Source organism: Chitinophaga alhagiae, assembly GCF_003568665.1.
Taxonomy (GTDB): Bacteria; Bacteroidota; Bacteroidia; order Chitinophagales; family Chitinophagaceae; genus Chitinophaga; species Chitinophaga alhagiae.
In genome coordinates this window covers 2,476,190-2,533,860 of sequence record NZ_QXMH01000001.1, presented here as the reverse complement: position 1 = coordinate 2,533,860, position 57,671 = coordinate 2,476,190, and the positions used below count along the sequence as shown (strand labels likewise).

General features: G+C 53.3%; 45 protein-coding genes (2 of these 45 running past the window's edge). 13 read left to right on the top strand and 32 right to left on the bottom strand.

What is annotated here, in order from left to right; all coding sequences use genetic code 11:
- Window positions 1-595: the 3' portion of a glutamate--tRNA ligase family protein gene (locus tag D3A97_RS10310; protein WP_119078264.1), read on the top strand. Its footprint begins 305 nt before the window's first position; the window shows 595 of its 900 coding nt (coding positions 306-900); its start codon lies beyond the left edge, outside the window; it ends in the stop codon at window positions 593-595.
- A 26-nt stretch (window positions 596-621) separates the two neighbouring features.
- On the opposite strand, the gene D3A97_RS10305 is transcribed toward D3A97_RS10310, so the two are convergent.
- The 5 genes from D3A97_RS10305 to D3A97_RS10285 all read right to left on the bottom strand — a co-directional run bounded on the left by D3A97_RS10305 (window position 622) and on the right by D3A97_RS10285 (window position 4,429).
- The gene (locus D3A97_RS10305) at window positions 622-1,944 is read right to left on the bottom strand and encodes a sensor histidine kinase (RefSeq protein WP_119078263.1); all 1,323 of its coding nucleotides are present in this window, start codon (window positions 1,942-1,944) and stop codon (window positions 622-624) included.
- A 2-nt stretch (window positions 1,945-1,946) separates the two neighbouring features.
- Window positions 1,947-2,621: a response regulator transcription factor gene (locus D3A97_RS10300; protein WP_119078262.1), complete on the bottom strand. Its 675-nt coding sequence runs from the start codon at window positions 2,619-2,621 to the stop codon at window positions 1,947-1,949.
- Window positions 2,622-2,625: 4 nt separating this feature from the next.
- Window positions 2,626-3,477: a hypothetical protein gene (locus D3A97_RS10295; protein WP_157986468.1), complete on the bottom strand. Its 852-nt coding sequence runs from the start codon at window positions 3,475-3,477 to the stop codon at window positions 2,626-2,628.
- 22 nt (window positions 3,478-3,499) lie between these two features.
- Entirely contained in the window at window positions 3,500-3,772 is a 273-nt protein-coding gene (locus D3A97_RS10290) for a hypothetical protein (RefSeq protein ID WP_119078260.1), read from the bottom strand.
- 93 nt (window positions 3,773-3,865) lie between these two features.
- Complete coding sequence (locus tag D3A97_RS10285; protein WP_157986467.1) at window positions 3,866-4,429, bottom strand: hypothetical protein; 564 nt, start codon at window positions 4,427-4,429, stop codon at window positions 3,866-3,868.
- A gap of 140 nt (window positions 4,430-4,569) precedes the next feature.
- Here D3A97_RS10285 and D3A97_RS10280 point away from each other — a divergent pair, with 140 nt between their 5' ends.
- Window positions 4,570-7,488: a DUF2135 domain-containing protein gene (locus tag D3A97_RS10280; protein WP_119078258.1), complete on the top strand. Its 2,919-nt coding sequence runs from the start codon at window positions 4,570-4,572 to the stop codon at window positions 7,486-7,488.
- Window positions 7,489-7,556: 68 nt separating this feature from the next.
- On the opposite strand, the gene D3A97_RS10275 is transcribed toward D3A97_RS10280, so the two are convergent.
- The 6 genes from D3A97_RS10275 to D3A97_RS10250 all read right to left on the bottom strand — a co-directional run bounded on the left by D3A97_RS10275 (window position 7,557) and on the right by D3A97_RS10250 (window position 17,079).
- Complete coding sequence (locus D3A97_RS10275) at window positions 7,557-9,320, bottom strand: TlpA disulfide reductase family protein (protein ID WP_119078257.1); 1,764 nt, start codon at window positions 9,318-9,320, stop codon at window positions 7,557-7,559.
- Between the two features lie 2 nt (window positions 9,321-9,322).
- Window positions 9,323-10,723 (bottom strand): RagB/SusD family nutrient uptake outer membrane protein, encoded by a 1,401-nt coding sequence (locus tag D3A97_RS10270; protein ID WP_119078256.1) that lies wholly within the window; start codon window positions 10,721-10,723, stop codon window positions 9,323-9,325.
- 21 nt (window positions 10,724-10,744) lie between these two features.
- On the bottom strand, window positions 10,745-13,936 hold the full coding sequence (locus tag D3A97_RS10265; protein WP_157986466.1) for a SusC/RagA family TonB-linked outer membrane protein: 3,192 nt from the start codon (window positions 13,934-13,936) through the stop codon (window positions 10,745-10,747).
- Between the two features lie 178 nt (window positions 13,937-14,114).
- Window positions 14,115-15,248 (bottom strand): FecR family protein, encoded by a 1,134-nt coding sequence (locus tag D3A97_RS10260; protein WP_119078254.1) that lies wholly within the window; start codon window positions 15,246-15,248, stop codon window positions 14,115-14,117.
- Between the two features lie 207 nt (window positions 15,249-15,455).
- Window positions 15,456-16,055 carry an RNA polymerase sigma factor gene (locus D3A97_RS10255; RefSeq protein WP_119078253.1) on the bottom strand — a complete coding sequence of 200 codons (600 nt, stop codon included), beginning with the start codon at window positions 16,053-16,055 and terminating at the stop codon, window positions 15,456-15,458.
- 58 nt (window positions 16,056-16,113) lie between these two features.
- Window positions 16,114-17,079 (bottom strand): 2-hydroxyacid dehydrogenase, encoded by a 966-nt coding sequence (locus D3A97_RS10250; RefSeq protein WP_119078252.1) that lies wholly within the window; start codon window positions 17,077-17,079, stop codon window positions 16,114-16,116.
- A gap of 38 nt (window positions 17,080-17,117) precedes the next feature.
- Here D3A97_RS10250 and D3A97_RS10245 point away from each other — a divergent pair, with 38 nt between their 5' ends.
- A complete protein-coding gene (locus tag D3A97_RS10245; RefSeq protein WP_119078251.1) occupies window positions 17,118-18,068 on the top strand; it encodes an aldo/keto reductase in 951 nt (316 codons plus the stop codon).
- A 125-nt stretch (window positions 18,069-18,193) separates the two neighbouring features.
- On the opposite strand, the gene D3A97_RS10240 is transcribed toward D3A97_RS10245, so the two are convergent.
- From D3A97_RS10240 to D3A97_RS24825, 3 genes are all read right to left on the bottom strand, one after another.
- Window positions 18,194-19,705, bottom strand: a complete 1,512-nt coding sequence (locus D3A97_RS10240; RefSeq protein WP_198673918.1) for a sulfatase family protein — start codon at window positions 19,703-19,705, stop codon at window positions 18,194-18,196.
- Window positions 19,706-19,722: 17 nt separating this feature from the next.
- Window positions 19,723-21,240, bottom strand: a complete 1,518-nt coding sequence (locus D3A97_RS10235; protein ID WP_119078249.1) for a sulfatase family protein — start codon at window positions 21,238-21,240, stop codon at window positions 19,723-19,725.
- Window positions 21,241-21,315: 75 nt separating this feature from the next.
- On the bottom strand, window positions 21,316-21,492 hold the full coding sequence (locus D3A97_RS24825; protein WP_157986465.1) for a hypothetical protein: 177 nt from the start codon (window positions 21,490-21,492) through the stop codon (window positions 21,316-21,318).
- 171 nt (window positions 21,493-21,663) lie between these two features.
- On the opposite strand from D3A97_RS24825, the gene D3A97_RS10230 reads away from it, so the two are divergent.
- The 5 genes from D3A97_RS10230 (at window position 21,664) to D3A97_RS10210 (ending at window position 30,901) form a co-directional block, all read left to right on the top strand.
- The gene (locus D3A97_RS10230) at window positions 21,664-22,059 is read left to right on the top strand and encodes a response regulator (RefSeq protein WP_119078248.1); all 396 of its coding nucleotides are present in this window, start codon (window positions 21,664-21,666) and stop codon (window positions 22,057-22,059) included.
- Between the two features lie 87 nt (window positions 22,060-22,146).
- Window positions 22,147-24,798, top strand: coding sequence for a PKD domain-containing protein (locus D3A97_RS10225; protein ID WP_157986464.1), 2,652 nt, complete (start codon window positions 22,147-22,149; stop codon window positions 24,796-24,798).
- Between the two features lie 197 nt (window positions 24,799-24,995).
- Window positions 24,996-26,729 (top strand): ATP-binding response regulator, encoded by a 1,734-nt coding sequence (locus D3A97_RS10220; RefSeq protein WP_198673917.1) that lies wholly within the window; start codon window positions 24,996-24,998, stop codon window positions 26,727-26,729.
- 116 nt (window positions 26,730-26,845) lie between these two features.
- Complete coding sequence (locus D3A97_RS10215) at window positions 26,846-27,703, top strand: SMP-30/gluconolactonase/LRE family protein (RefSeq protein ID WP_232825914.1); 858 nt, start codon at window positions 26,846-26,848, stop codon at window positions 27,701-27,703.
- 84 nt (window positions 27,704-27,787) lie between these two features.
- A complete protein-coding gene (locus D3A97_RS10210) occupies window positions 27,788-30,901 on the top strand; it encodes a sensor histidine kinase (protein WP_119078244.1) in 3,114 nt (1,037 codons plus the stop codon).
- On the opposite strand, the gene D3A97_RS10205 is transcribed toward D3A97_RS10210, so the two are convergent.
- The 4 genes from D3A97_RS10205 to D3A97_RS10190 are packed head-to-tail and all read right to left on the bottom strand — an operon-like array spanning window position 30,898 to window position 36,027.
- Window positions 30,898-32,301 carry an MBL fold metallo-hydrolase RNA specificity domain-containing protein gene (locus tag D3A97_RS10205; RefSeq protein WP_119078243.1) on the bottom strand — a complete coding sequence of 468 codons (1,404 nt, stop codon included), beginning with the start codon at window positions 32,299-32,301 and terminating at the stop codon, window positions 30,898-30,900. The two genes, D3A97_RS10210 and D3A97_RS10205, sit on opposite strands and share 4 nt — an antisense overlap.
- 2 nt (window positions 32,302-32,303) lie before the next feature.
- Entirely contained in the window at window positions 32,304-32,792 is a 489-nt protein-coding gene (locus tag D3A97_RS10200) for a DUF4442 domain-containing protein (protein ID WP_119078242.1), read from the bottom strand.
- Window positions 32,793-32,802: 10 nt separating this feature from the next.
- Entirely contained in the window at window positions 32,803-34,794 is a 1,992-nt protein-coding gene (gene ppk1 / locus D3A97_RS10195) for a polyphosphate kinase 1 (RefSeq protein WP_232825913.1), read from the bottom strand.
- Between the two features lie 3 nt (window positions 34,795-34,797).
- Window positions 34,798-36,027, bottom strand: coding sequence for a Pycsar system effector family protein (locus tag D3A97_RS10190; protein ID WP_119078241.1), 1,230 nt, complete (start codon window positions 36,025-36,027; stop codon window positions 34,798-34,800).
- Between the two features lie 84 nt (window positions 36,028-36,111).
- Here D3A97_RS10190 and D3A97_RS10185 point away from each other — a divergent pair, with 84 nt between their 5' ends.
- Window positions 36,112-36,969, top strand: coding sequence for a hypothetical protein (locus D3A97_RS10185; RefSeq protein ID WP_119078240.1), 858 nt, complete (start codon window positions 36,112-36,114; stop codon window positions 36,967-36,969).
- A 2-nt stretch (window positions 36,970-36,971) separates the two neighbouring features.
- On the top strand, window positions 36,972-40,601 hold the full coding sequence (locus D3A97_RS10180) for a BamA/TamA family outer membrane protein (RefSeq protein WP_119078239.1): 3,630 nt from the start codon (window positions 36,972-36,974) through the stop codon (window positions 40,599-40,601).
- Window positions 40,602-40,694: 93 nt separating this feature from the next.
- Here the strand turns inward: D3A97_RS10180 and D3A97_RS10175 are convergent, their stop codons facing one another.
- The 4 genes from D3A97_RS10175 to D3A97_RS10160 all read right to left on the bottom strand — a co-directional run bounded on the left by D3A97_RS10175 (window position 40,695) and on the right by D3A97_RS10160 (window position 45,430).
- Window positions 40,695-43,049: a GAF domain-containing protein gene (locus D3A97_RS10175; RefSeq protein WP_157986463.1), complete on the bottom strand. Its 2,355-nt coding sequence runs from the start codon at window positions 43,047-43,049 to the stop codon at window positions 40,695-40,697.
- Window positions 43,050-43,128: 79 nt separating this feature from the next.
- Window positions 43,129-43,776: a DUF3267 domain-containing protein gene (locus D3A97_RS10170; RefSeq protein WP_157986462.1), complete on the bottom strand. Its 648-nt coding sequence runs from the start codon at window positions 43,774-43,776 to the stop codon at window positions 43,129-43,131.
- Window position 43,777: 1 nt separating this feature from the next.
- Window positions 43,778-45,004: a diaminopimelate decarboxylase gene (gene lysA / locus D3A97_RS10165; protein ID WP_119078236.1), complete on the bottom strand. Its 1,227-nt coding sequence runs from the start codon at window positions 45,002-45,004 to the stop codon at window positions 43,778-43,780.
- 39 nt (window positions 45,005-45,043) lie between these two features.
- Complete coding sequence (locus D3A97_RS10160; protein WP_119078235.1) at window positions 45,044-45,430, bottom strand: RNA-binding S4 domain-containing protein; 387 nt, start codon at window positions 45,428-45,430, stop codon at window positions 45,044-45,046.
- A 126-nt stretch (window positions 45,431-45,556) separates the two neighbouring features.
- On the opposite strand from D3A97_RS10160, the gene D3A97_RS10155 reads away from it, so the two are divergent.
- Window positions 45,557-45,979 carry a DoxX family protein gene (locus D3A97_RS10155; RefSeq protein ID WP_119078234.1) on the top strand — a complete coding sequence of 141 codons (423 nt, stop codon included), beginning with the start codon at window positions 45,557-45,559 and terminating at the stop codon, window positions 45,977-45,979.
- 180 nt (window positions 45,980-46,159) lie between these two features.
- Here D3A97_RS10155 and D3A97_RS10150 read toward each other — a convergent pair whose 3' ends face one another.
- From D3A97_RS10150 to D3A97_RS10110, 9 genes are all read right to left on the bottom strand, one after another.
- Entirely contained in the window at window positions 46,160-47,386 is a 1,227-nt protein-coding gene (locus tag D3A97_RS10150; RefSeq protein ID WP_119078233.1) for a lytic transglycosylase domain-containing protein, read from the bottom strand.
- Window positions 47,387-47,402: 16 nt separating this feature from the next.
- On the bottom strand, window positions 47,403-48,848 hold the full coding sequence (gatA, locus tag D3A97_RS10145) for an Asp-tRNA(Asn)/Glu-tRNA(Gln) amidotransferase subunit GatA (protein WP_119078519.1): 1,446 nt from the start codon (window positions 48,846-48,848) through the stop codon (window positions 47,403-47,405).
- An 86-nt stretch (window positions 48,849-48,934) separates the two neighbouring features.
- Window positions 48,935-49,159, bottom strand: coding sequence for a Sec-independent protein translocase subunit TatA/TatB (locus D3A97_RS10140; RefSeq protein WP_119078232.1), 225 nt, complete (start codon window positions 49,157-49,159; stop codon window positions 48,935-48,937).
- Window positions 49,160-49,902: 743 nt separating this feature from the next.
- Window positions 49,903-50,250: a 50S ribosomal protein L19 gene (gene rplS, locus D3A97_RS10135; protein WP_119078231.1), complete on the bottom strand. Its 348-nt coding sequence runs from the start codon at window positions 50,248-50,250 to the stop codon at window positions 49,903-49,905.
- 87 nt (window positions 50,251-50,337) lie between these two features.
- The gene (gene trmD / locus D3A97_RS10130) at window positions 50,338-51,018 is read right to left on the bottom strand and encodes a tRNA (guanosine(37)-N1)-methyltransferase TrmD (RefSeq protein WP_119078230.1); all 681 of its coding nucleotides are present in this window, start codon (window positions 51,016-51,018) and stop codon (window positions 50,338-50,340) included.
- Between the two features lie 12 nt (window positions 51,019-51,030).
- Window positions 51,031-51,552 carry a ribosome maturation factor RimM gene (rimM, locus tag D3A97_RS10125; protein WP_119078229.1) on the bottom strand — a complete coding sequence of 174 codons (522 nt, stop codon included), beginning with the start codon at window positions 51,550-51,552 and terminating at the stop codon, window positions 51,031-51,033.
- A gap of 73 nt (window positions 51,553-51,625) precedes the next feature.
- A complete protein-coding gene (rpsP, locus tag D3A97_RS25345) occupies window positions 51,626-52,033 on the bottom strand; it encodes a 30S ribosomal protein S16 (RefSeq protein WP_432206038.1) in 408 nt (135 codons plus the stop codon).
- Window positions 52,034-52,350: 317 nt separating this feature from the next.
- The gene (gene ffh / locus D3A97_RS10115; RefSeq protein WP_119078227.1) at window positions 52,351-53,670 is read right to left on the bottom strand and encodes a signal recognition particle protein; all 1,320 of its coding nucleotides are present in this window, start codon (window positions 53,668-53,670) and stop codon (window positions 52,351-52,353) included.
- Window positions 53,671-53,800: 130 nt separating this feature from the next.
- The gene (locus tag D3A97_RS10110; RefSeq protein ID WP_208728442.1) at window positions 53,801-54,676 is read right to left on the bottom strand and encodes a sigma-70 family RNA polymerase sigma factor; all 876 of its coding nucleotides are present in this window, start codon (window positions 54,674-54,676) and stop codon (window positions 53,801-53,803) included.
- A 392-nt stretch (window positions 54,677-55,068) separates the two neighbouring features.
- On the opposite strand from D3A97_RS10110, the gene D3A97_RS10105 reads away from it, so the two are divergent.
- Window positions 55,069-55,449 carry an START-like domain-containing protein gene (locus D3A97_RS10105; protein WP_119078225.1) on the top strand — a complete coding sequence of 127 codons (381 nt, stop codon included), beginning with the start codon at window positions 55,069-55,071 and terminating at the stop codon, window positions 55,447-55,449.
- A 32-nt stretch (window positions 55,450-55,481) separates the two neighbouring features.
- On the opposite strand, the gene D3A97_RS10100 is transcribed toward D3A97_RS10105, so the two are convergent.
- On the bottom strand, window positions 55,482-56,075 hold the full coding sequence (locus D3A97_RS10100; protein ID WP_119078224.1) for a hypothetical protein: 594 nt from the start codon (window positions 56,073-56,075) through the stop codon (window positions 55,482-55,484).
- A gap of 176 nt (window positions 56,076-56,251) precedes the next feature.
- Between D3A97_RS10100 and D3A97_RS10095 the strand changes: the two genes are divergently transcribed.
- A protein-coding gene (locus D3A97_RS10095) for an LptF/LptG family permease (RefSeq protein ID WP_119078223.1) crosses the window boundary here: on the top strand, window positions 56,252-57,671 show its 5' portion. The gene runs 29 nt beyond the window's last position; the window shows 1,420 of its 1,449 coding nt (coding positions 1-1,420); the start codon lies at window positions 56,252-56,254; the stop codon falls past the right edge of the window.

The following is a 57,671-nucleotide window of genomic DNA, read 5'->3' as shown; positions in this document are numbered from 1 at the left end:
TCTCAAAGAACATGTGTTTGCCTGCAACTGTTCCAGAACGCAGATAACACGCGCCAGTTTGGACGGCGGTTACCCCGGCACCTGCCGCCACAAGAACATTCCGCTGAGTACGCCCGGCGCAGCCTGGCGGTTGCGTACGCACCATGAACAGCCGTTGCTGGTGCGCACCCTGTCCGGCACAATAACGGAGGCCGTGCTGCCGGCAGACATGAGGGATTTTGTAGTAAGGAAGAAAGACGGTTACCCGGCTTATCAACTGGCGTCCGTGATAGATGACCAGCATTTCGGTATAGACCTGGTGGTACGGGGCCAAGACCTCTGGCCGTCCACCCTGGCGCAGTTGTACCTGTCTGCCCTGCTGCCCGGCAGCCGTTTTGCAGACTGCGTGTTTTACCATCACCCCCTGCTGCTGGAAACGTCAGACCAGAAAATGTCCAAGTCCGCAGGCGCCACGTCTGTACAATACTGGAAAAAACAGGGAAAAGCGCCTCGGGATATTTATACCATGATTGCGGGGCGGCTGCGGCCGGGGGCGGTGGCCGGCAGTTTTGAAGACCTGACGGGGTTATTGCCGGAAGCGGGAACTGTTTTGTAAACGGACATTCCGCCGCGCTGTTCTCATCAGGTTGCTTCCAGGGGGAACACCAACGTAAACTCCGTACCTGCACCCTCCTCAGATACCACCTCCACACCAATACCATGGTACTGCGCAATGGTATTTACAATCGAAAGCCCCAGGCCGTAACCCTCGTTCTCATTCTTTACTACCTTTTTAAAGCGGTTAAAAATAGCCTCCTGCTCCGCCGCCGGAATACCTATACCCGTGTCCGCGATAGTAAGCCGGTAGAGGCCTCCCGGCGCCTGTTGGTCATATACCGCAATGCTGCCGCCAGGTTTGTTGTAGCGGATGGCATTATTAACAAGGTTATATACCAGTTGGAAAATAAGGTCCCGGTTAAGGTGCTGCAGGGTTACGCCCGCCGTTATCCGGATGCCGGACCGCAGGTTTTTTTCTTCCAGGCGGTGATCCAGTTCGTCCATCACTTCCTGCACCAGCTCCTGCATCCGGAAGCTGTCCGATTTTGAGAACTGGTCGTTTTCGATACGGGAGATCAACAGCAGGGAATGCACTATTTTTTTCAGGCGGCCCAGGGTTTTCATCATCCCCATGATCTTTTGCTGCAGCTCCTCTCCCAACTCACCGTCTATCATCAGGTTCTCCATTTTATTTTGCAGGATGCCGATGGGCGTCATCAGCTCATGCGAGGCATTGGAGGTAAACTCACGCTCCTTTTCAAATGCTTCCCGCACCTTGCCCATCAGCTCCACGAGAGACTCGTCGAGGTACCGAAAGTCAACCGTGGTGGTGCGGATGGGCGGGCTATTGTCCCTGAAGGGGAAGCGCCGGTGCAGCAACCGGTTCTTGATGATGATGCCGAGGGGGCGCAAGAGCAGGCGGGTGTAAACCAGGTCTATGAGAATAGTGCTGACCATCAGGCCGATCAGCACATAGAGGGCCATTTTCTGCAACGGCCTGTTATACTGCCCGATGGTGGCGGTCGTTTTCCCAACTTCCAATACATAACGGTGGCCGCCATAATCAAACACATGGCTCAACACGCGGTAAGTGAGCGTATCTTCTTCCACCACCCGCCGCAGGGTGGCAATAGTATCCGGCAATACGATCTGGCCGGCCGGCTCCAAAGAGATATATTCTTCTTTCAGCATGGTGTACCCGCCGTAATTCTCTTCTCCCTGCAGGTACGTGTCAATACCATTTTCCGCGATCACGTCCAGCACCTTTTTCTTCTGTTCCTTCAGGTAAAAATCGTTATACTGATAGGCGATGGTATTAACAAGGAAAGGCAGCAGCAGTACGAACAGCACCACTATTGCCAGTTTGGAAAGCGTGATGAAAAGGGTGAGTTTGGTAAATAGTTTCACGCTCAGAGCTTTATTTTATAACCGATGCTGCGGAGGGTTTGCAACCATTCCACAGAAGAAAAGGCAGACAGCTTTTTCCGGATGTTCTTGATATGCACATCTATATAATTGGAATCATAATCATCATCAGCAAAATTACCCCAGATATGCTCGCCCAGCTGCATGCGGGTGAGCGGCCTGTTTTTATGCAGCAGCATATAGCTGAGCAGGTCAAACTCTTTCCTGGACAGCTCTATTTCCGTTTCTTCAAAAAACACCAGCCGTTTATGCAGGTCTACCCTGAAATCTCCCAGAGGAACGGTATCTTCCCGCAGGCCGAACTTTCTGCGGGCAACCGCCTGCATGCGTGATTGCAGCTCCAGCAAGGAAAAAGGTTTGGGCAGGTAATCGTCAGCACCCAGGTCAAGCCCCTTGATGCGGTCTTCCAGCTGGCCGCGGGCGGACAGGATGATGCAGGAAGCGTCCGGGCAGTTTTTCCGGGCGGCTTGCAGCAGTTGCAGGCCGTCTATATCCGGCAGGCCGAGGTCCAGCAAAATAAAGTCATATTGGCTCTCTTCCATTTTTTCCAGGCCCTGCCGGGCCGTGAAAGCAAGATCGCATATATAGAAAGACCGTTTCAGGAACGCTTCCATTTCCAAAGCCATGGACCTTTCGTCTTCTATTATCAGCACCTTCATACTATCAGAACTGGTAATAAACACTAAGATTAAAAAAAGAATTGGCAGTACCGCCGGCCGATTCCGCATTTTTATCCAGAACAGACAGCTGGTAGGCGGCTTCTATCATATAATGAGCGCGGTTGTAGGCTAGCGGTACCCTTAGGTTGTAGGAAAGCATACTGAAGCGGGAAGTTTCCCTGGTGGCGGTTTCCGTACTGCCCGGCAGGTTCAGCACGGGTGGCAGGGGCACGCCCAGCAGGCTATCTCTCCATCTTTTCTCTGTTATGTACGTTTCATAAAAATGCTGGGTACCAGCCGTTACGTCAATAGCCGGTGTGAGCGTTACCAGGTCTTTCCCTTTGGCCAGGCTGAACAGGCTGATCATTTTTTCCGTACTGAGCGTTACAAAGGCATCCTGCTGTTTGCCGAAATTGTAATCCAGGTTCAGCCCGGTGGTCATCCAGTACTCGTACTGCAGGGAGGCGCCGGCGCTGTGCGGGCTGGCGGCCTGCAGAAACGGGGAGTGGGCCGGATAGAAGGTGTAATTATAGCTCAGGTCAGCCACCAGTTTTTTGGACAGGTTGAAGGCAATGCCTGCTCCTGCGCTGCCGGCAGATACAACAGCACCTGAATCGTTCAGCAAGCGGTAAGCCACCCCGGTAAAGTATATGCCGGAGCGGAAACGCAGTGCAGCGCTGGCTGCCACGTAAGGCATTTTTTCTTCCGCCTTCTGCCCGTAGTAATTGGCATTGTTGGCATATACGGCGCCAAGGGTGAAAGTGGTCTTGTTCCCGGAGGCCTGCGCACTGTCTGTCTGCGCATAGGCGGAAACGGTGCAGGCCCATAGCATCAATAATATCAGGACATATCTCATGTCAGTAGTTCATTAATATGGTTCAACCGATCAAACCCACGGTGCGTTTGATAACTTTCGGCCTGATGATCTTGATCGGCTTCACCGGCAAAGGCGCCGGTACGGCAATAGGCTTCAATTTACGTCTCGATTTAGGTACTTCCTTAATGATATCAGGCGGTTTAACATCATCCTGCGGTTTTTCAACAGGTTTAGCCGGTTTCGGCGGTATGGAATCCACTACCGGCAGCGGCACACGCATATGCACCTGCTCTCCCGCAAAGGCGGGCCCGGCCGCCATAACGGCCAGCAACATCACTAGCTGATATAATAAACTTTTCCCCATCCGGTATAAAAATAACAGATTTCTGCCGGTGGTTACCGGCAAAAATCCGTCCAGATCTTAACATCAGAATAAGCTGAGGCCGGCAGCGCTGATCACACGGGTATTAATTTTCACCGGCATGGCCTTGATCTTTAACGCGTTATTGGCCGTGGCGTTCAGGCTGGCCGCGGCATTTTTACCCGCGGCGCCGGTTTTTATTAACCGGTCATTAACCACCTGCAGCTGTTGCGCGGTGTTGGCGGTAGCCTCCATAGCCGCGGTTTGCAGCTGCTGCCCGGGAGCGGCTTCCGCATTTGTTGCGGCCTCTGAAGACGATGCCACCGCAATGCCATCCCGCAAGATGGCGTTGGAAGCCTGTTGCAAAGCCGTGTTGGCGGTTGGGCCGGCGGTGTTCACTGCCACTGTTCCCTGCCCGGAGGCGCTGCCAGCGTCCTGGTTGCCCTGCCCAATGCCATTTACGTTGCCTTCCGCTTTATTGTCTGACTGGGCCCCCGCTTGCGCCGAGGCATGCCTTGCCCGCACTTTGCCTTCCGCTTTCACAGATTGCTCCTGCTTTACGGTTACCTGCTGCCCGAAGGCGGCGCCTGAAATGATCAAGGCGATGAACATGCATCCTTTCGTTTTCATAATTCTAGATTGATGGTTAATAATTTTTTATTGACAAAACAAAACTATTGCCCGAAGATGAAGCGAACATGAAAACAGGAAAAAAGACCTGCTTAATTATGGAATAATGCAACTTTCAGCATCCTGCTGAAAAACAGCTTATGATCAGCGCTCTCCGACTGGCCGTACTGATGCTGCTGGCAACCGTGCCAGCAATGGCCCAGATGCCCGTATTAAAAGTAAAAGAACCTGCTTCAGCCAATGCGGTAACCCTGCAATCCCTGAAAGTAGATGTACAGGTAACAGGTAACATTGCCACCACGGTGATGACCATGCAGTTCAGGAACAATGGCAGCAAAGTACTGGAAGGCGAACTATCCTTTCCACTGCCCGAAGGCGTTACCGTGAGCCGCTATGCACTGGACATTAACGGGCACATGCGGGAAGCCGTGCCGGTAGAAAAACGGAAGGCAACAGAAACTTTCGAGAGCATTGAGCAACGGCGGGTAGACCCGGGCCTGCTGGAAAAAACGGAAGGCAACAATTTCCGCACCCGCATTTATCCTTTCCTTCCCAACCGTACCCGTACCATATTGATCGGATATGAAGAAGAGCTGAAAGGCCAGCGCTACCACCTGCCGCTAGACTACCGGCAGGCCATCCCCTCCTTCAGCCTGAAAGCCACCGTGTGGGAAACGCTCACCAAACCCGAGCTGGAAGAGCAGCCAGATGGCAGCTTCACATTCCGGGGCAACGGCAACACCTATATAGCGGAAATCAATAAAAGCAATTATCAGCCGGATAAACCGCTCACCATTCATTTACCCAAAAGCACCAGCATGCCGGAAGTTCTGCTGCAAAAGGCCGGCAGCAGCCACTATTTCCTCGTGAATGCCTACCCAAAGGCCCAAAGCCGGCCACGCGCGCTGGGCAACCGCATCGGGCTGATCTGGGACGTTTCCCTCAGCGGGCTTAAAAGGGACAGGGCGAAAGAAATGGAACTGCTGGGCAAGCTCATCAACGAAAAGCAGCAACTCACCATAGAACTGCTATTGCTGAACAACCGCCTCACCAAAGCCGGCAGCTTCACTATTACCCGGGGCAACTGGAAGGCGCTGGAAAAAGTGCTGCAAAACCTGGTGTACGATGGCGGCACCAGCTTTGCCGCCCTGCGGCCCGCCGCGGTAGATGAGTACCTTTTCTTTACGGACGGGCTTTCTACTTTCAGCGCGCCAGACATCAGGCTGCAAAAGCCCGTTCATTGCATTACAACCGCGCCGCGGGCAGACTACAGCCAGCTTAAATGGATAGCCGCGCAAACGGGCGGCCAGTTCATCAACCTGCAAACGCTCTCCGTAAAAGAAGCCGCGCGGCAACTGGAACAGGAAGTGCTGCATTTCATTGGCATCAAAAAGAACGATGCCGTGCGCGAAGTGTATCCTTCCCTGCCCACACCGGTAAATGGCGCCGTTGCTGTGGCCGGCATTACAGACAACGGCAGCGCCTCCATCACCCTGCAGTACGGCTACCGGCCAGGCGCCGTAGAAATGGAGCAAACCGTGCAACTGAAGCCAGGCACGGCTACCATGGTAAATGTACACCGCATCTGGGCGCAGAAAAAAATTGCTGAAATGGACATACGGTATGAGGAACACAAGGAAGAGATCGGCCTTTTATCCCGCCAGTTCGGCATTGTAACCCGCAACACCAGCCTGCTGGTGCTGGAAACCGCGTGGGATTATGTGCATTACGGCATTCCCCCGCCACCTGACCTGCAACAGGAATGTGACCGCATTGCCAAACAGCAGCGGGCGCAGCAGGCCACCCATGTGAACAACCTGCTGGACAAGGCCGTGGCCAAAACAGCAGAACTGAAGAAATGGTGGAACGAAGTGTTCAAACCCAAAAAACATTTTCCCCAGCCAGACTCAACAGGCATAGCCGGCAACATCCCAAGACCGGCAACACGCATGACCTCGGAACGGTCAGCCAATGCCATGCGCCGCAGCGCGCCTATGCGGGAATCCGAGATCAAAGACAGGGCCGTTTCATCACCCGTGCCTGTTACCTGGGCAGAAGCCCCCAAAGCAGAAGAGCAGGTAATGGTCCGCGGTGTAGCAGCCAGAGACGTTACAGCGTCAAGGGCCAGACCGGTGCAAAAGGTGAGCATAGAGACCGCCCGGTTCAAAAGTGACAAGGCATACATGAAAGGCCTTGAAGGCGCCAGCGCTGCAACTGCCTACCAGCATTACCTGCAGCAAAGAAAAGAGTACGCCGCTACCCCGCTGTTCTACTTCGACATTGCATCGTGGTTTTACAACGCGCATAAAAAAGATACCGCACTCACCATTCTGAGCAGCATTGCGGAGCTTGACCAGGAAAACGCGGAGCTGTACAAACTGATGGCCTATAAGCTGAAAGAAAACAAACAGTACGAACAGGAGATCTTTGTGACCCGGAAAATACTGGAATGGCGCCCCATGGACCCGCAAAGCTACCGGGACTATGCCCTGGCGCTGGAAGACGGCTGCTTTTACCAGCAGGCGCTGGACACACTGTACAGCACTCTGCTGCAGTCTTACACCCGCGAAGCCGCCTTCCGCGATGATGGCATTGAAGAGATCATCATCACGGAAATCAATCACCTTATCAGCCTGCACAAACACCGCCTCAACACCTCCCGGATAGACAAGCGGCTGGTGGCGGCCATGCCGGTAGACGTGCGGGTGGTGATCAACTGGAATAAAAAGAACACGGACATAGACCTGTGGGTTACAGACCCCAACGGCGAAAAATGTTTCTACAGCCACCCCGGAACATCCGCAGGCGGGCGCATCAGCAACGACTTTACGGATGGCTACGGGCCTGAGCAGTTCCTGCTTAAAAAAGCAGTAAAGGGGAAATACACAATAGCGGTAAACTTTTTTGGTGAGAGCCAGGTAACCATTACCGGCCCCACCACTGTGATGGCGGAAATATACACCCGCTATGCTACCGGGCAGGAAAACCGGGAAGTGATCTGCATGCAGATGCCCGCGGCGGGTAAGGAAGGGGTATTCATTGGGGCTTTCAGTTTCTGATGTAGTGCGGGTGAACAAAAAAAGGGCCCGGTACCACCGGCGCCCTTTTTGGTTTTTATTGATAACACCTAGTTTTTCAATAGCATCTCTATCTGCAATTTCAGTTTTGTTTCTACTTCCGGCCCTTCATACCCTATATTGCTGAACTGGATGTTGCCGTCTTTCCCGATCAGGTAGGTAGCAGGAATGATGTTGAACTTGAACTTCTCTCCCACATTGGGGTCTGTATTGTAATACACGGGGAACGTATATTTTTTGTTGCCGCTCCAGCCTTGTGCATCCGCCAGGGTATTGCGGGCGCCGCTGTTCACTACCATAAACACCACATCCTTGTTGTTACGGTATTGGTCATACACTTTCTGCAGGTAGGGCATTTCTTCCATACAGGGAATGCACCACGTGGCCCAGAAGTCTATCACCACCACTTTGTTTTTCAATGTAGCGGGGTTTAGCGGTTTGCCTTTAAGATCTGTGAACTGCATCACCGGCGCCGGCCGGGAACTGCGCATGGCGGCTACTTTGGCCTGCATGGCTTTTTCCCGCAATGCCTGCAGCTCTTTCAGGCGGGCGGTATTGCCGCTTTGGGTGAAAAAAAGCGCCACATTGTCAAGCGTTTCCTTGTCTGAAGAGGTTTGCATGGCTTCCGTCATGCGGGCATCAGCATCCTGCGGGCGGCCCTGCTGCATATCTATCAGGCCCAGGATGGCCAGCATGTTGCCTTTTGCTTTGGCGGTAACGGCTTTGCGGGTGCTGTCATCCACATGCGGAAAAATATACCCGGTTTCCGGGAAGAAGCGGATCACGCCTGCGGGGAACTTGTCTGCCAAGGCCAGTGCTTCCGTGGCGTAGGCGCGGGCCGTATCCAGCACAATACCGTTGTTGAGCAGGGTTTCCGCTATGCCTTTCAGCGCGGTGGGCTTGTAGGGGCTTTCATCCTGCTCTATTACCCGGCGTGCGTGGTAGGCGGCTTTGGGGCCGTTCTTCTGTGCGGCGTAATATTCAAACAGCTTGTCGTGTATGGCGGTGAAACCGCCCGCGTTCTGCGGGGTCTCTTTTTTCAATGCTGCTTCAAACAGGGCTATTTGCCGGGCGGTGTCTTTGCCTTTTGCAACAAAGCCTGCCCAGAGGTCGCGGCCCAGTTCGGATTCCGGGTAGCGTTCCGCTACTACTTTACGGATGGAGTCCAGACGGCTGTTTTCACCGATGATCAGGTAGCCCATGGTCACCTTGTTCATGTTGCCCGCCACGGTAGGGGCGGAATTGAACTTGTCTGCAATGACCTGGTGCGCCTGCGCGCGGAGCTGCGCTTTTTCGCTGTCTGGCGCCTTGCTGATCTTGTATTGCAGCAGGCGCAGCTTGGCTTCGTAATTGTCCGGAAAGCGCCGCAGCTCTTCTTCATACTGTTCAGCCTGCCTGGCCCCCAATTGCGGGGATTTGCCCAGTTGGGCGCCCAGGCTGTAGCCTTTGTAAAGGCTGCCGTTTTCCACGGGCACTTTGTTATTATACACCGCCACTTCATAATGTTTGTCTGCCGCGGGCTTTACAATAGCATCTCCCATTTGCAGGTAGAAAGTGGCAAAGGTGGCAAAATTGGCCAGTTTGAAGGAAGCCACCCACTGGTTGCCCTGCTGTTCCATGTTCATCTTCCACGGCAAGTCGTAAAAGTTGGAATAGGTGAACACCAGCGTAACGGGGCCGGGCTGCGGTTTTGAGGGGCTATAGGTAACCGTTACAGTTTGCCCTCTTTCCGGGTATTGCGGAGCAATGTTCACCTGCGCCTGTACGGCGGTGCAGGTGAACAATATGATCAAAACAGCGGATATCTTCTTCATAATTAATTATAGCCTAGGTTCTGTGTCAGGTTAATATTAGTAGAGCGGGCCGCTGCGGGGATAGGATACAGTACGTCCGTATCCTGCCATTTGTCTCCCTTGATGGGCTTCAGCACCGCGGGCGCGCGGCCGGTGCGTTTCAGATCGAACCAGCGGTGGCCCCATTCCGCAAACAGCTCCAGTTGCCTTTCTTTTTCCGTGGCCAGCAGCAACGCTGGTTTGTCAAGCGAAGTGGGCAGGGCGGTGAGGCCGGCGCGGAGGCGGATGGAATCCAGGTCTGAACGGCCTTCCGTCAGTTTATCCTGCTGGATGCGGGCTTCCGCGCGGATGAGGAACTGCTCGGCAAGGCGCATCACCATGGAGTTTTCCGTGATGGTGGAGGAAGTGCTGGTGCGTACCTTGTACTTGTACGGGAAATAATAAGCAATGTTACCGGTAGCCGCGGCTTTACGGTTGTCTACCCATTTTTTGAAACGGAGGTCTGTAGTGGTGTCAAATTTATGGATCAGGTTCACAGAATCCAGGCGGAAAATAGCGGTACCCGTAGCGGTGGCTGGCACGGTGGCAAAGCCTTCCCAGGTATTGCGGCCGCCGGCAACATTCACCGGCTGCAGTTGCCAGAGCGCTTCCCTGCTGTCTGCCAGAAACACGCTGTTCAGGTCTTGCAGCAAAGAATACCGTCCGTTGGTCAATACGGCATTAGCGGCGGCTTCTGCTTCTGGCCATTTACCGGTATACAGGTAAGCACGCGCCAGCAGCGCGGAAGCGGCGGCCTTGTTGGGGCGGATGCGTTTACCGGTGGGGTAATCAGCCCCCATCAGGCTTTCAGCTTTCTTCAGGTCACTGATAATGGTATCATATACCACTGCCGTATTCTCGCGGGCCTTTACGTTATTCACTTTGTAGTTGGTGGAAGTAATCAAGGGTACATCTCCATACATGTTCACCAGGTAAAAGTGCATAAAAGCACGAACGAAATAGGCCTCGCCCAGTAATTGCGAACGTACGGCAGGTGTAAGGCCCTGCGCCCCTGTAAGCCCTTCTATACAGGAGTTGGCCTGGTAGATGAAACCATATTGGTTTCCCCACATGGTCTCTACATACTGGCTACTTGGCAACAGCTCGTTGAACTTGAACACATCATAGCTGGCAAAAGCAGAGAAATAGTACACATCGCCGGCCAGCATCCCGTTCAGGTAACTCATCAGTATGTTAGCGTACTGATAGTTAAATGCATTCATGTTGGAATAGATACCTGTTACAGATGCCGTGGCGGATTTATCGTCACTGAACACCAGGCCACTCACCAGCTCGTTTTTAGGTACCGGTGTATCCACAAACTTTTTGCAGGCGGCGGCAGACGTGAGCAGTACCCCTATTAATAAAATATGAATATTCTTCATGTCAATTCTTTTAATTCGTTTTTACAAAGTCAGTTTCAGGCCCGCGGTGATCGTCTTCATCGGCGGCATGCGCAGCCCCTGGGTTTCAGGGTCAAAACCATCGTAACTGGTAATGGTCAGCAGGTTCTGGCCAGACAATATTACACTCAGGTTATTTACCTTATAGCGGCTCAGCACCTTTGACAAGTTGTAACGCAACGCTATGTTCTTCAGGCGGATGAAAGAGGCATCTCCCCAAACGCCGGAAGACACCCGGTAATAGTCGTAGAAGGAATTGTTAGCCAAAGTAGTGGCCATAGGAACACTTGCCTGATCTCCCTTCTGCCGCCAGCGGCCCAATGCGCTGATGTCTTTGTTATATATAGTACCATAAGCCTGTGACAGGTAGCCATAGTTCAGTAAAGGCCCTTCCTGTTTCACAAACTGGAACAACACATCCAGTTCCAGGCCTTTGTAGCTGAAAGTATTCTGCAAACCGCCAAAAAAGTCGGGCATGGTTTTACCGAGTATGTTGTAGTCATCAGGGTCCTGCGGACTGTCAGGGTCAGCAGCGAGTATGATGGCCTTGCCGGTTTCAGGGTCTATGCCGCCAAACCGGAACCCTTTTACAATGGAGAGCGATTTGCCCACCACGTATACATCCTTATAAGTAGAAGATTCAATGCCGGGGTACTCCATCAGTTCATTCCTGTTGAAAGACAGGTTAAACATGGTTCTCCATTCAAAATCTTTTCTGCGGATATTAACTGACGTAAGATCAAATTCCCAACCGGTATTCAGCACTTTAGCCGGGAAGTTATCTGTAATCTCGGTAAACCCAACCTGGGGAGACAGCATGAAGGCTACCAGCATATTGCTGGACACATTACGGTAGAAGTTGGTATTAAACAACAGCTTGTCTTGCAAGAAACCAAGCTCCAGTGCGGCTTCCAGCTTTCTGGTCTCTTCCCAGCGGTAGGTGCCGTTAGGAAGGCGGGCCGGAGTAAGGCCGGGAGTACCGTCATAAGGATAAGAAGTGCTGGACCAGCTTTCGAGGTATTGATAGTTGCCGATGCGGTCACTACCGGTAACGCCCGCGCTGGCTCTCAACTTGCCATAGCTCAACACCTGGTTGTTGCGCAGAAAATTTTCCTCTGAAAATACCCAGGCTGCGCCTACCGCGCCGAAATTGCCAAAACGGTTGTCCGGGCCAAAACGGGTGGAACCGTCCCGGCGGAAACTGGCATTTACAATATACTTGCCGTCCCAGTTATACGTGATACGGCCAAAGCCTGAAGTATAGCGGTAAAAGTTATAAGTAGAGGAAATAGGCGTAAGCCGGCCTGCTGATTTGATGTCTTCCAGCAGCCCGTCATTCACAAAGTTCTCGGCATTGATGCGTTCGCCCTGCAGCAGGTCTCCCTGCCAGGTAGCGCCGGCCAGCAACTGCAGCTCGCCCTTGCTGATCTGCCGGGTATAGTCGATTTGCGGCTCCACGATCCAGGAGGCCAGATCGCTGTTGCCGAAATAACTGAAACTTCCCGTGGTATTTTGCGGGTTTTGTGAGATGAGCGGATAGGCCTGTACCTGCTTCATGTCTCTTTTGGTATACCCAAGGCTCACCTTTGCATTAAGCCCCGGCAATATAGTATAGCGCAGTGTGCTGTTGGCGATCAGGGAACTGGTACGCGCGTCTGACGTTCTGTGCAACATGGCCACGGGGTTCAGGAATGAATTGCCGAACCAGAAATATTTGCCGGTGGAGTCATAAATGGGAAAATTAGGCGCCAGGTTGTAATAACCGGTAAGGTCCGTTGCAATCGACTTATCCTGGATGAAGTTGTAATTAGCTGACAGGGTTGCCTTGAACTTGCCGCCCAAACCAGTATGGTCAAGGCTAAAATGGGAGCCTGCTTTCCTGAAAGGCAGGCTGTTGGGCATTACAGTAGTCTGATGGTCATATGTGCCGCTGAACAGGAAACGCGTTTGCTCCGTACCACCTGAAAGGGAGGCAGATACGTTCGTAAAGTTGGCCGTATTGCCGATCATCATCTTTTGCCAGTTGGTATTGGCGTTCTGGTCCCAGGTTACCAGGTCAGGGGCGGTGTTTTCATCCGGCGTTTTACCGTCATTGGCGAAGGCTTCCCTGCGCATTTCAAGGTATTGCTGGGTATTGAGCATGTCCAGCAGGTTCGCCACCTTGCTGCCGCCGCTGGTTACATTGAGGTTAAAGCGGGTTTGACCGGCCTTTCCCTTTTTAGTAGTAATCAATATTACACCGTTACCCGCGCGGGAACCATAAATAGCAGTAGCGTCCGCATCTTTCAGGATGTCTATCCGTTCAATATCATCAGGGCTGATGCTGGCCAGCGGGCTTTGCGTGCCGTTGGCGGAATTGAACTGGTTGAGCGGGTCTGTCACGAAAGGTACACCGTCTACAATGTACAGCGGGTCCGTTGCCCCCAATATGGAGTTCCTGCCGCGCAGCATCACGTTGAAGCTGGAACCGGGCAGGCCGTTGGAGGAAGTGATCATAAGGCCGGATACCCTGCCCTGCAAAGCCGCCAGCGGGTCCAGCACGGGCTGGTCCGCAATGTCTTTGCTCTGCACGGTAGAAATGCTGCCGGTGTTCTTACGGCGGATGGTAGTGCCATAGCCGATGATCACCGCTTCGTCCAGCGCGCTTACCGCCGGTTTCATCACCAGCGTGAGCGGGCCCTGGTTGCTTACCTGTACCTCATATGGCTCAAAACCGATGTAACTAAGCACCAGCACGTCACCAGGCCCGGCATTAATGCTGAACTTGCCGTTAACGTCTGTGACTACGCCTTTGGTGGTGCCCTTTACCTTGATGCTTACACCAATGAGCACCTGCCCTTCCTGGTCTTTTACAGTACCGGTCAGCGGTTGTGCCTGCTGCGGCGTTTCGGGTGCGGTCACCGGTTTCCTTTTCAGGAAAATAGTTTTGTCTTTAATGGCATAATCCAGCGGCTGGTTGCTGAACACAGCGGCCAGGAACGCTGTGAGCGCCTGGTTCCTGGCTTTGATGGTCACCGGTTTGGTGGCCGTGAGCATGTCCCGGTCATAAAAGAACAGGAAACCCGTTTGCTGTTTGACCGTGGCAAAAACTTCTTCCAGCGGCACATTCTTTAGCGATACGGATACGGATTGCGCGTAACTTGCCGCGGAAACCCGCAAGCAGCCCGCAATTATCAGCAATACCGTTAATCTCATAATTCGTACGATTTTGGTTCGCAGAAACATTGATCTGGTTGGTGACAGCCCCGGTATAGATGAGGTCTGCACATGACGATTCAATTGCATAGATTTGCATTGTTTGGATAGAGAATACTGATATATCAAAAAACATCCAGACGTTATGCCGGGGGCGGGTCCAAGCGCCTCCGGTTTTTTATTGGATGACTATTTTCCTTCCTTCAAGGGTAAAGCGGATGCCCGTTGTCTGCAAGCCATCCAGCACATCGTTCAGGGGGAGGTTACGTTGAATTTCGCCCTGGAAACGGCTGCCGGGCACCGCGCCCTTGTATTCCACTTCTACATCGTACCATCGGGATAGTTGCCGCATGACGGCCTTCACGTCTGCATTGCGGAAGTTGAATATTTCGTTCTTCCATGCAACGGCCTGTTCCGTATCTGCCTGAGACACCGTAATGCCCGCGGCGGTTACCTGCGCCTGCTGACCAGGCTGCAGCACGCGGGTCTGAGCACCGGCCGCAACCTGTACGGAGCCTTCCAGCAGTGTAGTATTAATGCTGGCCTCATCGGTATAGGCATTTACGTTAAAACGTGTGCCCAGCACCGTAATGGTGTTTTCTTCATTGATCTTTACCCGGAAAGGCTTTGCGGCATTTTTCGCTACTTCAAAATAGGCTTCACCGCTAACTTCCACCGTTCTGTTATTTTCTGTAAAAGCGGTGGGATAGCGGAGGGAGGAAGCAGCATTGAGCCATACCCGCGTACCGTCTCCCAGGGTGATCTTGAACTGACCACCTCTGGGCGTGCGGAGGGTATTGAACCCAACAGCCGCATGTTCCCCATCCTTATATTCCAATAGACCACCCTGCTGGCGAATGGCGGTGCCAGCCTGCATGATCACCTGATTACCCGCACTATCCAGCGTAACTGCAGAACCGTCTGCCAGGGTCAGTACCGCTTTGTTGCTGCCCGGCAATACTACTGCCGGCTGCTGCGCTATTTCCGGGGCTGAAGGAACGGTGCGCAGCAAATAAGCGGCAGCGCCAGCCAGCAGCACCAGTACTGCAGCAGCGGCCCACCATTTGTTACGGTTTTTCACTACGCGCATTTTTTCAGGGAGATGCGCTCCCGCAAACTTTTCCCAAGCCGCGGTTTCATCAAACGCCGCATACTGCTGCAATTTTTCAAGCAAATGCCCGTCGTGCGTGCATTCTTCAAAAAAGCGGCGGTTATCGGCAGCAGCGTTCACCCAGGCCTGCAGTTCTTCCTGCTCGGCGTCCGTTAGCTCCTCCCGTAAATGCCGGAGTATGAGAAAAGATATCCTTTGCAATTTTGATGATTTACTATAGAAACACCAATTCGTTCGTTTCGATGAAAAGAAACGAGCATTTTTTTTGAAAAAATCTTTAGACGACTATAAAAGAAGAAGCAAATAACTAATAATCAACAGGTTACAAGACAGTCCGTTTTATAGGTATGCATTATTCCTTCCTGTTGAGCCATCCCGATAACAATTGACAGATGCCAGGGTGAAGGCCTAACGCATATTCATCAAGGCCATGTATAAAATGAAAGCAGGAAGCAGGTCCTTTTTCAGCAGGGAGGCCCGTATGAGTTTGAGGGCACGGAGTTTCTGGGTACGCACGGTATTGTAGGAAACGCCCAGCAGGCCGGCAATCTCTTCATTTTTCCGCCCTTCCAGGTAACTCATCGTAAAAACACGGCGGCATTGCGGTGGTAGTTGTTCTATTTCGGCGTACAGCTCCCCGATGATCTCCACATCTGCCATGAGGGGGTCAAAATCTGCGGGGGCTTCTTCCTGGAGGTACGAAAATTCTTTTTCCTTTTCCGTTTGGCGGTGTTTCTGACGGATATAGTTCAGGCAGGCATTTTTAGTGCTGATATAAAGAAAGGCCTTTATGGCGGTGGTGGTGGGAAAATCCGCCCGCTTGTCCCACAGTTTGGAAAAAGTTTCCTGCACAAGGTCTTCCGCCTCCTGCGCATCTTGTGTAATAGATGCGGCAAAGTAGCACAGTGCCTTATAATGCCGGCGAAATATTACCTGGAATGCCTCCTGGTTTCCCCTGGCAATACGCTCCAACAGTTCATCTTCCGTTATGTTCTCAGCAATTCCCAAATAATCAGCCTCCCTTAAGTGAGCCTAAAAATACAAAAAGGCCCGCACAATTACTGCTTCAGCCCTTTACGGCAAAGGGCAGCGGCTCTCCTTTCAGGCCAGCAATGAGGTTTTGGGCGGCCATTACGGCCATGCCGTTGCGCGCTTCTACTGTTGCAGAGCCGATATGCGGGAGCACGGCCACGTTAGGCATGTTCAGCAGCGGGTTATCAGGGTCCATCGGCTCTGGATTGGTCACATCCAGCCCGGCGCCCCATATCTGTTCTTCCTGCAGGGCCCGGAGCAGATGCTGCTCGTTATGCATGGCGCCGCGGGCGGTATTGATAAAAATGGAGGACTGTTTCATTTTCCCGAACGCCGCTTCATTGAACAGGCCCTTCGTTTCCGGCGTGAGGGCAGCGTGGAGAGACAGCACGTCACTTTCACGCAGCAATTCGTCAAACGGCACCCAGCGCGCGCCCAGCTCCTGCTCCGCCGCTTCATTACGGCCGCGGTTGTGATAGATCAGCGGCATATCATACGCACCCCTGCATTTACGCGCCAGCGCCATGCCTATTTTGCCCAGCCCGAACACGCCCAGCGTTTTGCCGTTCAGCTCCACGCCCAGGTTCCTGGTAGGCTCAAAAAAGCCCCATTCTCCGCGGGCTATGGTATTGTGCAGGTAAAAGGCCTTGCGCGCTACCGCCATCATCAGCAGAAATGCCGTATCTGCCGTGGCGTTGCTCAATACCCCGGGCGTATGCCCAATGGGAATGCCCAGCTCCCTGGCCGCCACCACATCAACATTATCATACCCTACAGACATCAGCGATACTACTTTCAAATGACTGCAGGCGTTGAGGAACACCGCATCTATCTTGTTGCGGCCGCCTACGCTCAGCAATGCATCATGCCGCAGGCAGGCCGTGATCAGTTCTTCCTGCGCCAGCTCCCGTTTTTCCGTGTGTGCCGTTACTTCTACTCCCGCGGCGCGCAGCAATTGCAATCCTACGTCTGGTATCTTTCTGGTGACGAATGCTTTCATGCTTTGAAATTACATAATTAAATGCCGACTTTTGTTTCATGGAAATGAGACCACTGGGTAATTCCGGATTGACCATAGCGCCGCTGATGTTCGGCGGCAATGTTTTTGGATGGACAGCTGATGAAAAAATGTCTTTCCGGCTGCTGGACGCTTTTACCAATGCGGGCTTTAACGCGGTAGATACCGCTGACATCTATACGGTGCGGGTGCCGGGCAATACCGGCGGAGATTCCGAAAGAATGATCGGCAGGTGGCTGAAACAAACAGGCAAACGGCACAAAATAATGCTGGCCACAAAAGTAGGCGGCGTGTTCAGCGAAGAAAAGAAAGGATTACGCAAAAAATACATCCTGCAGTCTATTGATGATTCGCTGGCCCGCCTGCAGACAGACCATGTAGACCTGTACCAGTCCCACTACGACGATCCCGCCACGCCCATTGAAGAGACCATGGAGGCATATGCCGAAGTGGTGCGCGCCGGCAAGGTACGTGCCATCGGTACTTCCAACATGAGCGCGGAAAGGGTGCTGCAATCCCTGAAAGTAAGCCGGGAAGCCGGTTTCCCTGCCTACCAGTCATTACAGCCGGAATACAACCTGTATGACCGGCAGCAGTATGAAACTGCCTATGCGCCCTTGGCGGCGGCGGAAAACCTGGGGGTTATTCCCTACTTTGCCCTGGCCAGCGGTTTCCTCACCGGCAAATACCGTTCTGAAGCAGACCTGGCCGGCAGCAGCCGCACAAAATATGTTTCAAAATACCTGAACGCCAGGGGCTATGCCATACTGGCCGCGCTAGACGCGGTAGCCGCCAAATATCAAAGCAAACCCGCCACTGTAGCTGTGGCATGGCTGATGCACCGCCCGGGCGTTACAGCCCCCATTGCCAGCGCCACCAATATGGCGCAGTTACAGGGGCTGTTTGATGCGGTGTTATTGCAACTGGACGGAGAAGACCTCCGGCAGTTGGAGGAGGCCAGCGGGTATTAAAGAGACCTGCACTGAGGGCGGTTTCAGAAAGTGCAAAGTAACATACGGTGGTGGCACCGGCTATTTTCAGGCAAGGGCCTGTCACTGCCTTCATGTATTTCCTGCCCCCATTGCCGCGGCTGCATTTACTGCTTCACCAGCTTCAACGCGTCCTCATCATCATACTCCTTTATCAGCCTGACAAGTTCCTTTTTCAGGCCGGCCGTTATTTTTTCATAGCCTTTTCTGCCGTAGAGGTTCTTCATTTCAGAAGGGTCTTGCTGCAGGTCAAACAGCTCCCATTTGTCAGCGCCATTATAAAAGCGGATGAGCTTGTACCGTTCCGTGCGCACGCCAAAATGCGGTATCACGGAATGTTCCCCTCTCTCATAGTAGTGATAATACAATGATTTCCGCCAGCGGGCATCCGGCTGTTTCAGCAGCGGCAGAAAAGATCTTCCCTGCACGGCTGCCGGTATGGCCACACCCGCGGCATCCAGGCAGGTAGGCGCAATGTCCAGGTTCATCACCAGGCCATTGATAACGCTGCCCGGCTTCAACACGCCCGGGTAACGCGCCACCATGGGCGTGCGGAAAGATTCTTCGTACATGAAGCGTTTGTCGAACCAGCCATGTTCACCCATGTAGAAACCCTGGTCAGATAAATAGATCACCATGGTGTTCTCGCTAAGGTGATGTGCGTCCAGGTAATTGAGCACACGGGCAATATTACGGTCTAGTGAGGCGGCGGTGGCCAGGTAGTCTTTCATATAACGCTGGTATTTCCATTCCGTCAGCTCTTTCCCGCTCAGTTTCCGCGCTGCCAGGTCTGCGGCAATGGGTTTGTAGTAGGCGTCAAACTTTGCGCGCTGCGCCGGGTTCAGCCGTATGTAGCCTGACCGGCCAAAGCCTGTGTCTGGCGTCATTTTCAGGTCGTACCCCAGGCGCATGGTATGGGCAATGTTCATATCCTGGTGCGCGGCGGCATACCGCCCTTCGTAGTCATCGTAGAAATTGGCGGGAAGCGGGAAAGTGCGCCCGTCGTACAGGCCGAGGTCTGCGGTGTCCGGTATCCAGGTGCGGTGCGTGGCCTTGTGGCCAATAACAAGGCAGAAGGGGCGGGAGGTGTCCCTGCCGCTCATCCACTGCTCCGCATCATCTGTGATCAGGTTGGTCACATAACCTTCCTTATGTACGGTTTTCCCGTCCATGGTCAGGAAGTCCGGGTTATAATAATCGCCCTGGCCGGGCAGTATCTGCCAGAAGTCGAAGCCCTCCGGTTTGGATTTAAGGTGCCATTTGCCTATCCACGCGGTTTGATAGCCGGCGCTGCGCAGCCTTTTCGCAAACTGGTCCTGCCCGGCGTCGAACCGGGAGCGATTGTCTTTGAACCCGTTCTTGTGGCTGTACTTGCCGGTGAGTATCACCGCCCTGCTGGGACCGCAGATAGAATTGGTAACATACGCATGGTTGAATATGGCGCCTTCCCGGGCCAGCCGGTCTATGCCCGGTGTTTGCATCAGGTTGCCGCCGTAAGCGCTGATGGCCTGAAAGGCATGATCGTCTGATACAATAATAATGATGTTAGGCCTTTTGCCGGACTGGGCGTTCAATACGCCGCTCAGGCACAAAAGCGTCAGTAATAAAATATAACGCACGGTAATTTTTTTAAATATTATTTTCTTGTTCTGTTTGCGGCTTTCAGGCGTTCCAGTTCGGCCGCCATTTCTTTTACTTTTTCGGGATGCTGGTCGGCAATGTTATGCTGCTCCCCGATGTCCTTCCCGAGGTCATATAACTGCGGCTCCGTGTTCCTGCCGGTTTCGATGTTTACCAGCCTGGAGAGTTTAGGGCCGTCTGCAGGCGTGATGTATTTCAGGTTGCCTTGTACCAGCGAGAGCGGGCCTCCCTGCAGGATCAGCCAGGAGCGGCCTTTCGGATCTTTGCCGGTTAAAGCGTTCAGCATGTTGAAGCTGTCTGGCGCATCGTCAGCGCCAAGTGGCTGGCCGGTGAGCCGGGCAAAGCTGGCATACAGGTCTATCTGGCTGATGAGCGCATTGGAGGTCTGGCCGCCTTTAATAGTGGCCGGCCAGCGCACGATCCAGGGCACGCGGGTACCGCCTTCAAAAGCACTGTATTTACCGCCTCGCAGGGGGCCGGCCTGTTTGTGGCCATTCAGCATGGTTACGGCTTCATCTACATAACCATCGTCCAGCACCGGGCCGTTGTCACTGGAAAAAATAACGATGGTGTTTTTTTCCAGCCCCAGCTGGCGCAGCTTCCGGGTAATACGGCCCACCGTCCAGTCCATTTGCAGGATAGCGTCTCCCCGGTATCCCAGGCCGCTTTTGCCTTTGAAGGCAGTGGCCGGCATGCGCGGCACATGTATATCGCTTAGTGCAAAGTAGAGGAAGAAGGGCCGTTGCCGGTTGTCCTCAATAAATTTTTCGGCCCTTTCCGTAAAGGCATATGCCAGTTCTTCGTCCGTCCAGCGGGCCTTGTGGCCGCCTTTCATAAAACCGATACGGCCAATGCCGTTCACAATGGTGTTGTTATGCCCATGGTCCGGAGAGGAGGCCATCTTCAGCAGCTCAGGGTGTTCCTTGCCGGTGGGGTCATCCCCTACCTTTTCTTTATAGTTCACTTCAATGGGATCATTTTTATCCAGGCCCAGCACAGTGTGGTCCTCCAGGAAAACGGTAGGCACGCGGTCTGCCGTGGCGGGGAAACAGAAGGAATAATGGAAGCCCACTTCATTAGGCCCGGGCTTCACTTCCCGGTTCCAGTCAATGGTGCTGCCATCTCCCAGGCCCAGGTGCCATTTGCCTACCAGCGCGGTCATATAGCCCGCCTTTTGCATCATGGTGGCCAGCGAAGGTTTGTCTACCGGAATGATCATGGCCGCGTCTCCCGGCAATACGCCGGTGCCGCTTTTACGCCAGGGATAACGCCCGGTGAGCAGCCCGAAACGCGAGGGCGTGCAGGTGGCGGAAGTAGTATGGCCGTTGGTGAAACGGATACCTTCCCTGGCCAACTGATCAATATGCGGCGTTTGTATTTTGGTGGCGCCATAACAGCTCAGGTCCCCGTAACCCAGGTCATCTGCGTAGATAATAACAACATTGGGCTTTTGCTGTGCATACAAACATTGGCCGGCCATTAATGCCAGCATTGCAAAGAGTAACTTTTTCATACAAACGCAGTTGTTTTAGGTCAACTGCGGATACAATATAGAAAACATACCGCATACTGTAGAGCAATTTGCCCGTTATTTCTTTTTCGTACGCGGTGTTTTCCGGGCTTTTTTATTATGTGTCACGTCATCGCCTTTCAGGTCCTGTTCTTCGTTCTTTCGACTGTCCAGGTTATCCCTTATTTCCGGGCGGGGCGTGTGTACCATGCCCTGTTTTGACTGCTTGTTCTGCCGGCTTCCCGATGTTTTCATGATCTTTGTTTTCAAAAAGTACCAAAAAAAACATGCCACCCGGAAAATCTCGTTTAAATTGATTAAATTAACAGTAGTGAGTTACCCTGAAAAGTAAGGCGCAAAACAAATACAGGTTTTTCATAATTCATTTTCAGCCAAAATTTTCTCAGTTTACATACCGTTTTAAGCATGATAACAACGCCCTCGATATTGCTGATTGAAGACGATATTGACGATCAGGAAATCTTCACATCAGCACTTGCATTCATAGACAGTGGAATAGTTTGTTCCATCGCCGCCAACGGTTATGAGGCCATTATGCATCTGAACGAGGCAGTGGCGTTACCTGACCTGATATTCCTTGACCTGAACATGCCCATGATGAACGGAGTGCAGTTTTTACGGGAAGTAAAAGCCGGTCACAAGGCCAAAGACATACCGGTGATCGTGTTTTCTACCGCATCGGATATGAAGATCGTTCAGGAAGCGAAGCTGCTGGGCGCAGACCAGTTCATCACAAAGCCGGAAAAGTTTTCGGAACTGGTGGGCATGTTGCACGGCCTGCTGTTCCCGGCTACCAAATAACCGTTTTTTCCGACCTGACATATGCCTGCAGAGCAACCGGTACACCGGGGTTTCCGTAAACACCCTGAATAGTACAAACACATCTGCATGAAGCGAGTTCTGTTGCTGATTCTTATGGCGGCGGCTTTCTCCGCCAGGGCCGATCATATCACCGGCGGGGAGATGTATTATACTTACACGGGCTTTTCCAACGGCCTGCACAACTACCGCGTAACGCTCAAGCAGTTCAGAAGCTGTTTTACCGCCAACAGGCAATTTGCGAACCCCACCTACATCGGCATTTTCAACCGCAATACCGGCGAGAAGATCAACGAGCTGCAGGTACCCCTCTCACGGGAGGAAGAGTTGAGCACCACCAGCACAGACCCTTGCATTACCCGCGCTCCGTTCATTTGTTACCTGGTAGGGTACTGGGAATTTAATATATCCCTTCCGCCCTCGGCAGACGGGTATACGCTTACTTCCCAGGTAACCAACCGGGTAGATGCCATCAACAACCTGGAACCGGGTTACGGGCGAATTGGCGCCACATATACCGCCGAAATACCAGGTACGCTGGCGGCCACCAACAGCAGCGCGTATTTTACAGGCAGCGACCTGGTGACCATTTGCGCGGACAATGCTTTTTCCTACAGTTTTGCCGCGGAAGACCCTGACCGTGACCAGTTGCGCTACTATTTCTGCGAAGCCTACCAGACCCTCGGTTACTCCGGCGGCGGCGGTATTGGTGGAGGTGGGGGCGGCGGAGGAGGAGGAGGTATCGGCGGCAATAACAGCCAGCCTCCCGTGCCACCGCCATATTATTCCGTGCCGTATGGGACCGGCTTCAGCAGCGGAGCGCCACTGGGCAACCGCGTACATATAGACCCGAATACCGGCCTCATCACCGGCATTGCCCCCGGCACGGGCATTTACGTAGTAACCGTTTGCGTACAGGAGATCCGCAACGGCGTAGCCATTGCCACCCAACGAAAAGACCTGCAGATCAATATTACCGGCTGCACGGTGGCCGCCGCTACCCTGCAGCCGGAATACATGCTCTGCCGCAATTCCACACAGCTGACCGTAGGCAACCTTTCCAACAGCCCGCTCATTGCTTCTTATTTCTGGGAGTTCAGGAACAGCGCCGGCAACGTGGTGTACTCTTCTACCAACGCCGTGGCAGACCACACCTTCACCACACCCGGCACCTACACCATCAAGCTGGCCACCAACAGGGGCCTGCAATGCCCGGACTCCACGGAGGCACAGGCACTGGTATACCCGGGTTTCATACCGGCGTTCACCAGCACCGGTACCTGCATCAACAGGCCCGTGCTGTTTCACGACGAGACCACCACCGTTACCGGCGCCGTCAATTTCTGGGACTGGGATTTTGGCGAACCCTCCCTGCAAACAGATTTCTCCGCTGAGCAACATCCCTCCTATACCTACCCGGCTACGGGCAACAAGAACGTTCGCCTCATTGTACACAATACCGATGGTTGCAAAGACACCCTGTTCAACCCGGTAGATATTCTTGATAAACCGCCCGTTGGCCTGCGCTTCCGGGATACGCTCATCTGCCCGCCAGACCAGCTGCAGCTGCAGGCCACAGGCACCGGCGTTTTTAGCTGGACGCCCGCGGCCCAGATCACGGGCGCGAATACCGCGGCGCCATACGTATCTCCCGTAACAGACACCAAATATTATGTGGACCTGGACCAGAACGGCTGCCTCAACCGCGATTCCGTAACCGTTCGTGTAGTGGACCACGTTAGTTTGCAGCTTCCGGCAGACACGGTGATCTGCCAGGGAGATGCGATCCAGTTGCGGCCATCTACCAATGGCCTGTTGTTTACATGGGCGCCGGCTGCTCCCCTCAACTTTCCGGATCTGAAGAACCCCACGGCCACCGTTACGCAAACCACCACCTTCTCCGTAACGGCCAGCATCAGCCAATGCAGGGCCACAGCAGATATGACGGTTATTACCGTGCCCTATCCCCGCGCTTCCGCGGGTGCAGACACGGTGATCTGTTTTGAGAACGCGGCCCAGCTTCACGGCGCTACGGACGGCAACACTTACACCTGGCAAACCGCAGACGCCAACGGGGTGCCCGCCGCCTCACTGGAGCCGGTAGTTCGCCCTGCCTCCACCGCTGCCTATGTTTTAACCGTTACAGACAACAAAGGCTGCCCCAAACCCGTGCGGGATACCGTGGTAGTACGGGTGCTGCCTAAAATAGACGCCTTTGCCGGGCGGGACACGGCCATTGTGCTGGGGCAGCCGCTGCAGCTGAACGCCTCCGGCGGTATACACTACACGTGGTCTCCGGCGCAGGGGCTTTCCTCCACTTCCATCCCCGATCCCGTAGCCCTCTTCAACTCCCCCACCCGCGCCTTCCGGTATACAGTAATTGTGCAGAACGAAGCAGGTTGCGCAGACTCCGCCTTCATGAACGTGAAAGTGTACAATACCCTGCCGCAGGTGTTTGTACCCACGGCCTTCACACCCAACAACGACGGGCTGAATGACCAGTTGCGCCCCATTGCCGTAGGCATACAGGAAATAGAGTACTTTATGGTATACAACCGCTGGGGGCAACTGGTATACAGCGGCCGGCAAAACGGCATGGGCTGGAACGGGCGCATCAACGGAACGTTGCAGAACACCGGTGTATACGTCTGGCAGGTAAAAGCGAAAGATTACCTGGGGTATGATTTTTACCTGACGGGTACGGCTACCTTATTGCGTTAGTAGGCACCAGGTACGGTCTTAGTGATTAATACGCAGAAGGATGGAAAAAACGGCTGCTCCAAAGACCGGCCTTTGCTATGCTCCCCTGAAGCAAACTCGTTTGCATGGATCAATTTTGCGGGGACGATCCGATTGCTTACATTTATGGGACACATCCTGTAAAAAAACTTGTACCGCCCTGTGTAAGATCCAATATCATGAAACTATTCCAACCCCTGGCTGAGATAATTTCCTTTGGTTCCCAAAACCTGGCAGAAGAACAACAGCAGAGAATACGCATCATTAATTCATTGAGCCTGGTTACCGCCCTGCTGGCCATCAGCATGGGGCCGGTCTTCTACTTCATAACGGGCAAGCTCCAGATACTGGTGCCCGCCCTGATAGAAGGTCTCAGTTTCTTTTTTGTGATCTGGCTCAACCACAAGCGCCGTTATGAGGCCGCCAGTCTTTGCATGATGTGCTTCCAGGCGGTATGGGCCGTATACTTCGGCGTATTACTGGGCACCGTCATAGAAATTACGCTGGTGCTGCTGTTCATGATCAGCGCTACCTTCCTTGTATACAAAAAGAAAAGGTCTATCCTGATCTGCTTCTGCGTAACCGCAGGCGGCCTGCTGGTCACAGAAGCATTTTATTTTGCGGGATGGGTACGGCCCTTTGTTTTTGAGCACAACACTACTTTTATTATCCGCTGGTGTTACATACTGGTCATTCTCAGTCTCAATACCATCTGCATTCTCTTCTATAAAAAAATGACCAACGGGCTGATGCTCACCCTGAAGGCCCGTACACTGGAGCTGGAAAAAGCCAACCAGTCAAGAAAAGTATTTCTGCAGGAAACCAGCCACGAGCTACGCAACCCGTTGAACGCCATTTTCGGCATCGTACAGCTGATGCAGATGGACCTGAAAAGCGGGAAAATAAGCGCCACCCTGCCCTCGCTGGTAGACAGCCTGTACTCCGCCAGCTTTAACATGCGGGAGATCATCAATAATGTACTGGAGCTTTCCCGCATTGAAGCGGGCCAGCTGGATGAGGTCAGGTACCGGAAGATGGACGTGCGCAAAACGCTCTGCAACATTGCCAATATTTATGAATATGTGGCCAATACCAAATCCGTACACATCGATCTTATTTTTTCTGAGGCCCTGCCGGAAAAAGTGATGACAGACGAGACCAAGTTCTCGCAGATCATCAACAACCTGCTGATGAATGCCATCAAATTCACCCGGCCCAAAAGCGACATTGCCATCAGGGCGGGCGTGCAGGGTATGGAATGGTACGTAAGCGTTACCGACCAGGGCGGCGGCATTGAGCAGGACAAGCTGGTACGCATCTTTGAGCCTTTTGTAGGTGAAAAAAGCTCCTTCATAGAAGGCACCGGGCTGGGCCTGCATATCTCCAAACATTTTGCCGAGCTGCTGGAAGGGAATATTACGGTAGAATGCCGGGAAAACACCAGCACCACCTTTACGGTATATTTCCCGCTCTCCGGTTCGGATACCACCCACCCGCAGGCCTCGCCGGCACGGCCGCACGAGCGGAAGTTCAGCAGCAAAACGGTACTGGTGATAGAAGATGACAAGATGAACCAGGTGATCCTGAAAAACTTTCTCCTGAACAGCGGGGTGAGGGTGCTCACTGCCAATAATGGCGTAGAAGGCTTGACCATGGCCCGGGAGCAGGCGCCAGACCTCATCATCCTCGATTCCCATATGCCAAAAATGAACGGGCGGGAAACCCTCCTGCACCTGAAGAACGACCCCGGCCTGCGCCGCATCCCCGTTATTATTGCCTCCGGCGACGCTTTTACAGAAACAGCGGCCGGTTTTATGCGGGAAGGCGCCTGCGACTATGTTACCAAACCTATTGAATTTACGGCGCTGCGGCTGGTGCTGGAAAAACACCTTACCGGCGCGGAGTCTGATTGATATTTTTCATAGCGGTACAATAATTGCGCGGTTTACCGGGAGCACCTGAAAAATAAGCGCAAAAAGTCTCCGGACATACAATATTTATTAAATTTATCTTCTAATCTTGTCTCGTTATGAAACTACGATCTGCTATCCTCTGCATGCTATGCGCCGCGCTGCCACTGGCCCGCGCCGTTGCCCAACAGCCTACCCTGGAAAAACAATGGACCACTGACACTACGCTGCGGGTGCCGGAGTCTGTTTACTTTGACGCCAAAAGGAACGTACTGTATGTGGCCAATATAGACGGCGCCCCTTGGGGCAAAGACGGGAAAGGCTTCATCTCCCAGGTATCTGTTGACGGAAAGGTGACCAACCTGAAGTGGGTAGACGGTTTTGACGCCCCCAAAGGCATGGGCGTACACGGCAATCACCTCTATGTGGCTGACCTGAACACCATTGTGGTCATAGACATCAGCAAGGGCGCCGTTGTGACCCGCCACACGGTTGAAGGAGCGGAAAACCTGAACGATATTACAGTAAGCCCCAAAGGCACGGTATACGTGTCTGACTCCCGCAAGAAAACGGTACATACTTACGAGAACGGTAAATCCGCGCTGCTGCTTGACAGTGCGCACAGCGGGCTGAGAGGCCCCAACGGCCTGCTCTTCAGCCAGGGGCAGTTGCTGGTGCTGGACGCGGGCGCTGTGAAACGCGCGGAAAAAGACAATACGCTCACCAAGCTGGCAGACGTGACCAAGGGAACAGACGGCATTGAACACGTAAAAGGCAATGAATACATAGTGTCTTGCTGGCAGGGCGAAATATTTTATGTAGACATCCAGGCCGGCACCGCCATCAAAATGCTTGACACGCAGGGCGAAAAGCTGCAAACGGCAGATATCGGGTATGATGCTCAAAAGCGCATTGTATACGTGCCCACCTTTTTCGGCAACAAAGTGACCGCCTATCAGTTAAAACCGGCAAAATAATCACTGCTGCACGCCTTTTGCGGGGGCCACGGCTCCCGCAAAAGAGCGTCTGCCGTATCACGGCCGCTTCGTACCTTTGCGCCAATGCGTCTGACCCGGATACTCATCTTACTGGCCTTATGGCTGCCCTGCCTCCATGCCGGGGCGCAACAGCCTGATACCTATACCTTCTCTCACCTTGGCATTGAGGATGGATTGGCCGGGAATCATATTTCCGCTATCCTGCAAGACAAAAAAGGCTTTATCTGGATTGCCGGTACCGCCCTGCAGCGGTATGACGGTGAACACTTTCTTACCATTACCAATTTTGACCGCCTGCCCGGCTCCATGTATTATGAAGACATTGCGCTGGTTGAAGACAGGCAGGGCCGCATCTGGATAGGCACACCCGACAATATCCGTATGTACGACCCTGTTACCGCCAAAGTACGCGCGGTGCCCGTCGAAGAGGGCCTGCTGTTTGCCGGTAACGTGGGCTGCCACGCCATTCTGCAAGACCATAACGGCGTTATCTGGACCACCACCCGCGCCGGGCTGCTGATGCTGGACAGTACCACCAACAAGTTCCGCAAAGCGCCGGGCATACCAGACAGCATCCGCTCCCAGCTCAACGCCGCTATACTGGAAGACCACCAGGGCCGGCTGTGGTTAAGCAGCATTAACGGCCTGTACCTGTACAGCGCCAACCGTAAAGAAGTATACAGCGCCCAGCATAACCCCGCCCGGCTTACGGCGCTGAACGTACGCCAGAGCGTCAAGAAACTGTATGAAGACTCCCGCCACCGCATCTGGATGGCCAGCCGCGGCAGCAAAGAGCTATTTGCCTGGCATGCGGACAATAACTACCTGCGGGCCTATCATTTTTCAGGAAAAGGACATGACAGCGACCAGGTGTACGATATCAGCGAAGACCTCCAGGGTCACATCTGGGCGGCCATGCAGCAAAACGGGCTGTACCGCCACAACGATGCGAGCGATACCTTCGACCTCAGCATACCCGGCAACAATGCAGACCCCCTGGGCCTGCATTTCAACTATGAGTCCAATTGCCTGCTGCATGACAGGGATGGCCACCTCTGGGTAGGCACAGACAGGGGCATTAACATGATGAGCCTGCACAACCAGAGCTTTACCCGGCTGGACTACCGACGAGGTTTTCCCGATGCGGAAGTGACCGGCATTTACCGCGCAACCAATGGCGATGCCTATATTGGTTACTGGGGCAAAGGTTTTGTATGGCTGCACTCCAACCTCCAATTACAGCAGCATTTTACCTACCAGCCCAATGGCCGCGCCGGTATACCGGAGGCCCGCGGGCAGGTGTGGAGCTTTGCCGAACTGCGGAATGGCCGCATACTGGTGGGGCAGGAAAACGGCTTTATTTCTGAATTTGACCCGGCCACCCGCCACTTCCGCCACTTTCAGCCCAAAGGGCTCTTTGACCAGACGGTGCTCACCATAGCCCCGGAAAAAGATTCCGTGATATGGCTGGGCATTTACAAACACGGCCTTGCCCGCTGGGACCCGCTGCAAAACACGGTGGAGAACTATCCGCAGCTGCTGCAGTTCGTACAGCGCAATACGTCTGTGATGAGCGTGGTGCCACAGGCAGACTCCCTGCTGTGGCTGGCCACTACCAGCGGAGGGTTGCTCCGCTTCCACAAAAAAAGCGGGCTGGTAAAAAAGCAGGTGATGTTCCGCCATCATAACGACACGGTGCGTAATATCACCAGCCTGCTGCGGTACAATGACACCTTGCTGGTAGCCGGAACAGACCACGGCATATTTTTCTACAACCTGAGAAATGACACCTGGGACGCGCAAGACATCAACGGCGAGCATTTTGATGAATGGGTGCTGAGCATGCACAAGGCCAGGGAAGGGGAAGCCATCTGGTTCACCACGCCCTATGGCTTTTACCGGCTGAACGGGAAGAACCGCACTTTTTCCGCCTTTGTACAGAACGATGATATTATTGACAATCACCGCCGCGTGCGCCGCAATATTGCCATTCTTGAAGATGGCCACCTGCTGGTGGGCGCATCAGACCATGCTGTGTCTTTTTCTCCCCTGCACCTGCAGGAGAAACCCGCGCCGCCAGACGTGACCATTGTGGAAATGCGGGTCATGAACCAGCTGGTGAACACAGATTCTGTAGTGGGCAGCGGGCGGGCCATTGTACTGCCGCACGACCGCAACTTTATCAGCATCTCCTTCAAATCCCTGCAATACCACAATGAAAATGCGCTGTATTATTACAAGCTGGACGGGGTGGACGCAGACTGGGTGCCGGCGGAAAGCCTGCTGATAGCGCGGTACACAGATCTTTCGCCGGGCAGGTACACCTTCAGGGTAAAAAGCATGAACACGGCCGGCATCTTTTCCCGCAACACCACTTTTTTCCACATCGAGATACAACCCGCCTTCTGGCAAACCTGGTGGTTCAGGGCGCTGGGCATACTGTTGCTGCTGGGCCTCATTTATGGCTACTTCCGGTTCAGGCTGTACCTCGTTAAAAAAGAGGCCAAAAACCGGGCGGCTTTCCGGGAAGAGCTGGCCCAGCTGGAAATGAAGGCCCTGCGGGCGCAAATGAACCCGCACTTTATTTTCAACGCCCTCAATTCTATCCAGACGTTCATGATGAAAAACCAGACGGAGCAGGCGCTGGCATACCTCAGCCGCTTTGCCCGCCTCATCCGCAACGTGCTGGACACTTCGCAACTCAACAACATTTCCATTACCCGGGAATGCAGCATGCTGGAGAATTACCTGGAGCTGGAGAAACTGCGGCTGGACAATAAATTCGATTATACTATTTCCGTAGACCCGCAGCTGGACAGCGACTTTGTGGAAATACCGGCCATGGTGCTGCAGCCTTTTGTAGAGAACGCCATCTGGCATGGCCTGCTGCATAAAGAAAGCAGGGGCCTGCTGAACATTGCCTTCATCAAGGAAAACGGGCGCATTCACGTAACGGTAACAGACAATGGCATTGGCCGTGAGGCTGCTACCAGCATCAAGCAGTTCAGCCATCCCACCCATATTTCCCGCGGGCTGCAGATAACAAAAGACCGGCTGCAGATCTACAACAGCCGGTTCAATTTAGATGCTTCGTTTGACATTGAGGACCTGCAGAACGGAACAGGCAAGGCTGCCGGCACACGCGTCAACCTCTGGTTCCCGCTGCAGGAAGATTAACCGAGGCCTATTTCTTCATGCCGTTCCGGTATCTCAATATCCACATACCCTTTTTTGTGCAGCCAGTCCTTAAATACGGTCTGCACTTCATATTCCCCATGTACCAAAAACAGCTTGCTTACTCCCCTCGGGTCCTGGCAGGCCAGCCACTGGCTCATGTCTTCATAGTCGCCATGCGCACTCATGGAGCGGATCACGCCTACTTCAGCTTTCACCTCGTGGCGTTCCCCGTAAATAGACACTTCCGTAGCGCCGCGCATCAACCGGCCGCCGAGAGATTGCGGTTCGCAATACCCTACAATGAGCACCGTATTTTTCCACTGGTCTATATTGTTGGCAATGTGGTGTTTCACACGCCCCGCTTCCGCCATGCCGGATGCGGAAATGATCACGCAAGGCTCTTTGCGGAAGTTGAGCATCTTTGATTCTTCCACCGTTTTGATATACCGCAGGCCGGGGAAGCTGAACGGATCATCGTCTACCTCCAGCATTTTGGCCACCTTGCGGTTAAAACACTCGGGGTGCAGGCGGGTTACCTCCGTGGCTTCCAGGGAAAGCGGGCTGTCTACAAACAGGTCTACCCGCGGCAGCTTGCCCGCCAGTTGCGCGCGGTTGAGGGCGTAGAGTATTTCCTGGGTGCGGCCTACGCTGAAGGCGGGAATGATCAGCTTCCCTTTTTTTACTACGCAGGTCTCATGTATAAAACGCAGCAGCTCATCGTCTGCCGGTTCAATTTTTGCGTGCAGCGTGCTGCCGTAGGTAGATTCCATAATGATGTAATCTGCCTGCGGGAATACTTCCGGAGATTTGAGGATAGGATCGCCATAACGGCCAATGTCACCGCTGAAGGTAACCTGCCGGGTAACGCCGGCCTCCGTAAGGCGCAGATGTACACAGGCGCTGCCGATGATGTGGCCCGCATCGGTAAAGAGCACCTCTACATCTTCATCTATGCGCCGCCATTCTCCATAAGGCACAGGCGTTAACTGGTCTATGGCGCGTTTGGCGTCTTGCACCGTGTAGAGGGGCTGAATGTAGGGCTTGCCCTCCCGTGCGTTCTTTTTGTTCACGAACTTGATATCGTCTTCCTGTATCTCCGCGGAATCCAGCAGCAGTATTTCAGACAGGTCTCTCGAGGCGGGCGTGCAATAGATATTTCCTTTGTACCCCAGCTTGCAGAGTCGCGGCACCAGGCCGGAGTGGTCTATGTGCGCATGAGACAGGATCATGATGTCTACTTCCTGCGGATCAAAGCCAAAGTCGTGGTTCAGCGGCACCGTTTCCCGGCCCATGCCCTGGTACATACCACAATCCAGCAAAATTTTCTTCCCGTTCTTCAGGGTGATCAGGTGCTTGGAACCGGTAACGGTCCTTGCAGCCCCATGAAATGCAATCTTCATAGTTATACTTTTTTAAAGCTCCAGGTGATCTGGAACCTGGCAATTTCTGTACCGTTTTCAGACTGCCCGGTAACTGGTATGGTAAGGGCAGCCGCCTCTCCCGTTTCTACCGTTTGCAGCACGGCCTGGCGGATGGCGGCGCCGGCATTGCAGGTAAACCAGGTACGGGATTTGGCCTTTTTCAGGAAAATACCTTCCATGCCGGTCACCAGCATAGACACGCGTAAACCTTCTCCCCGCGTATGGGCCAGGCCCAGCACGCCGGAGCTCATTTCCGCCGCCATGGCCAGGCAGGCAAAATATGTAGAGTTGAACGGGTTTTGTGACAGCCAGCGGTAAGGCACTACCGTGGTGCAACTGTTTACATCCAGATGGGTGACCCTTACGCCGGCCAGCCATGCGCTGGGCAGCTTGTACAGTAAAAACAGCGAGAACCGGAAGCGGTTGTTCACCAGCCTGATAAAATGATTGTTGGTAACCGTTTGGGCCATATGAAAATCATTACAGGTTATGTACGTACGCCGCAATAGCTTGCTGCGCATTCACGTCAGGCTGGCCGGGCTGCTTTTCTGCCGGCAGGTTATTGATTTGCCTGTCCAATATTACGGCATTTGTATTATCCGCCAGTTGAATATCCAGTATATCTTTCACCTGCCGGGAATATTCCCGGTCATACACCGGGAAACATACCTCTATGCGCCGGTGCAGGTTGCGGTTCATCCAGTCCGCAGACCCCATGTAAATTTCTTCGCTGCCCTGGTTGAGAAAATAAAAGATGCGCGCATGCTCCAGGTAACGGTCTACGATCCTCCGTACCCTGATGCCCTTTTGCGGTACAATGCAGCAGATGCTGCGCACAATAAGGTCTATTTCCACGCCCGCTTCCGCGGCGGCGTAGAGGGCCTCTATCATCTGTTTTTCCTGCAGGTTATTGAGCTTGATCACAATGCGCGCGGGCCGGCCGGCACGGGCGTTATCCGCCTCGCGGGCTATCAGTTCCAGGAAGCGCGGCATAAGATTGAACTGCGCCACCAGCAGGTGTTTGAAGGGGATGAACTGGTAACGGGCCGGGGCAATGCCGGTTTGCATATAGAGAAACAGCAGCTCCAGCTCCTGTGTCATTTCCCGGTGAGCAGTGAGCAGCACATGATCTGTATAGAAGCGGGCGGTGCTTTCATTGAAGTTGCCGGTGGCCATGAGGCCCACATGGTCCCAGGTGTAGCCGCGCCGCCGCTTTACCAGCGCCACCTTGGCATGCACTTTCAGGTTGGGGATGCTGTACAGGATGCGGATGCCGGCCTCTTTCATCCTTTTGGCCCAGCGTACGTTGTTGGCCTCGTCAAAACGGGCCTTCAGCTCCACCATTACGGTTACCTGCTTGCCATTGCGCGCCGCGCTGATGAGGGCATGCACGATCTGGGAGCCGGAAGCCACCCGGTAGAGGGTTACGTATATTTCTTTCACATCGGGATCAAGCGCCGCCTCATTAAAATACCGCAGTATATAATCATAGTTCTGGTACGGTACATGCAGCAACACATCCCGCCGCAGCACCGTATCCAGCAGGCCCTCCTCCCCGTCAAGCGGTTGTACGCGGGCCGGAGACGCGGACGGATAGAACAGCGAAGGGTCTTTGACGGGCAGCGGCAGGTCTGCCAGCTGGCGCAGGTGGTGATAGCGGCCGCCGGCCACCATTTCCTGCGGGGCTATACGGAAGTATTTTGCCAGCGCGGCCTGCAATGCCGCGGGCATGGCCCCATCGTACAGGAAGCGGGTGGGTATGCCCAGCTCTCTTTTGATAAGCATGCTTTCCACTTTCTGGAGCAGGTGCCCGCTGAACTCGTCCACATCAATTTCCGCATCGCGGGTGAGCTTGATGCTGTAAGCGCCCTGCACGGCCCGCCCCGGGAACACGAGGTGGAGGTGGGCGCGCAGCACATCGTCCAGGAACACGATGCCGCCGCCGGGCAGTTGCAGGAACCGGGGCAGCAGGTTGGACGGAATGTTCACAATGCCCGTGCCGCCGTTCTCAAAGCTGGCCACCAGGTACAGCGCGTTGTTTTCCAGGAAGAGGTCTTCCGGTTTATGCAGTTGCAGTGACACAGGCTGTAGCAGGCCCATTACGGTGGAGAGGAAATAATCTTTAATGGCGGCATCTTCCGGCAGGGGCGTACCATAATGCAAATGTATGCCCCGCTGCTGCAGGTTTGCCAGTACGCCCTGTAAAAGACGGCCAAAGAGGTTAAGCTGCCGCCCTATTTCCGCCTGTACGGCCGGCAAGATGCGGCTGTTGGTTTCTTCAAGCTGGTGCAGGGCCAGCAGGGCGGGCATGCGCACGCGGAAAAACTCGTCGAGGTTGGAAGAAAAGATCGAAAGGAAGCGGACGCGCTCAAACAAAGGCACCGCCTTATTTTCAGCCATCATCAGTACCCGGCAATTAAAAGACAGCCAGCTCAGGTCCCGGTCATTCAGTGATGTATCTATCTTGTGCAAATCCTATCCTTTTGTTGGGAAAAACAGCGCCGCTATGGTAAAAGCCAGCACGGAGGCAATGATACCGAACATGAACGTATTGTAGGCAAAGCGGAGCAGCTTGTATTTGCGGCCCAGCACTACGCCGAGGTTATAAATGTCGTGTATCATATTGCTGTAAAGGTATTCCCCGTTGTTCATAATGGTTTCCATGCCGTCTTCATACTCCTGGTAGCTCATCTGGTGGAAATTGCCGAAGAAGAGCAGGTTGGCCTTTTTGCTGCGTATGTCCAGATCGGTGAAGCGGCCGGTGGTTACATTGGGCCGGGTGGCCAGTACGGAAAACACAATGGTGGTAACGCTGGTAGTTAAAAAGAGAATGGCCGGCAGGATGAAATTCGGGTAGTCTTCCAGCTTGCGCAGCAGCACGCTGAGCAATACGGAAATAATAATGGCATTGACCGATATCATGATGTTGGCCTTGGAGTCCGCCATGGAGCTGAGGCGGATGTGATTGGTGGAAGTGGTGCGGAACATGGTTTCCACGCCGCGGTTGGAGCGTTTGTCTTTCTCCGCCTTGTCTTTCTCCGGTTTATCTGCTTTCTGCTGCTTCTTTTCTTTTTCCTTTTCCTGCTCTTTCAACACTTCGCTCTGTTTCTGTTCCAGCTTGCTCCGCAGCTTTTCAAGGTTTTCTTCTTTTTGTTGTTTCAGCAGGGTCTGGCAGTAGGCGGTGTGGTACTTGTGAGATTCCAGGAAGAGTATGCTTGTTTTGGCCCAGTCCGTTCCGGAAATTTTATGGCCGGAGGACAGTTCCGTTTCCGCCCTCAGCAGTTTGTTGCGTTTGCTGAAGTCTTTGCTGCCAAGGTGAAAGAGGTCCGCATCACACACGATCTGTTCCAGCAGGTCTTTCGGCGCCTGCGGGATGCGGGTAGCCAGTATACAGCCGGCCACCGCTTTGGCGGCGTTTTCCGGCAGGCCCTGCGCCAGTGCAAAAGCGTACGCCGCATCTGCCCCGGCCTGTTCATGCTGCTGCCGTTCTCCCAGCAAATATCCCATATCATGGAACCATACCGCCAGCATTACCACCATCAGTTCCTCTTCAGGAAGCCGGTAATAAGCCGTGATCTGCTCCGCCGCCTGCACTACCTGCAGCGTATGTGCTTTGTTGTGGTATACCAGCACTGGCTGCGTATGCTGCTCAAACTGCCGGGTTACATGGGCCTGTGCTGCGGCTATCACTGAACTAATTTCCATCGGATATTGTATTTACGGAAGAAGAATTTCTATTCCAAATTACGTCATTTTTTGCGTTAATTTTATTGTCTAAAGCCCGGTTTTATGAAGGTAATCAAGTACTACGCCCTGTTGTTGCTCTTTTTTTCCTGCCAGGCACTGGGGGAAAAACAGGACAAAACATACAGCTCTCCCCGGGGTTACCAGCTCACCAAACCCGAACGTTTCAAGGTACGGGAGTCTTTGCAGGAGATCTCCGGCCTGGTGTACAACGGCGATGAGAACAATTTCATTGCCAATAACGACGAGCAGGGCAAGCTCTTCCGCGTGGGGCTCCGTACCACCAGCCCCTACCCTTCCTGGAAGTTCGGCAAAGGCGGGGACTATGAGGAAGTGGTGCATACCGGTAAAGACTGGCTGGTGCTGAAAAGCAACGGCACCCTTTACCAGGTGCTGCACCTGTTCACAGACACCACGGAGTCAGTAACCTATCATTTGCCCGTGCGCGGCAAAAAAGAATTTGAAGCGGCCTACTACGACGCCGGTAAAAATACCACCTTTGTGATCTGCAAGAACTGTGAAGCAGACAAGGGCCAGAAAGCTACCAGCGTATATGCGTTCCGGATGGACAGCATGCGGTACGATTCGGCCGCGGCCTTCCGCTTTATGAACAGCGATATACCGGGCCTGCAGGAATCCCCTTCCAAACACTTCAGGCCCTCCGCCGCCGCGGTACACCCGCTGGAGAACAGGGTGTACATTATAGCGTCCATTAACCGGCTGCTGGTGATCACGGACCTTTCCGGCAAGGTGCTGGAAAGCCACCCCCTCCGGCGCAAACACTTTAACCAGCCGGAAGGCATTACCTTTGCCCCTAACGGGGATATGTATATTTCAAATGAAGGAGACGAGGAGAATACGGCAGATATCCTCAAATTTAAGTATAACCCGCATTCCAGGTAATTATGCACAACAAGTTCCGCGTATTGCTCACCATATCACTGCTACTGGCGGCAGGCGCTTATGCCCAGTCAGACAGCGTACAGCAACGCATCATCCTCATCGGCGACGCGGGGGAAATGCACAACGGCAAAATACCCGTGGTAGACGCAGTAAAGCGGAACATCAACCTGCAGCAGGGCAACAACACCGTGCTGTTCCTGGGAGATAACGTGTACCCCCTGGGCCTGCCTGACCCCGCTGCCGCCAACCGCCGGGAAAAAGAGCAGATACTGGACTACCAGGCCTCCCTGGTGAAAGGCACAGCGGCGCAGGGCATTTTTGTACCGGGCAACCACGACTGGTCAAAGCACCGCCCCTATGGCTGGCGCAGCATTGTGCAGCAGCAGCTGTATGTAGACTCCATGCTGCAGCCCAACATCCTGTTCCTGCCCAAAGAAGGCTGTCCCGGCCCGGAAGCCGTGCCCCTCGGGGATAACGTGATGCTGATCGTGATGGACACGGAGTGGTGGCTGTACCCGGGTAAAAAGCCGGGCATAGAATCCGGCTGCGACTGTAAAACGGAAGATGAGGTGCTGACCGCCATTGCAGATATTGCGGCCCGCAACCCCGGCAAACTGCTGGTTTTTGCAGGCCATCACCCGCTGCGCAGCCACGGCCCGCATGGCGGCTACTATACCATCAAACAGCACCTTTTCCCGCTAACGGATGCCAAACGCTGGCTGTACCTGCCCCTGCCGGTATTAGGCTCTGTGTACCCGCTGGTACGGGGCGTGTTCGGCACGCGGGAAGACCTGCCCCACCCGCTCTACCGCCGCATGATCAGGGGCATTGAAGAAGCCATACCGGCAGACGCGCCGGCCGTTTTTGTTTCCGGCCACGACCATACCCTGCAGCTGATCCGCGAAGGCAACCGCCACTTTATTGTGAGCGGCGCAGGCGCCAAGGAGAACCAGGTTAAAAAAGGAAAGCACTCTCTCTACGCTACTAACCTCAACGGGTATACGGTATTGGAGGTGCTGCACAACGGGAAGGTATACGCCAGGTTTTATGGCGATCAGGATGCCACGCCCCTGTACTCCAGCCTGCTGCTTGACGTGGCGGCCTACCGCCGGCATGAGGAGGCCATTGCCGCCGCGCCGCTGCCGGAAAGCGTGACCGTGGCGGCAGACTCCCAGTACATCCATGCCAACGGCTTTCACCGCCTGATGCTGGGCAACAACTACCGCTCCGTATGGGCCACGCCGCTTACCTTTCCTGTAATGCGCTTTGATAGCCTGAAGATACTCAAACGCGGCGGCGGCCAGCAAACCCGCAGCCTGCGGCTGGAAGACCCCGCCGGCCGGGAATGGGTGCTGCGCTCCCTGAAGAAAGACCCGCTCAGCGCTATCCCGGAACCGTTGCGCGAAACCTTTGCCCGCCAGGTGGTACAAGACCAGATATCCGCCTCCAACCCTTACGCCCCGCTGGTGATATCGCCGCTGGCCGAGGCGGCCGGCGTACCGCATACCAACCCCCGCTTTGTATATGTGGCCAACGATACGGCCCTTAATATTTACCGGAAAGACTTTGCCAACGGCGTGTACCTGTTTGAAGAACGGGAGCCCGTTACGGCCCCTAAAACCTATAATACCCTGAAAGTGCTGGAAGAGCTGGCCACTGATAACGACAACAGCGTTAACCAGCGTGCCTTTTTGCAGGCCCGCCTGCTGGACATCTTTATTGCGGACTGGGACCGGCACGAAGACCAGTGGAGATGGTATGCGGAAAAAGATAAAAAGGCCAAAGAGTTCTACCCCATTCCCCGTGACCGGGACCAGGCCTTTTTTGTGAACCAGGGCGTTATTCCCCGCATTGCGGACGCCCGTTACATATTGCCCGCGGTACAGGGCTTCCGCAAAAAGATACCGGACGTTGCCGCCTGGAACTTCAACCCGCGCTTTCTGGACCGCAATATGCTCAACAACCTGGAAGACACTACCTGGCAGCGCATGTCCCGCAACTTTGCGGCCATCATGACAGACAGCCTCATTGCAACCGCCGTGGGCCAGCTGCAGCCTGCTATCCGCCGGCAGGTAGACAGCATGATGATCTCCACCCTGAAAGCCCGCCGGGACATCCTGCAAAAAGAGGCCATGAAGTATTACCGCGCGCTGGCCAGGGGAGTAGATATTACCGGTTCCGTCAAGAACGAGCAGTTCACCGTCACCCGCCAGCCTGACGGGTTTGTGAACATTACGGCTGAAAAGATCAGCAAAAAGGGCGAACTGGAACAAACGCTCTACAACCGCACCTTCAACCCCGCGCATACCAAAGAAGTAGCGTTGTATGGCCTTGGCGGGGAAGACCGGTTCATTGTACGCGGCAGTGAGAAAAGCCCTATCCGCATCCGCATCATAGGCGGGCGGGAAAAAGACACGTATATAGACAGCAGCGGCAGCACCGGGGGCAAACGCATCCTGATCTATGACCTGGCCAGGGGAAAAGACAGCTTTGCCGTAAACCGCAACGAGCGCCTGCGCCTTTCTTCAGACCCCGCCGTGATACACTACAACCGCCGCGCGTTTCAGTACAACACGCTGATGCCGCGCATTGCGGGCGGCTATAACCTTGACGACGGTATACTGCTGGGCCTTGGCCTGGAGTACAAAGGGCACGGGTTCCGCAAAGATTCCTTTGCCGTAAAACACACTTTTTCCGGCATGCACGCCGTGGCCACAGAAGCCTACCAGTTCAAATACCAGGGCCAGTTCAACGACGTGATCGGCAAGGCAGACCTGATATTGGGCGCGCTGATACGCGCGCCGCACAATACGGCCAACTTCTTCGGGTTCGGGAATGAAACGGCATACAACAAGGAGCTGACAGACCCGGCCATACGCTATTACCGCGCCCGCTTCAACATCTATATGGGAGAGGTGTCTCTCCGCAACAATTTTTCCCCCAACATCAGCGCTACCGTTACGCCTTCTATCACAGCAGTAGCGCTGGAACCGGAGCACAACGCCGGCCGCTTCCTCACCAACTATACAGACAATAAACTGGATTCCGCCCACCTGTTTGCCAATAAATACCATGCGGGGCTGCGCCTGGGCGTTAACTTCGATACGCGAGACAATGACCTGGTGGCCACCCGCGGCCTGCTGTGGACCACCACCCTGCAGGGCAACAAGGGGCTGAACGCTACCAGCAACAACTATGCGCAACTGCGGTCAGACATGAGCATTTACGCCTCCACCGGCTTGCCGCCCAACGTGGTATTTGTAGTACGTGTAGGCGGCGGCGTTACCTGGGGCAAGCCGGAATTTTTCCAGGCGCTTTCGCTGGGCGGCTCCACCAACCTGAGAGGTTTCAGGAACAACCGCTTCACCGGCACCAGCATGCTGTACAACAACCTGGAGCTGCGCATCAAGCTGTTCGACTTTACCTCCTACATCCTCCCCGGCTCCGTGGGCCTCATTGCCTTTAACGATGTGGGGCGCGTGTGGGTGAAAGAAGAGACCTCCGGCCAATGGCACAACGGGTTTGGCGGCGGGTTATACCTCTCGCCTGTTAACATGTTCATTGTGACCGCTACCCTGGGGCATTCCCGGGAAGGTACCTTGCCGTATGTAACGTTCGGGTTCAAGTTCTAGGCCGCTGTTCCCTTCCGGCGCCAGCTGGCGCCAAATAAAATAGGGGCCGCCCATTAATTTCAGGCCAGCCCCTGTATATCAAGCTTCCTTTTTTTACGCTTTCACCAGCCCCTCCATATTCACGGTTACCCGCAGGGCACGCAGGCCGCTGATGCCTTGTACCTCTTCCAGGTCAAGCATTTCCAGCTCGGAGGTAAGGATGTTCTTATTCTGGAGGAACTCAATGTATTTCCTGTATTCGTCCGCTTCCCGCACGTAGGCATATACAATGGCTATTTTGCCCGGCTGGGTCAGCCTTTCGTTGGTACCGCGCACCCGCACCTTGTCTATACGTTTTTTCATGATCTCGTAGCGGATGTTGTAAGCCCCTTCCACATCAAAACGCCTCTCATCTTTCCGGAAGCTGATGGTAATGGGGTTGCTGTGCGCCAGCACCAGCTGCGTGGTTTGCAGCGGTATGCGCAATTTCGGCTCCAGCGCGTGCGTAATGCGGGAAATATGGGCCATGGATGAAAGCTGCCACAGGCGCAGGTTGCGCAGGTAGATCATATCAAACTTCTTCTCCGGCGCCATAGACTGGCCAATGTAGATATTGTACTCCACGCCGTCCGTTCTGTATTTTTCAAAATAGCAGGGAAAAGACCGCTGCAGCTCATCCTTCTCTTTGTCAAGGTAGCGGTTAATGGCCGTATTGATCTCCTGCAGGCTTTCTTCGTACTCCCGGCGGTGATGGAAAATGTGCCCGCTGCCCTTGTCTATTTTGGCAAAGTACTCGTTCAGCACCGGCTTGAGGTTTTCCTCGCTTTCGTAAAGGTGGCGGAAAGTGGGGGCTATCTCCTGGTCCAAAAAATCGTTGATACGCACTTCATCTTCGGCAAACAGGGTTTCGCGCATGTTGTTCAGCATGCGGTTGTTCTTGTATTGCAGCTCTTCCAGCAGGGGGAGGTGCAGGCCGCCGTTGACCTGCCGGAAGGTATCCTGTATCAGCAGCAATTGCTCCTGCAGGTCGTTCCGGATGGCGGAGCCTCTTTCTACGGAAGAATTGCGGATGTCTACCGCGCCGTACAGCGGGTACACATCTTCAAACTGTATGTTGTTAATGGCCTTTTTGTCTTCTTTCGGGGCGTGCAGGTACTCCCAGGCGGCGTCTGTAAACTTCCATTCCACGGCGGGCTGCAGGGCGGTGAACTGTTCCATGATCACTTCATTGATCCTTTCATTGGCCAGTTCCATACTGCGGCGCAGCAGCAGCGAGCCTACGGCGTAGCTGGGTTGCAGGTGGGCCATAATTTCCCAGTCCAGCGGTTCCCCGGCCGTAGCGGCCAGCTCCAGCATGCCCAGCAGGTTCTTTTCATGCACAATGGGCAAAAGGATGAAACTTTTAACGCCATGCAGCGGCAGGTATTTCAGGAAGGGGTACAGCGATACGGTTTGCCGGCTCACCTCCGGGATGACCAGCGGCTGGGGGTTCTTTGCCAGGTGCTCCAGCAATTGCTCATGAATGGTGATGCGCTCCGCGTCATTCCGGGTGCTGGAAAAGATAATGCTTTGAGACACGTACACATTTTCCATCACGCTCTTGTTGTTCACTTTCAGGAAGGGCGTGAGGTGTACGCTCATGTCTGCCCGGCCGGCGAGCGTTTTCAGGTATTCCCGGGCCTGGGCGTAGGTTTTCAGCTCATTATCTTTCCGGATGTTCAGCACCAGGTTCTTCATGCCGGCCACTACCCTGTCTTTCGTCACGTCCTGGATGGTCCAGATCACAAAGCCTTCCAGCGCAAAATTCTCCAGCGGCAGCAGGCGTTTCAGGTCATCAATGTTCTGCAGCTTGAAATCTCCGGCGCAAATATTGCCGCAATCCAGCACCGGCAGGGTGCCTTTCACCTTCACGTCTACAAAACGCGGGTCTATGTTGAGCTTGATGTATTTGTGCAGGCCCGTTTCCGGGTGAATGATGTTGTGGATGATCTCCGCGTCATAATTGATGGGCAGGTCATACAGCCGTTCCAGGATGAGCTTATACATCCATATCAGCTTGTCGTTCTTCACCTTTTCTTCAGAAATGCCCTTGGGCACGGCTTTCAGTTCTCCGCCTTCTTCCGCGAATATTTGCCGGAAGCGCTCGGAGTAGTAGAATATGGAGAAGCGGTAGGGTACGCCAATGCCGAAAATATCCCGCTTTTCGTCCATTGTCAGGGGAAATACGGTAGCGGTCAGCAGGTCCAGGTACTCCTGGTAGTCTGCCAGGTCTACATCCTCCCGGAGCGGCTGCTGCAGGGCGGGATTACTTTCAAAATGGCGCACAATTTCCCGGAAGTACGCCGCCCGGGCGCCTTCCGCATGTTCCGCCTTTTCCTTCATAAACCGGATGAAAGGCACAAAAGATATATGGCTGTCTATCAACTCATCATCTTTGAACAAACGCGGGTGTGCAGTGAGTATCTTCATAATAAAGTCATAAAAAGATCATCAGCGAACAGGAGACAGTGTGCAGGATAACGGCGTGGTCAGGGGAGTTTCTGCAAAGTTACGCGTTTTCTGTATGCGGCGGGTCAGGGAGGGCATAAAAATAGGAAATGCCGTTGTCCGCATCATCGAAACTCACGGGGTTACGGTGGCGGTATTTGTAAAAATAGGCGCAAAGCCCGAAATCTCCGGCGCAGCAGAGGGTATGAAAACAATACAGCCCTATCAGCAGGGCCTGCCAGGCAACCGGCACAAAGGGGAAAACAACCGCGCAAAGCAGGGAGATCACTACAAAAGGGGCCAGGGCAATGTAGCGGAACTGCCGGTAATTCACCACGTAGGCGTGGGCCACGGCATAGAACATCAGGTACCGCCAAATAACGCCATACCGCACGTCTTTGGCCCCAAACCCGCGAAACATCAGCCCGTGCAGCATTTCATGCAGGGGCACCAGTAAAAAGGTGGCGGGGATGCCCAGCAGCAACCAGCCGCAGAGCGCGCCAACGGGCAAGGCACCGGAGCCGATGGTAAAACCTACGAACAGGCCGGCAAGGCCGCAGCCCAGGAAAAAGAAGAGCCAGAACAGGAGGGTGTAAATATTGCTGGTCTGCAAACCTTCGCGCAGGGGGATCACCAGTTCGCGGAAACCGTACTGCGCCAGGGGCTCATACCCCTTTTCCTTCATGGTCCGTACCAGCCCCTCCATCATGCTAGAAAGGTATTTCCACCTGGTTTTTAAGCAGGTCATCCAGCGTGTCCCGCCGGCGGATGAGGTGCGCTTTACCGTCTTTCACCAGCACTTCGGCCGGTTTCAGGCGGGAGTTGAAGTTGCTGGACATTTCAAAGCCATAGGCGCCGGCATTGTAGAATACCAGGTAATCGCCCTCCCGCACTTCATTGATCTTGCGGTCCCAGCCGAAAGTGTCCGTTTCGCAGATATTGCCCACCACCGTGTAGATGCGGTCAATCCCTTTTGGATTGGAAATATTCTTGATAAGATGGAAAGAATCGTAGAACATGGGGCGGATCAGGTGGTTGAAGCCCGAGTTGACGCCCACAAACACCGTAGCGGTGGTCTGTTTGATCACATTGGCCTTTACCACAAAGTAGCCGCATTGGCTTACGAGGAACTTGCCCGGCTCAAACCAGAGCTGCAGCGGGCGTTTGTAAGATTTGGCAAAGCCGTTGAAGGCATCGGTCAGTTTTTTGCCGAGCAGGTCTATATCCGTTTCGGGGTCTCCCTGCTGGTAGGCCACTTTAAAGCCGCTGCCCAGGTCAATAAATTCCAGGTCAGGGAAGTGTTCCGTCATTTCAAACATGATCTCCACCCCGCGCAGGAACACGTCTACATCCTTGATCTCCGAGCCGGTATGCATGTGCAGGCCGGTTACCCTGAGTTTGGTGGATTTCACGATGCGCTCGATGTGCCGCATCTGGTGAATGGAAATGCCGAACTTGCTGTCTACATGCCCGGTAGATATCTTGAAGTTGCCGCCGGCCATAATGTGCGGGTTCAGCCGGATGCAGATGGGATAGCTGTCCCCGAACCTGTTGCCGAACTGCTCCAGGATGGAAATATTGTCTATGTTGATGTTCACGCCCAGCTCTTTGGCAGCCACAATTTCGCCGAGGTCTACGCAATTGGGGGTGAATATGATGTTTTTCGGATCAAAGCCGGCTTTGAGGCCCAGCTGCACTTCCTGGATAGACACGGTGTCCAGCCCGCAGCCGATGGAGTTGATATAGCGCAGCACGTTGATGTTGGTGAGCGCCTTACAGGCGTAAAAAAAGCGGGCGTCCGCCTTGCTGAAGGCGTTCTTTAACTTCTCGTACTGGACCTTGATCTTTTCCGCATGGTACACATATACCGGGGTACCAAACTCTTCCGCCACTTTCACCAGAAAATCGGCGCTGAGAACATCGCTTTGTTTAGCCATTGTATCGAATAAATTGAATGTGCGAAAATAATAAGAATATTAATCTTCCTGCATAAAATCGTCCAGGTCCCGGCGCTCCTTTTTGGTAGGGCGGCCAATTTTGCTGGGGCGCTTGCCGGTATGGAAGCTGCTGGCTATACGCTGGTTGAACTGTTTGTCTTCTTCGGGCGTAATGTCCAGGTAATGCTTGATGGCTTCCGAATACTGCAAACGGTTGGCCAGCAGCCCGGTCACCTCTATCTTCCAGCGTTTTGCTTCCGTTTTTACCTCGTACTGGTCACCGATATTCACTGTTCTGGCCGCTTTCACGGCGGCTCCGTTCATTTTCACCTTACCGGATTCGCATGCGGCGGCGGCCTGGGTGCGGGTTTTGAAGATGCGGATGGACCAGAGGTATTTGTCAAGACGGAGTTTTTCTGCGCTCATGGCGCAAAATTACACAATCATTCCATCAAAATGTCGCATTCCCCCCTGTAGAATGTCTCGTTCAGGGCGCATGCTACATGGGGCTTTCCGCTACTTTTGCCATATCACCTTCAACTTTGTAACACTATGAAAAAGATCAAGATCATTTACTGGATATTTACCGGCCTGATGGCCGCAGGCCTGGGAGTAGGCGCTATCTTCAACGCTATTGGCACCCCGGAGTCCGTAACGTACATAACCAACCTTGGTTACCCGGCCTACATCGTACCTTTCCTGGGCGTGGCCAAAATCCTCGGCATTATAGCCATTCTGATACCCGGTTACCCGCGCCTCAAGGAATGGGCGTATGCCGGGCTGGTATTTGACCTGGTGGGCGCTACGTATTCCCACATTATGCAGGGGTACCCCGCAGCCGCCTGGGCGCCCATGTTCCTGTTCCTGGCCGTGGTATTCGGTTCTTACATCTGCCACCACAAGCTGCGCCGGCTGAAGGCGCAGGCGGAAGATAAGGACTGGAAAGCCAGCCCGGAGGAGTCTTTCAGTTATTAGGCGGCGCCACGGGCGGGAGTTGAGACCCGCCCCATAAAAGATGGGGTTGACCAAAAAGTACAATGAAGGCTTTGAGAATCGCTTAAACGATAACAGGTCTCTGTCAGGCACCCGAATAAATTAGGGCTGACCATTACTTTTTGGCCAGCCCCTTCTCTTTTTATTCTCTGTAAGAATGACTTAATGTTTCTTTCTGACCGTTTTCTTTGCCGGGGCCTTTTTGGCTACCGGTTTCTTCGGATTGGCGTTCACTTCCGGTTTCTTAACCGGTGCAGGAAAACGTGACCTGTCTACCGTAGCGGCCTTATCATCCAGCGTCATCTGGAGGGACTCTTTCAGTATCTCTTCTTTTTCAGCCTGGAACAGTTTCATTTTCTCTTTCGGGATGCGCAGGTCATAGCTGTTAGACTCTCCTGCCAGCGCCTGTGCAAAGTCAGGGTTGAGGCGTTCCAGCTCTTCTTTTTCAATGTCCAGCTTTTTGGCAATGGCCTCCAGGCGGTATTTGCCTGTAATGTTGAACTCTACGGTGCTGAACATGTCTTCATCCGTAAGGGGGGCCGGTTTCCGGAACTCGGGCGCCGCGCTCATTCTGGCGCCGGGAGCGGCCGCATAGCTGGAGCCTACACCAAAGAAGGTGTTGAAACGGTCCAGGATGTAGCCGGTGGCAATGAATTTATACACGTGGTTGCGCGATTCGGCGGGCAAAAAATACTGGATGCCCCAGAAATCGCTTCTGCCGCTGATGCGTTGTGCGCGCTGCACGCCGCCAGCGCCGCAGTTGTAGGCTGCTACCACCAGTAACCAGTTGTCAAACTGCTGATACAGTTCGTTCAGGTACTTGGCGGCGGCCACGGTAGATTTATAAAAGTCTTTCCGCTCGTCTACCTTCCTCCCTACGTTCAGCCCAAAAATGCGGGCGGTGCTGCTCATGAACTGCCACATGCCTACGGCGCCCACGCGGGAGCGGGCGTTGTAAGACATACCGGATTCGATCACGGCCAGGTATTTCATTTCTTCGGGAATGCCATGATCCGAAAATATCTTTTCTATCATGGTAAAATAAGGCGCCGAGCGCTCCACCATTACGGCCAGGTGCTGGCTGTAACGGGTAGCGTAATCATTTACATATCCTTTAATGTAGTGATTGGTCATCTGCTCTTCGTACACTTTGGGGGTGCGTACAATGGGCTGCATGGTTTGAGCCGCGCGCTTCACGGCCTGTGAAGCAGGCGCGCCATGCACCACGGTATCTTTAGGCAGATGGGCAGATTTTTTCAGGGTGACGGAGGTGTCGGCGTGCAGCCCCTGCAGAACAGGAACTACCATCTCCTTAGGGCTCTCATCAGCGGCCGCCGCAACAGTGGTCATTCCCACGGCCGACAAGAGTAGTAAAAAGATCTTCGTCATACACGATGTTTGTTAATTATCCTATGTTTACAGGCTGCTCATGCAGCACATTATTGGCTATCTGTAACAAGTTCTCTTCGTCAAACTCCCTGGTGATGATCTGCAGGCCATAAGGCATCCCGTTGGAATGCCGGAACAAAGGTACCGAAATTGCCGGTACGCCGGTCAGGTTGGCCAGCACCGTATAAATATCGGCCAGGTACATGGCTATCGGGTCATCTGTTTTTTCCCCGATCCTGAAGGCGGTGGCGGGCACCGTAGGCAGCAAAATGGCGTCATAATCCGCCAGTATCTGCTGCATCTTCTCCACGCACAGCCTTCTTACCTGCTGGGCCTTTGTGAAATAGGCGTCGTAATAACCGGCGCTCAACACAAAGGTGCCTAATAAGATACGGCGTTTTACCTCTTTTCCAAACCCTTCTGACCGGCTTTTTTTATAAAAGTCCGCCAGGTCCAGGTCCTTTTCGGGGGTACGGTAACCGTATTTCACCCCGTCATACCGGCTAAGGTTGCTGGAGGCTTCGGCTGTTGTCAGCACGTAATAGGCCGCCACTACATAGTCAAGGTAATCGAAATTGACCCCTTCCACGGTATGGCCCTCTGATTTCAGTTGTTCAAAGAAACTTTCGTATCCCTCCCTCATTTCGGGGTCCAGGCCGTTGTGGTGCAGGGCGTCTTTTAAATACGCAAATTTCCGGTTTTTATTGTGCCGGAGATCCATCTGATAATCAGGTACTTCACGCTGGGAGGCCGTACTGTCGTACGCATCCGGCCCAGATATAACTTGTAGAACCAAGGCCACATCAGCAATATTCGAGCCAAAAATGCCTATCTGGTCAAAAGAAGAGGCATAGGCAATAAGCCCGTGGCGCGAAATACGTCCGTAAGTGGGCTTCAGCCCCACAATACCGCAAAAATCCGCCGGCTGCCGTACGGAGCCACCGGTATCGCTACCCAGGCTTACCTGGCAGAGGCCGGCCTGAACAGCTACGGCAGAACCGCCGGAAGAGCCCCCGGGCACCCGGGTATTGTCAAGCGCATTAAGCACTTTCCCGTAGGCCGAGTTCTCGTTGGTGGAGCCCATGGCAAACTCGTCACAATTAAGGCGCCCGATGATGATGGCGCCTTCAGCTAGCAACCGCTCTACGGCGGTGGCAGAAAACAGGGAAGTAAACCCTTCCAGTATTTTTGACGCGGCCGTTACTTCATGGCCTTTATAGCAGATCACATCCTTGATGCCCACTACTACGCCGGCCAGCTTGCCGGGCCGCTCCCCTGCACGGATACGCCCGTCCAGGGCCCTGGCCTGCTCCAATGCCCTGGCATCAAATACTTCCAGGTAGGCATTGAGATGCCGCTGCTGCTCAATACGGTCCAGGTACACACGTACAGTGGCCTCGCAGGTCGTTTTTCCGGCATACAACGCCTCATGAAAAGACGATATACTGCTGTATTCAGTCAAACCCAAACCAGTTTAAATCTTACAATGGGAGATCTCTACAAAAATAAAAACCGCAACTCTCTACCCCCGGTAGCGTGAGTGAATGATCAGTTTTTGTTTACTTCGGTTTCCTTCATGCCTTCTTCCATTTCGCGGCGCACGTTGTCTTTGGCATCTTTAAACTCGCGGATACCTTTACCAAGGCCGCGCATCAGCTCGGGAATTTTTTTGCCGCCAAACAGCAGCAGTACCACTAAGGCGATAAGGATCAGTTCTGTCATACCCAGTTCCTGGAAAAGTAAAAGCGGTGATTTAATGAAAATAGCGGTCATTTCTGATTTTTTAAAATGTTCAGCTAACAAAGATAGGTTTTAATTTGGGGTTTTTCAATGGATACGGGGCACTTTAATTAACTTTTAAGAATCGTCTAATGCCCCGCCACCAGGGCGGATGATACGGTTGTTGGGGCAGGGGCGGCCGGCCACCGGAAGTTTATCAGAGCTGTTAAAAGCATGGGCGGAGCAAGGTTCTTCAGGGTAAGGCACTGTAAAGTAAATTCAGTATTAGCTTGCCCCGCTGTAAAGTTTTTCCCGAATAAGACACCGGGATTTGCCATCCAGCTTCCCGCTAGTTTAGCGCCGCTTCCCTTCCACCTTACTCCGTAGTTACGGCATAGTAACGCCCACCTTACTCCCAGGATACTCCCACCATAGTGTATGGGGAGTGCATGTTTTAAGCATAAACGCCGTTTTCGGGATTTCACAATCATCACGTTATCAATTACTTATGGCCTGTTTTTCAGAAAATGACCCTTATTTTAACGCACTAAGGCATATAATAGATTGAAAATCAACAAGAAAAGAACCAGCCCGCTGTACCTGCCCTTTCGCGTACAAAAAAAGCCCCCGGTTTCCCGGAGGCTTCCCTATAGAACCGTTGGTTATATTTTGTAATTCCAGCCCTTGTTATCCGGTACCTTGCCGGTGCGGATGGCGCCCAGGCGGGGTGCCAAGGGCAAAAAGAAAACGGAAGCCCTGACCGGACTTCCGTTTCACTAATTTCCCTGTATATTATACTAAACCCTTTTTTCTTTAATACGGGCAGCTTTACCCTGGCGCTCACGCAGGTAATACAGCCTGGCCCTTCTTACTTTACCCACTTTATTGAGCACTACAGACTCAACGTTGGGGGAATAGAAAGGGAACAGCCTTTCAACGCCCACGCCGTCAGAGATCTTGCGCACGGTAAAGGAAGCGGTAAACCCGGTGCCCTGGATTTTCACCACGTCACCTTTGAAGGACTGGATACGTTCCTTGTTACCCTCAACGATCTTATAGTTAACGGTGACATTATCACCGGCTTTAAACTTCGGAAATTGCTTGCCAGCAGTCAACTGCTCGTGAACAAAAGAAATTGCGTTCATCTTTCAATTATTTATAGGACGGCAAAGGTAAGGAAGAATATCCAATAACCAAGCCCTTTTTCCCGGTTTTTAATAAAATATCTTTTGCTAGTCGTGCCGCAGCAGATCGGGGCGGCGCTCCTGCGTGCGCTTCAGGGCCTCCTCATGCCGCCACTCGGCTATTTTACGGTGGTCTCCGCTCATCAGCACGGGCGGTACCTTCCAGCCGCGGAACTCTTCCGGCCGGGTGTACACGGGCGGGGCCAGCAGGTTATCCTGAAAGGAATCGAACAGGGCGGAGGTCTCATCGTTCAACACTCCCGGCAGCACCCGGCCCACGGCGTCTACCAGCACGGCAGCGGCCAGTTCTCCGCCGGAAAGCACAAAGTCCCCGATGGAAATTTCCATGGTCACAAAATGTTCCCGCACCCTTTCGTCTATCCCCTTGTAATGCCCGCAAATGAGGAGCAGGTTGCCTTTCAGGGAAAGGCGGTTGGCCATTTGCTGGTTAAAGGTCTGCCCGTCCGGCGTGAGGTAGATCACCTCATCGTACGTCACTTCCTTTTGCAGGGCCTCTATGGCGTTCACCAGCGGCTCTATCATCATCACCATGCCGGCCCCGCCGCCGAACTGGTAATCGTCTACCTGGTTTTGCCGGAAACTGGAATATTGCCGCAGGTGGTGTACGTTTACCTCCAGCAGGCCTTTATTGCGGGCGCGCTTCATGATGGAGTGCGCAAAGGGGCTCTCCAGCAGCTCCGGTAATACGGTAATGATATCTATGCGCATTGATGGTATTTTTTATCCTAAATATACGTCCAGCAAGCCCTCCGGCAGGTCCAGGTGCACCACCTGCTGCTTTTTGTCTACTTTCAGCAGGGTCTGTTCATTGAGGGGCAGCAGCATTTCCTTTTCCCGGTAGGTTACGCGTGCCAGCACCTGCTGCGGCATTTCAATGATCTCCTCGATCTTCCCCAGTTCTCCTTCGTGCTTGTCTGTAGCCGTAAAGCCCAGCAATGAAAGCGGCGCGGAGGCGGAGGCCAGGCCCTTGAAGTCTGCTTCTTCCAGGTAAATGCCTTTCTGCAGCAATTTGCGGGCCTCTTCCCGGGTGTTGACGCCTTCCAGCTTCAGGTACACGTTCTCCGCGTCTTTGGCCTTCGCTTTCTCTATAAAATAAGGGAGGAAGCTGTCTTTCCGTTCCTCTATGAACACGGCGGAAATGTCTTTCAGCGCTGTTTTCCTGCCCAGGCTGTGGCGGAGAATGAACTCCCCTTCCGTGCCGTATACGGCGGCCAGCTTGCCGATATTGAAGTAATTAGCCATGTGGTAGTTATAAAAGCAAAAAGGGAATCTTTGCGAACAAATCTTCCCTTTTTGAAATATGTTTTCCGGTAAATTATGCTTCGGCTTCAGGAGCTTCGGCTTCGCCTTCAGAAGCAGCGGGAGCAGCGGGTGCTTCCTCTACTTTCCTTATTACCGGTTGAGCGGCGCGGACAGCCCTTTTCTGGCTTTCGCGGCGTGCGGATACTTTTTCTTCGTGATCTGCCTGCCATTGCTCGAATTTGGTGTAAGCCGTAGGCTCATCGAACAGGCCCAGTTTCACGCCTCTGAGGAGGTGTTTCAGGTACAGTACTCCTTTGAATGACAGGATCCTTCTAACGGTATCGGTAGGTTGTGCACCTTTCTGCAGCCAGCGGAGCGCTTTCTGCGTATCGATGTTGATAGAGGCCGGTACGGTCAAAGGATTGTAGGTACCGATTTTCTGGATGAATTTACCATCCCGGGGCGCGCGGGCATCAGCCACAACAATAAAATAAAAAGGTCTCTTTTTAGCGCCGTGTCTCTGTAATCTGATCTTTACTGGCATAAATAAGTCGAATTATTTCTTGCGAGTTGTTAAAAAATATTGTTTCTATTGGGGCAGCAAATGTAGCCCATAAATTCAAATTGCCCAAATTTTTTCAATTTCAAATTACTGGTTACAGGTTGCAGACTGATCCTTAAACTATTATAAATGATTCTCAGTTTGCATCCATTCACCTCTTTTTTGATCCGGGCATTTTCAGGCATCAGCCGTATCACATATGTCACAAATCCTCATGCCTGCCCTGCCGGCCCTGCTTACCGCATTTTCAGCCCCCTGGCCCCGCCGGGTATTTTATTCATCATTTTCATCATCTGTCTCATCTGCTCAAACTGCTTCATGAACTGGTTCACGTCCTGTATCTCCTTGCCGGCGCCTTTGGCAATACGTTTGCGGCGGCTGCCGTCAATAAGGTCCGGGTTGCCCCTTTCCTGCGGCGTCATGGAGTTGATGATGGCTTCAATGCCCTTGAAAGAATCGTCGCTGATGTCCAGGTCCTTCACGGCCTTGCCTACGCCGGGTATCATGCCCAGCAGGTCTTTGATGGAGCCCATCTTTTTGATCTGCTGCAGCTGTTCCTTGAAGTCGTCAAAATCGAACTGGTTCTGCCGGATCTTTTTCTCCAGCTTTTTAGCCTGTTCTTCATTGAACTGCGCCTGGGCCCTTTCCACGAGGGTGGTAATGTCTCCCATTCCCAGGATACGCTGGGCCATCCGCTCGGGGTAAAATACGTCCAGCGTATCCAGCTTTTCGCCCATGCTCACGAACTTGATGGGCTTCTGCACGGTGTAGGTAATGGTCAGGGCCGCACCGCCGCGGGTATCGCCATCCAGCTTGGTAAGCACAATGCCGGAAAAGTCAAGCCGCTCGTTAAACGCCTTGGCGGTGTTCACGGCGTCCTGGCCGGTCATGGAGTCTACCACAAAGAGGACCTCCTGCGGTTTTACGGCATTGCGCACATTGCTGACCTCGGTCATCATGGCCTCATCTACGGCCAGGCGGCCGGCGGTATCCACAATTACCACGTTATAGCCGTTGGCTTTAGCCTCTTTTACGGCATTTTCAGCGATCTGCACGGCGTTCTTGTTCTCCGGTTCGCTGTATACTTCCACCCCTATCTGCCCGCCCAGCACCTTCAACTGGTCAATGGCCGCGGGGCGGTAGATGTCTGCCGCCACCAGCAAGGGTTTCTTGTTCTTTTTGGTTTTGAGGAAATTGGCCAGTTTGCCGGAAAAGGTGGTTTTACCGGAACCCTGCAGGCCGGCAATGAGGATCACGGTGGGGTTGGCCTTCAGGTCCAGTTCCTCCTCGGTGGTGCCCATCAGCTCCACCAGCTCGTCTTTCACGATCTTTACCATGAGCTGGCCGGGGGAAATGGCGGTGAGCACCTTTTCGCCCATGGCTTTATCTTTGACCCTGTCTGTAAATTCCTTGGCAATTCTATAGTTCACGTCCGCGTCTACCAGCGCCCTGCGAATTTCCTTCACAGTAGTGGCCACATTGATCTCCGAGATACGCCCTTCGCCTTTCAGCTGCTTGAAGGCCGACTCCAGCCGCTCCGATAATGATTCAAACATTGTAATAAAAAGTAATAAAGTAAAAATAATAACAGGATGGCAAAGTTAAGAAAACTAAAAGGCATCCAATAAAAAATGGTGAATATGCAGGAATATTCACCATTTCAAAAAAGTTTCGTTTTCACGCGGCTCAGCCACCCAGGTAGTTGCGCAGCAGCTTGCTGCGGGAAGTGGTGCGGAGTTTGGTGATGGCTTTATCTTTGATCTGCCGTACCCTTTCGCGGGTGAGGCCGAATTTTTCTCCGATATCTTCCAGGGACATGGGGTGTTCTACGCCAATGCCGAAATACAGCATGATCACGTCTTTCTGGCGGTCTGTGAGTGTGGAAAGCGACCGTTCTATCTCGCGGCGGAGGGAATCATGGTGGTCCAGCTCCTCATCCGCGCTAACGGCGTTGGGGTTTTCCAGCACGTCCAGCAGGGAGTTGTCTTCCCCGTCTATAAAGGGCGCGTCCATAGATACGTGGCGCGCGGCCACGCCCAAGGTAGCTTCTACTTCTTCTGTATTGATCTCGAGGATGGTGGCCAGCTCGTCAGGAGACGGCTCTCTTTCAAATTCCTGTTCCAGCAGGGAGTATGCCTTGCTGATCTTGTTGGAAAGGCCTACTTTATTGAGCGGCAAGCGTACAATGCGGGACTGTTCTGCCAATGCCTGCAAAATAGACTGGCGTATCCACCATACGGCGTAGGAAATGAACTTGAAACCGCGGGTTTCGTCAAAGCGCTGGGCGGCTTTGATGAGGCCCAGGTTGCCTTCGTTGATAAGGTCTGAAAGGGACAAGCCCTGGTTCTGGTACTGTTTGGCAACAGATACCACAAAGCGCAGGTTGGCTTTGGTTAGCTTCTCTAAAGCACGCTGGTCTCCCTGTTTAATGCGGATAGCCAGATTCACTTCTTCCTCCGGCGTAATGAGATCCACTTTGCCGATCTCCTGCAGATACTTTTCTAGCGACTGTGACTCACGATTGGTGATCGACTTCGTGATTTTGAGTTGACGCATTGACATAGCACGGGAACAGTTACAGGTTAATAATAGTTAATTTAGAAGAATGCTAGACAAAAATAACTTTTTTTAGATACCACCCAAAAAAAATAATATCCTGTTAAAACCTTTTTAAGCTAAATCGATTGTTGCCCTATAAACCTTTAGTGGTAGGTGTGCAAGTCCGCTGCTAATGCTGTTTTAGCGGATCAAGATGGGTTGAAGGGGTAACTGCGGGAATAAAGCAGTCAAATACCGCTATATACATAGTTTAAAAACCATATATTTTAAAATAAATTCAGTTCTGGGAGCGGTTTAGTTAATATATCGAAAAAAAATCAAAATTTATTTTGATAGACTAAATATTTTTCTATAATTGCAGGCAGATGATTTTGATTTCTTAATAATTCTGTGCGATGTCAAAGAAAGTGCAATATGAGTTAGAATATCCGGTTCGGTGCTCTCCAAGTATTTTATATGAATTTCTATCCACCCCCGCAGGCTTACAGGAATGGTTTGCAGATAAAGTAGATTTCAGGGACAATGTTTTTTCATTTTCATGGAATGGTTCTGCCGAAGAGGCGGAAGTGCTGGAACAGGAAGATGACGAATATATCCGTTTACGTTGGTTACACGCTCCCAAAAATGAATTTTTTGAATTCAGGATCCAGATATCTGAAGTTACCAATATGACCATACTGGTGATCAAGGATTTCGCCGAGAAAAAAGAAGTGGCGGACCAGAGCCAGCTCTGGGATTACCAGATCAAAGATCTTTTCCACCGTATCGGCAACTAGGCCGTGGCTCAGATCAGCAGCTAGTAAATAACCTACCTTCTTTTTCCCAGCATTTTTAGCAGGACCGTATAATCGGCCACGGCATTGGGAACAACGTTCTCCCAATCCTGCAGCGCGTATTTTTTTGCCAGTTTCACAAAGGCCCCCTGCATCAGGCCCTCCCATTCCCCGGCGGTAAGGGAGGTGGCCGCCCGGTAGTTGTCTGCCTCAAAGTGATGCTCCCAGGCGTCTTCCTGCACACAAACGTGCCAGTCTCCCAGCTGCTCCCGCATACCGGCCAGCCGGGCGCGGTAGGCATCCAGCGAGGCGCCGGCCAGGTGCAGGGTAATGCTGAAAAAACGGCCCCACCAGAAAAAGCTGCGGCAGGCAAAAATATCTTCCCGGCCAAACAGCCGGGGGTAATCCAGCACCACATAAGGCAGGCCCTGGTACTGCTCCCCTTTGGATATCTTGGCGGGCTGCCCTCCCGGCAACTGCACCCCCGCAATGGCCGGCTCCGCCGCCATGGCCGTTTGCAGCTCACCGAACAGCAAAAACACCTTTTCTATGATCCTGTTCTTGCGCAGGAGAAAATCAGCGTCCAGCACCGTGCTCTGTTCTATTGTGCTCAGTTTGTATGTTCCCATCGGTTCCCGGTTTGTCCGCCGCGGCAGGCGGGGTTCATTATAAATTAACGCTTTTTTGTAACAGGCATCCTTCCGTGCTTGGGGGATTCGTGTTAACTTTGCAGGGCCTGTCTGCAAAAGTATATTGAAAACCAGGCAGTTTTACATTTTACGAATGTTATTTTTATATAGCGGTTGTGAAGAAACTCGATAAACTGATCATCAAGACCTTTGTGGGACCCTTTGTGGCCACCTTCTTCGTGACCCTCTTTGTATTGATCATGCAGTTTGTATGGAAGTACATTGACGACCTGGTGGGCAAGGGGCTGGATACGCCCGTGATCGTAGAGCTGCTGATATATACCAGCGCCAGCCTGGTGCCCCTGGCCATGCCGCTGGCCGTGCTGCTTTCTTCCATCATGACCTTCGGCAACCTGGGCGAGAGCTTCGAGCTGGTGGCCATCAAGTCTGCCGGCATCTCCCTGCTCCGCTTCATCCGCCCGCTGTTCATCTTTTCCGCTATTATTGCGCTGGGCGCCTTCCTGTTTTCCAACTACGTGATACCCATCGCCAACCTCCGCGCCAAATCCTTGCTGTACGACATCACCAATGCCAAGCCCGCCTTCAACATCAAACAGGGCGTGTTCTATACGGACCTTGACGACTATGTGATCAAGGTAGGCCGCAAAGATCCGGATAACCGCACCATTCACCAGGTGATGATCTATGACCGCACGCCGGGCGGCGGCGGCAAAGACCGGCTGATACTGGCCGAGAAAGGCATCATGGAGCTTTCCGCAGACAAGCGCTTCCTCAACTTTACCCTGGAGAACGGCTGGCGGTACGAAGACAATGCGGAGGCCCGCGGCAACAATAATAACGACCTGCTGCGCATGGGCTTCAGAAAGTACGTGATGCCCTTTAACCTGGAAAAGCTGGCCTTCAGCCGGCTGGATATGGGCCTCTTTGCCGATAACCAGCAAATGCTGAACATCCGGCAGCTGGACTATGGCATTGACTCCCTGTACAAACGGGACTCCAATTATATCCGCAGCACAAACGCCTACGTGACCAGCCGCTACCCCTTCTATAAATGGAAAGACACCGGCTGGCTGGCCAGCGCGCCCCAACTGGCGGTAGACAGCTTTATACAGATCATCCCCGCCGCTGCCCAGCGCTACGTGGTGGAAAGGGTGGAGTCCAACCTGCGGGAAACGGAAAGCTCCCTGTCCAGCACCGCCAAGGAGTACGCGGACAACTATGCCAAACGCTCCCTGTTCAAGGTGGAATGGCAGCGCAAGTTCTCCCTGGCCGCCGCCTGCATCGTATTATTCCTGATAGGCGCCCCGCTGGGGTCCATTATTCGTAAAGGCGGACTAGGGACACCGCTCGTTTTTGCCGTTATATTCTTTGTGATCTTCAATATATTCTTTATGTTAGGGGAGAAAATGGCCCGGAAAGACGTAATGGCATCCTGGAGCGGGATGTGGTTAGCCAACCTGGTATTGCTCCCTATTGCCGGTTTCCTCGTATACAAAGCGATGAACGACTCCCAGCTGTTTAACAAGGAATTTTATTACAGATCTTATCAAAAAATCAAAAAATACATACAGAAGC

Excerpts from the sequence above, each read along its gene's own strand:
- D3A97_RS10175 (WP_157986463.1), bottom strand. The coding sequence starts at position 43,049 with ATGAAGATACTCACTGCACACCCGCGTTTGTTCAAAGATGATGAGTTG.
- D3A97_RS24825 (WP_157986465.1), bottom strand. The coding sequence starts at position 21,492 with ATGAAAACATCGGGAAGCCGGCAGAACAAGCAGTCAAAACAGGGCATG.
- D3A97_RS10300 (WP_119078262.1), bottom strand. The coding sequence starts at position 2,621 with ATGAAGGTGCTGATAATAGAAGACGAAAGGTCCATGGCTTTGGAAATG.
- D3A97_RS10285 (WP_157986467.1), bottom strand. The coding sequence starts at position 4,429 with ATGAAAACGAAAGGATGCATGTTCATCGCCTTGATCATTTCAGGCGCC.
- D3A97_RS10265 (WP_157986466.1), bottom strand. The coding sequence starts at position 13,936 with ATGAGATTAACGGTATTGCTGATAATTGCGGGCTGCTTGCGGGTTTCC.
- D3A97_RS10170 (WP_157986462.1), bottom strand. The coding sequence starts at position 43,776 with ATGATGGAGGGGCTGGTACGGACCATGAAGGAAAAGGGGTATGAGCCC.
- D3A97_RS10290 (WP_119078260.1), bottom strand. The coding sequence starts at position 3,772 with ATGTTGCTGGCCGTTATGGCGGCCGGGCCCGCCTTTGCGGGAGAGCAG.
- D3A97_RS10200 (WP_119078242.1), bottom strand. The coding sequence starts at position 32,792 with ATGGCCCAAACGGTTACCAACAATCATTTTATCAGGCTGGTGAACAAC.
- D3A97_RS10295 (WP_157986468.1), bottom strand. The coding sequence starts at position 3,477 with ATGAGATATGTCCTGATATTATTGATGCTATGGGCCTGCACCGTTTCC.
- lysA (WP_119078236.1), bottom strand. The coding sequence starts at position 45,004 with ATGGCTAAACAAAGCGATGTTCTCAGCGCCGATTTTCTGGTGAAAGTG.
- rimM (WP_119078229.1), bottom strand. The coding sequence starts at position 51,552 with ATGGCTAATTACTTCAATATCGGCAAGCTGGCCGCCGTATACGGCACG.
- D3A97_RS10100 (WP_119078224.1), bottom strand. The coding sequence starts at position 56,075 with ATGGGAACATACAAACTGAGCACAATAGAACAGAGCACGGTGCTGGAC.
- D3A97_RS10155 (WP_119078234.1), top strand. The coding sequence starts at position 45,557 with ATGAAAAAGATCAAGATCATTTACTGGATATTTACCGGCCTGATGGCC.
- D3A97_RS10225 (WP_157986464.1), top strand. The coding sequence starts at position 22,147 with ATGAAGCGAGTTCTGTTGCTGATTCTTATGGCGGCGGCTTTCTCCGCC.
- rplS (WP_119078231.1), bottom strand. The coding sequence starts at position 50,250 with ATGAACGCAATTTCTTTTGTTCACGAGCAGTTGACTGCTGGCAAGCAA.
- D3A97_RS10140 (WP_119078232.1), bottom strand. The coding sequence starts at position 49,159 with ATGACCGCTATTTTCATTAAATCACCGCTTTTACTTTTCCAGGAACTG.
- D3A97_RS10275 (WP_119078257.1), bottom strand. The coding sequence starts at position 9,320 with ATGAAGAAGATATCCGCTGTTTTGATCATATTGTTCACCTGCACCGCC.
- D3A97_RS10230 (WP_119078248.1), top strand. The coding sequence starts at position 21,664 with ATGATAACAACGCCCTCGATATTGCTGATTGAAGACGATATTGACGAT.
- D3A97_RS10180 (WP_119078239.1), top strand. The coding sequence starts at position 36,972 with ATGCACAACAAGTTCCGCGTATTGCTCACCATATCACTGCTACTGGCG.
- D3A97_RS10150 (WP_119078233.1), bottom strand. The coding sequence starts at position 47,386 with ATGACGAAGATCTTTTTACTACTCTTGTCGGCCGTGGGAATGACCACT.
- D3A97_RS10250 (WP_119078252.1), bottom strand. The coding sequence starts at position 17,079 with ATGAAAGCATTCGTCACCAGAAAGATACCAGACGTAGGATTGCAATTG.
- D3A97_RS10220 (WP_198673917.1), top strand. The coding sequence starts at position 24,996 with ATGAAACTATTCCAACCCCTGGCTGAGATAATTTCCTTTGGTTCCCAA.
- D3A97_RS10280 (WP_119078258.1), top strand. The coding sequence starts at position 4,570 with ATGATCAGCGCTCTCCGACTGGCCGTACTGATGCTGCTGGCAACCGTG.
- D3A97_RS10190 (WP_119078241.1), bottom strand. The coding sequence starts at position 36,027 with ATGGAAATTAGTTCAGTGATAGCCGCAGCACAGGCCCATGTAACCCGG.
- D3A97_RS10210 (WP_119078244.1), top strand. The coding sequence starts at position 27,788 with ATGCGTCTGACCCGGATACTCATCTTACTGGCCTTATGGCTGCCCTGC.
- D3A97_RS10105 (WP_119078225.1), top strand. The coding sequence starts at position 55,069 with ATGTCAAAGAAAGTGCAATATGAGTTAGAATATCCGGTTCGGTGCTCT.
- D3A97_RS10235 (WP_119078249.1), bottom strand. The coding sequence starts at position 21,240 with ATGAAAAAGTTACTCTTTGCAATGCTGGCATTAATGGCCGGCCAATGT.
- trmD (WP_119078230.1), bottom strand. The coding sequence starts at position 51,018 with ATGCGCATAGATATCATTACCGTATTACCGGAGCTGCTGGAGAGCCCC.
- D3A97_RS10205 (WP_119078243.1), bottom strand. The coding sequence starts at position 32,301 with ATGAAGATTGCATTTCATGGGGCTGCAAGGACCGTTACCGGTTCCAAG.
- D3A97_RS10215 (WP_232825914.1), top strand. The coding sequence starts at position 26,846 with ATGAAACTACGATCTGCTATCCTCTGCATGCTATGCGCCGCGCTGCCA.
- D3A97_RS10160 (WP_119078235.1), bottom strand. The coding sequence starts at position 45,430 with ATGAGCGCAGAAAAACTCCGTCTTGACAAATACCTCTGGTCCATCCGC.
- D3A97_RS10110 (WP_208728442.1), bottom strand. The coding sequence starts at position 54,676 with ATGTCAATGCGTCAACTCAAAATCACGAAGTCGATCACCAATCGTGAG.
- D3A97_RS10270 (WP_119078256.1), bottom strand. The coding sequence starts at position 10,723 with ATGAAGAATATTCATATTTTATTAATAGGGGTACTGCTCACGTCTGCC.
- ffh (WP_119078227.1), bottom strand. The coding sequence starts at position 53,670 with ATGTTTGAATCATTATCGGAGCGGCTGGAGTCGGCCTTCAAGCAGCTG.
- D3A97_RS10245 (WP_119078251.1), top strand. The coding sequence starts at position 17,118 with ATGGAAATGAGACCACTGGGTAATTCCGGATTGACCATAGCGCCGCTG.
- D3A97_RS10185 (WP_119078240.1), top strand. The coding sequence starts at position 36,112 with ATGAAGGTAATCAAGTACTACGCCCTGTTGTTGCTCTTTTTTTCCTGC.